Source organism: Pseudonocardia kongjuensis (assembly GCF_039526905.1).
Lineage (GTDB): Bacteria > Actinomycetota > Actinomycetes > Mycobacteriales > Pseudonocardiaceae > Pseudonocardia > Pseudonocardia kongjuensis.
In genome coordinates, this window is the sequence record NZ_BAAAJK010000034.1 from 53,406 (window position 1) to 108,302 (window position 54,897).

Here is a 54,897-nt window from a genome sequence, read left to right on the forward strand (position 1 = left end):
GCCCTGGACGATCCCGGAGTTGCTCTGGTCCACCGAGGTGGTGGACTGCGAGACCGGGCCGCTGGAGAGCAGGCCGCCGATGTTGATCGACGGGTTGACGGTCGCGTCGATCCCGATCAGGCCGCCCTTCTGGGAGGCGTAGCCGCCACCCGGGCCGTGCCCGGAGCCGGACTGCAGCACGCCGCTGTTGGAGCGGTCGACGGTGGTGGTGGACTGCTCGACCGCACCGGAGTTGAGGATGCCGCCGAGGTTGACCGACGGGCTCACGTCGAGCCCGAGGCCGACCAGGTCGTCGACCTGGACGGCGTGGCCGGCGCCGCAGCCGGACTGCACGATGCCCGAGTTGGACTCGTCGACGGCGGCGATGTGCTGGGAGACCGGGCCGCTGTTGGCGATGCCGCCGATGTTCAGGGCCGGGTCGACGGCCGCGTCGAGACCGAGCAGGCCGCCCTCCTGCGAGGCGAAGGACGGGGCGCAGTCGCGCTTCTTGTCGTGGCCCTTGCCGCTGTCGTGGTAGTCACCGGCGAGGGCCATCCCGGCGGAGCCGAGGGCGAGCGGGACGGTCAGGGCGCCGACGGTGGCGATCCGCCGCGCGGTACGGCGGGAGGAGGACGTCTCGGGGGCGTTCATGGCTCTCCTTCTCATCTGTGTGAACCGACCGTCAGCGTTCACGCTGTGTCACGGCCCGGTGTCGCAGAACGTACGGAACGCCTCCACGCAAGAGGACGTCGCCCCTCACTTGGTGCCCCCATTCATCCGGTTCTCCGGCGACAGTCCTACCGCTCGCCGTTGATCAACTACACATAGTGCTATCCAGCAGGTGTTGGATAAGCACTCTCCGTGACATTTCGACACTTCACAGATCGTTACGGGCGACCCTCGATAAGAGGCACAGATCACATCGGTGCAACGCCGGCGCGACCGACACGTCCTAGGGCCCGACCACTTTCCGGCGATCCGGCGCGACACCCTCTCGACTGGCCGACGACGTGCCGAAGTGACCCGGTCGGAGCAACGACGACTGGACCGTTCCCCACCTTTCACCGCACCGCTCGCCGCATATCGATCGCCGAACGGCCCTCTTGCGAGAGCGCCCCGCCGCACTCCGGCACACCGGCCACGGTCACCGGCCCGACGGCCCCTGACCTGCCGCTACGCCATCTGACGTGATCGACTACGCCGGACGGCGGTGCGTCCCGGCCGGTCCGCGGGCGGACCGGGGAGCGACCCCAATCCGACATGTGTCGGAGAAGCTCGGCTAGGGTCGTCCCGGCACGGAACGAACGCTCCCCCGTTCACGGCCCGGCCACGCCCGGGCGTCACCCCGAGGAGTCCGTCGATGCCGACTCTCACCCGGCGCTCCCTGCTGGCCGCCGCAGCGGCCGCCGGCGGTGCGGCCGCACTGCACCTCGGCACCCGGTCCGCCGTCGCGGCGCCGGCCCCGGCGCGGGAGGAACGGCGGCGCGCGGTCGTCGTCGGTACCGGGTTCGGCGGGGCGGTCGCCGCGGCCCGGCTGGCCCGGGCCGGCGTCCCCGCGCTGGTGCTCGAACGCGGTGTCCGCTGGCCGGTCCGGCCCGGCGGCGACACCTTCCCGCTGATGTTCTCGCCGGACCGGCGGGCGTCCTGGCTGACCCCGGGACCGGTGCTCACCGGGTCCCCGCCCGCCGTCTGGAAGCCCTGGACCGGCGTCCTCGACCGGGTCCGCGGCATCGGGATGGACGTGCTCTGCGGCGCCGGCGTCGGCGGCGGCTCGCTCGTCTACCACGGGATGACGATGCAGCCCTCGGCCGAGACGTTCGCCGCGTCGATGCCCGCCGAGCTCGACTTCGAGCGGTTCGACCGCGACCACTACCGGCGGGTCGAGGCGGTGCTGGCCCCGGCGACGATCCCGGACGACGTGCTCGCGCACGGTCGCTACCGCAGCTCCCGGCAGTTCCTGCGGCGGGCCGAGGAGGCGGGGACCCCCGGCTTCCGGGTGCCGCTGCCGCTCGACTGGGACGTGGTCCGGCGCGAGCTGCGCGGCGAGCTCCCGCCGTCCTACAGCACCGGGGACGTGCTCTACGGCGCGAACAACGGCGGCAAGAACACCGTCGACCGGACCTGGCTCGCCGAGGCGGAGGCGACCGGGCTGGTCGAGGTCGCGCCGCTGCACCGGGCCGCCGACGTCGAGCGGGACCGCTCCGGACGCTGGGTGGTGCACACCGAACGGATCGGCACCGACGGCGTCGTGCTGGAGCGGATCCGGATCGTCACCGACGCGCTGTTCCTCGCCGCGGGCTCGGCCGGCACCACCCGGCTGCTGGTGAAGGCGCGGGCGAAGGGACTCGTTCCGGATCTGCCCGACGGCGTCGGCACCCGCTGGGGCAACAACGGTGACCGGATCTTCGCCTGGACCCCGGTCGGCGAGAGCCCCGGCGCCCTGCAGGGCGGGCCGGCCTGCGTCGGCGTCCGGGACTGGTCGGACCCGGCGCGCGCACTCACCGTCATCCAGGCCGGCGTGCGTTCCCGGTCGACGTCGGCACCACCAGCATCATCGGCTACGGGATCGTCGAGCCGCGCGGCGAGTTCCGCTACGACCCGGTGCGCGACGACGCCGTCCTGCACTGGAGCCAGGCGTACGACGCGCAGCTCACCCGCGACGTCACCGCCCGGATCCGCCGGATCGTCGGCGGCGACCTGGTCACCGGCCTGCTGAACCCGACCCTGGACACCACCGCGTTCGACACCACCACCTACCACCCGCTGGGCGGCGCGACGATCGGCGACGTGTGCGACGCCGCCGGCCGGGTCCTCGGCCAGCGCGGCCTCTACGTCGTCGACGGCGCGCTGATCCCCGGCTCGACCGGGGCCTGCAACCCGTCGATGACGGTGGCCGCGCTCGCCGAGTTCGCGCTGGACGGCATCCTCGGCGACGACCTGGGGACGGTCTTCTGATCACCCGGCGAGCAGCGCGCCGGCCAGCAGCACCGACAGCAGCACGTCGATCACCGCGGTGCGGGTGATGCCGGCGGGCAGTCCGCGCCGCGGCGGCGCCAGGACCACGAAGACGACCATGCTCACCAGACCGGCGATCCCCGCCGGCATCCGCCAGGCCGGGACGAACGCCGCCACCGCCAGCGCCGCGCCGAGCAGGCCGAGCAGCACCGCCCGGTGCCGCAGCAGCACCGCGGTGGCCGGATCGGCCGGCGTCGTCCCGTAGAGCCTGCGCAGCGCGGAGCCACCGAGCAGTCCCGCGACCGGGGCCGCGTTGACCAGGCCGACCAGCAGGAACGTCGCGCTCACCAGGAGATCCACGGTGCCGATCCTGCGGCCGTCGACGGGCACCCGTCGATGACCTGCGAGGTAACCGGCTAACGGCCGCGCAGCAGGGTGGCGAGCGCCCGGGCCGGGCTGCTCAGGCCGGTCCAGCTGCGGCAGGCGACGAGCAGCTCGCGGGCGGCCCATCCGTCGCGCAGCGGGACCCCGACCAGGCCGTCGGCGACGTCGCGGGCCGGGAGCACGGCGATGCCGACGCCCGCCGCCACCGCGTGACAGACCGAGCCGGCGTCCGGGAAACGGGCCCGGTGCCGCGGATGGCCGCCCAGTGGGACGGCGTGCGACCGCAGGTGCTCCTCCAGCGGGCTGCCCTCGGAGTAGCCGACCAGGGCGTCGTCGTCGAGCACCTCGGCGAACGCGACCGCCGCCCGCCCGGCGAACCGGTGCCCGGGATGGACCACGACGACCAGCGGATCCGGCCCCAGCGAGATCGCCTCCAGCCGGCCGAGCTCCACGTTGTCGGCGAGCACGCCGAGCTCGGCGCGGCCCTCGGCCAGCGCCGCGACGATCCGGTGGCTCGGCTGCTGGACCAGGTCGACGTCGACGTCGGGATGCTCGTGCAGGAACCCGGTCACCGGGCCGGTGAGCAGGGTCGCGCCCGCGGTGTTGGTCAGGATCGTGACGGTCGCCGCGTGCCCCCCGGCGAGATCGGCCAGCTCCAGCCGCATCCGGTCGTGCCGGCCGACGATCTCCCGGGCGTGCGACGCCAGCAGCTCACCCTGCCGGGTCGGCGTGACGCCGCGGCGGTGCCGGTCGAACAGCGGGAGGCCGGCCGCGCCCTCCATCGCCGCGATCCGGCTGCTCGCCGAGGCCAGCGACAGATGCACCAGCTCCGCGCCGCGGGTGATGGAGCCCCGTTCGACCACTCCGAGGAACAACCGGAGGTCGAGCACCTCGAACGCCATGTCAAGAGGCTACAGACTCTGTGAAAGCCGAAGGCTGGGTCCGACTCTTCGCTCTTCCAGACGACACCGACCCGGGTCAGGCTTCGATGGTGAACATTTCAGACCGCTCGGACACGCAGCGCGCGGCACAGCTGCGGCGGGCGACGCCGGTCCTCGTCGTCGTGCTGGTGACCGTCGCGCTCTGCATCGGGCACCTGGCCGGCGTCCGGGCCGTGCAGCGGGAGGTGCCCGACGCGCACAGCACGGTCGCGACGGTGCTGGCCGTGACCGCGGCGCCGCAACCGGGCGGCCCGGTCCGCAGCACCGTCCGCGCCCACTGGACCGGGCCCGACGGGCGCCCGCACGTCGGGCCGCTGGTGCTCGGCGGACGTCCGGCGCCCGGCGAGACCCGCAGCATCTGGACCGACCGGCAGGGCGACCCGATGGCGCCGCCCACCGAGGGCAACGGGCCCGCGCTGACCGCGGCCGCGCTGGTCCTGCTGATCGGTGGCGGGCTGCTGCTGCGGGCGCGGATCGTCACCTCGCGGCGGGCCGGTCGCGAGATCGGCGCGGAGTGGGCGGCGCTGGAGCCGGGATGGAGCGGGCGCGGGACGGCGTGAACGTCCGTCGCCGGGGTTCAGTCGCCCCGGACGGCCCGCGGCACGAGCGTCACCAGCCCGGGAAGCGCCGTCGCCAGCGCCTCGTCCATGGTGGCGAGCGTGGCGTCGGTACGGGCCGCGACGAGGCCCGCCAGGTAGGCATCGGTCACCTGACGGTGTTCCTGGACGTGGCCGAGGGGCACGTCGGCGTAGGAGACCGCATCGGGCCAGAACTCACACCCGGGAAGCGCATGGACCGCCCCGCAGCAGCTCGACCGGCACCGCGGGCGTCTCACCCACCCTGACGAGGAACCGGACGAGTGCCCCCTCGACCACCGGGCACAGCGCGAAACGCTCGATCCCCGCCACCCACCTCGACGCACGGTCGTGGTGCTCGTGCTCGGCGACGGTGAGTGCGATGAGGACGTTCGCGTCGAGCAGGTGGGTCGTCACTCCTCGTCCAACACGGTGGCGACCTCCGACGAGGTGACCCGGCGACCGATGCTCACCGCACCCGATCGCGCTGCCTACAGCGTGCCGACGGCCTCGTCGATCAGATCGACGACCGCCGACGGACGCGAGGCCAACGATGCGTGCCCGGCATCCAGCTCGATGGTCGCCCGCGGCGACATCCGCTCGGCCATCCGGCGCTGGTTGTCCGGGTGGATCATCCGGTCCTCGGTGGAGATCTGGTACCAGGTCGGCTTGTGCCGCCACGCCGGATCGGTGACGACGTCCCCGAACGTCGCGGCCTGCGGAGCCTTCTGCGTGACTGCCATGACCAGCGCCCGGTCGGCCGGGACGTCCTGGCAGAAGCTCTCGTGGAACGCGTCCTGCCGGATCCACAGGTAGCCGTCGGAGTCCGGTACGAGGTTCGCCGCGGCTGCGGGTGGCTGCCGCTCGGTGATCTGCTGCGGGCTCTCGCCGGCATCCGGGGCGAAGGCGGCGATGTACACCAGCCCGACCACGTTCGGCAGGTTCCCCGCCGCGGTGATCACCGCACCCCCGTAGGAATGCCCGACGAGCAGGACCGGGCCGTCCACCTGCTTGATCATCTGCTGGGTGCGGGCGACGTCGTCCGCCAGCGAGGTGAGCGGGTTCTCCACCGCACGGATCGTCTCGTGGCCGCGCTTGTCGAGCTCGACGATGATCTCGGCCCAGTGGCCGGCTCCACCCCAGAATCCGTGCACGAGCACGACGGCAGGCTTCGACATGTCCGCCCCTTTCCACGACGCAGGTTCCGCTCCCCGATCCCGAGGAGCCTGGTGCTCAGGTTATGCGTACATCAGGATAGGAAAAATGACGAATACGCCTGATAATTTTGCAGATCCTCCGTCACTCGGCGACGCGTTCTCGGACCTCCTGGAGTCCATACGGCTGCGCGGCGGCGTCGTCCGGGAAAGCACGGCGGCCGTGCCGAAGGCGTTTCGCGACCGCACACGACTGGTGCACGTGGTGACCCGCGGACAGGTGGAGCTCCAGGTCGATGCGGGTGGGCGAACGCTGCTGACCGACGGCACGATGGCCCTGCTCGGCCGCGGGGACCCACACACGATGAACCCCTGCGGTGAGGCGACGTGGATCAGCGGCGAGTTCCTCGTCGAGCAGGGCGTCGCCGAGCCTCTCCTGGGTGACCTCCCACCCGTCATCACGATCGCGGGCCCCGGCTCCGACTGGCTTCCGTTGAGTGTGGAACTGCTGCTGAGCGAGCTCCACCCTGCGGCGCCCGGATCACGTGCGATGATCTCGCGCATTCTCGAACTGCTGTTCATCCACGGGCTCCGGGCCTGGACCGCCGCGGAAGGAGACCGGACACCGGGCGGACTGACAGCGGCCCTCGATCCCGCGCTCTCACCTGCCCTGGCTGCGGTCCATGCCGCCCCCGGGAAGAACTGGACGGTCACGCGGCTCGCCGGCATCGCACACCTCTCCCGGTCGGTGTTCGCCGGCAGGTTCCGCAGGCAGATGGGGATTCCGCCCAGCGCCTACATCCAGCGACTCCGGATCGAGCACGCCGCCCAACTCCTGCTCACGTCCCAGGACACGGTCGCGACCATCGCGCACGCGGTGGGATACGCCTCGGAGGCGTCCTTCAGCAGGGCCTTCCAGGCCCGGCACGGACAACCCCCGCGACGGTGGAGGGTCGCCGAACTGTCCCGGCCGGAGCGCACGGCCACCCCGGGTGGCTGTGACCCGCAGGTCAGCTCCTGGCCGGCCGCGGCAACGCCGTCCCGCAGGTGAGCTTCCGGGGCTCGACCGGCTACGGCAGGGCATTCACCGGGTCGCGATCTGCGGCAGTACGTCGCCCCCGGTCTGATCGCGGCGCGCTGCGACGTGAGAGGCCGTGCGGCGCGCGCTCGAACATCCCCGCGCAACCGTCACCCTGAGCACCTACGCGCACCTGTGGCCGACCGCCGAGGACCGGACACGAGCCGCTACGGACCCGTAGGGCTCTGAGCAGCGGAAACGGAGCCGACTCAGACGTTGAAGCGGAACTCGACCACGTCGCCGTCCTGCATGACGTAGTCCTTCCCCTCCATCCGCACCTTCCCGGCGGACTTCGCGGCGTTCATCGACCCGGCGGCGACCAGATCGTCGTACGACACCACCTCGGCCTTGATGAAGCCGCGCTCGAAGTCGGTGTGGATGACCCCGGCCGCCTGCGGCGCGGTGGCGCCCTGCGGGATGGTCCAGGCGCGCGACTCCTTCGGGCCCGCGGTGAGGTAGGTCTGAAGGCCGAGCGTGGTGAACCCGGCGCGGGCGAGCTGGGCCAGGCCCGGCTCGTCCTGCCCGATCGACTCCAGCAGCTCGGCGGCGGACTCGTCGTCGAGCTCCAGCAGCTCGGCCTCGACCTTGGCGTCGAGGAAGACGGCCTGCGCCGGGGCGACGAGCTCGGTGAGCTCCTTGCGGCGGGCGTCGTCGGTGAGGACGGCCTCGTCGGCGTTGAACACGTACAGGAACGGCTTGGTGGTGAGCAGGGTGAGCTCGCGCAGCGGGGCGGCGTCGACGCCGGCCTGGAACAGCGTCCGGCCGCTGTTCAGCACCTCGGCCGCGGCCTGGGCCGCCTCCAGCGCGGGGCGCCGGTCCTTCTGCGTGCGGGCCTCCTTCTCCAGCCGCGGGAGCGCCCGCTCCAGGGTCTGCAGGTCGGCCAGCACCAGCTCGGTCGCGATCGTCTCGATGTCGCTCGCCGGATCGATCCGGCCGTCGACGTGCACCACGTCGGCGTCGTCGAAGACCCGCACGACCTGGCAGATCGCGTCGGACTCGCGGATGTTGGCGAGGAACTTGTTGCCCAGCCCGGCGCCCTCGGAGGCGCCCTTCACGATCCCGGCGATGTCGACGAACGACACCGTGGCGGGCAGGATCTTCTCCGACGAGAAGATCCGGGCCAGCTCGCCCAGCCGCGGGTCCGGGAGCGGGACCACCCCGACGTTCGGCTCGATCGTCGCGAACGGGTAGTTCGCGGCGAGCACGTCGTTGCGGGTCAGCGCGTTGAACAGGGTCGACTTGCCGACGTTGGGCAGACCGACGATGCCGAGGGTGAGGGACACGGACAACCAGGGTAGTCGCCCTCCGCGGACCCCTCTCAGCCCGGTTCGAGCCGGTAGCCGGTGCCGCGGACGGTGGCGATCCGGCCGGTGCCGAGCTTGCGTCGCAGGTAGCGCACGTAGACGTCGACGACGTTGGATCCGGAGCCGGACTCGCCGCCCCACACCAGCCGCAGCAGCTGGTCCCGGGACAGCACCTGCCCGGGGTGCCGCAGGAACGTCTCGGCGAGCGCGAACTCGCGCGCCGACAGCTCGACGGTCCGCCCGTCGACGGCGACGTGCCGGGTCCGCGGGTCCAGCTCCAGCCCGCCGAACGCCAGCACCTCCGGGTCCGGCGCCGGGCGGGAGCGTTCCAGCCGGAGCCGCACCCTGGCCAGCAGCTCCTCGAACTGGAACGGCTTGGCCATGTAGTCGTCGGCGCCGCCGGTGAGGCCGGCGACGGTGTCGCCCACGCTGTCCCGCGCCGTCAGGATGATCACCGGGACGGTGCTGCCGGCCGCGCGGATCCGGCGCAGGACGGCGAACCCGTCCAGGCCGGGCAGCCCGATGTCGAGCACCATGAGGTCGAACCCGCCGCCGACGACGTGATCGTGCACCCCCGGCCCGTCCGGCACGACGGTCACCTCGAAACCGGCGGCGACCAGCCCCTTCTTGAGGAACGACGCGATCCGCGGCTCGTCCTCGGCGACCAGGATCCGGCTGCTCACCGCGCGTCCCCCGGCAGGTCCAGGGTGAAGGTGGCGCCGCGGCCGGGGGTGCTCTCCAGCAGCACCCGCCCGCCGTGCGTGGTCGCGATGGCCTCGACGATCGACAGGCCGAGGCCGGCGCCGTCCGAACGCGGGGCGTTCTCGCCGCGGGCGAACCGCCGGAACACCCGGGTGCGGTCCTCCGGCGCGACGCCGGGCCCGGTGTCGGACACCCAGATCCGCACCCGTCCGCGGACGGTCTCCGAACCGAGCGCGATCCGGTCGCCCGGACCGGTGAACCGGGTCGCGTTGTCGGCCAGCGCCACGACCGCCTGGGTGATCCGGTGCGGATCCATCCGCACCCGCACCGGGGCGACCGACTGCAGCACCCAGTCCCGGTCGGCGAGCCCGGTGAGCTTGTCGAACAGCTCGCGGGTCAGCTCGGCGACGTCGACCTGCTCCGGGCGCAGCAGCGACGGCTGCTCGGCGCGGGTGAGCGCGAGCATCTCCGACACCAGGCGGTTCATCCGTTCCAGCTCGTCGTCGACCAGGGCGACGGTGTCGGTGACGTCGTCGGGATCGCCCGGATCGAGCACGCCGAGATGCCCGCGGACGATCGTGATCGGGGTGCGCAGCTCGTGCCCGGCGTCGTCGACGAACCGGCGCTGCGCCTCCATCCCGCTCTGCACCCGGTCGAGCATGGCGTTCAGCGTCCGGGCCAGCTCGGCGATCTCGTCGCGGGCCCTGGCCCGCTGCGGCACCCGGTGGGACAGGTCGGTGCCGGTGATCGTGCGGGCGGTGGTCGCGACGTCGCGCAGCGGGCGCAGGATCCGGCCGGCGACCAGCCACGCGCCCACCGCGGCGAGCAGCGCCGTGCCGACGCCGACGATCACCATCAGCCGGGCGGCCTCGTGCGCGAACTCGTGCTCCTGGTCGGTGAAGTAGCCGATCACGATGACCCCGCGCGAGGGGTCGCCGGCCAGCCCGACCGGCAGCGCCGACCAGCGCACCTCGCCGGCCACGCTCTGGTAGGAGCCGCGGGTGTGCCGCTGCACGGAGGAGACCATCGCGTTGAACGCCGGGTCCTCCCGCAGCAGCACCCGCGGGCTGGTGCGCCGGGACTCCCAGCGGAACCGGCCGTCGAGGTAGCCCATGAACTTCTCGTTGGGCCGGGCCACGTTCGCGGCGATCACCGAGCGGAGGATCTCGTCGACCGAGCCGTACGGCTGCCCGGTGGTCGGGTTGATCCCGGTCTCGGTGACCCGGGCGAACTCGGCGATCTCCGACGTCAGTGCGGTCTCGATCCGGCGGTCCGTCTCGTCGATCAGCAGCAGCCAGGTGACCAGGGTGACCACGCCGAGCGAGCTGAGCACGAGCAGCAGCACCCACCCGACGATGCGGGTGCGTGCCGCGGTCGCCCGGCCCGCGCGTCGGCCGCTGCGGCCGGCGTCGGCGGGTTCGCTCGCGATGGTGGTCTCCTCCTCGGACACTGCCTGGTCATGATCGCGTACCGGTCGCCGGAGCGATCGGCGACTCCCCCTTGCGAAATGTCACGCAACGTCGCCGTCGTTACTCCGACCGGCGTACGCCATACTGCGCCGAGCGCCCGGACGTGACGCAACGTTCGCCATCACGGCCGGCGCATCACCCGTTGGGCCCAGTACCGGTCCCGGCGGGTGGGAAAAGCGGTTCCGACACCGAGGGGAATCCATGCGCCTGCCGGGGATGCACGCCCTGCTGACGACCGGGGTGGCCGTGCTCGCCACCGCCGGCACCGTGTCCGCCGTGTCGTTCAGCGCGACCGGACCGGACGACACTCCACTCCCGCCGCCCGCGCCGGCGTCCACCGCCCCGCCAACGGCACCGGCGTCGTCGCCGTTCACCGTCCCGCCGACCGGCTCCGACGACGGGCCCGGTGCCGGATGGTCCGCCGACTCGCCCGGCCGTGACACCGGCGGCCCGACCGGCACCGGCGGCACCGGCGACGGCACCGGCGGCACCGGTGGCACCGGTGGCACCGGTGGCACCGGTGGCACGGGCGACGGCACCGGCGGCACGGGTGGCACGGGCGGCGGCACCGGGCCGGCCCCGGGCGGTGCGCCGGCCGCACCGGGCGGTGGCAGCGGTGGCGGCACCGGGGACGGTGGCGCCGGGACCCCGGCCGATCCCGCGGACCCGCCGTCCGCGCGCCCCGGCGACGGTCTCCCGCCGCGCGGCGCGCCCGACGACGAGAACGAGCGCAGGCAGCAGATCGAGTTCGCCTGCCAGCAGGGCTGGATCCGCGGCGCCGCCTGCAACGGCTGAGCGGACCCGCCGACACCGGCGACCGATTCCCGCGAGTCCCGGGCCGCGCTCGGTGGCATCGTCGGTGCCGTGCTCCTCGACCACGACACCTGCTACCGGGCCGTCTCGGCCCGGGACGCCCGGTTCGACGGCCAGTTCGTCACGGCCGTGCGGACCACCCGGATCTACTGCAGGCCGTCCTGCCCGGTGCCGCCGCCGAAGGCGCGCAACGTCGAGTTCCTGCGCACCGCCGCCGCGGCCCAGGCGGCCGGCTACCGGGCCTGCCGGCGGTGCCTGCCCGACGCCGTCCCCGGGTCCCCGGAGTGGAACCTGCGGGCGGACGCCGCCGGGCGGGCGATGCGGCTGATCGCCGACGGCGTCGTCGAGCGGGAGGGGGTGCCCGGGCTGGCCGGCCGGCTCGGCTACTCCTCCCGCCAGCTCGGCCGGATCCTGTCCGCCGAGCTGGGCGCCGGCCCGCTCGCGCTGGCCCGCGCGCAGCGCGCGCACACCGCCCGGATCCTGGTCGAGACGACCCCGCTGGGGCTGGCCGACATCGCGTTCGCCGCCGGTTTCGGCAGCGTCCGCCAGTTCAACGACACGGTCCGCGCCGTCTACGGGGTGCCGCCGTCGCAGCTGCGGGCCGAGGCCGCCCGGCGACGGCCGGCCCGGCCCGGCGACGCCGCCGGGGCACCCGGCGCGCTGACCCTGCGACTGCCCTACCGGGCACCGTTCGACCCGCACGGCCTGCTCGAGCACCTCGCCGTCCGGGCCGTCGACCGGGTGGAGACGGTCGACGGCGGCCGGTACCGCCGCACGCTGCGGCTGCCGCACGGCCCGGCGACCGTCGATCTCGACCTGACCGCCCGGACCGGGGCGGTGCTCGCAACGCTGCGCGCGACCGACCCGCGCGACGTCGGCCCGGCCGTCTCCCGGCTGCGCAGGCTGCTCGATCTCGACGCCGACCCGCAGGCGGTGGACGCCGTGCTGGGCGCCGATCCGGTGCTCGCCCCGCTGGTCGCGGCGACGCCCGGGATCCGGCTGCCGGGCACCGTCGATCCGGCCGAGACGGCCGTGCGCACGGTGCTCGGGCAGCAGGTGTCGGTCGCCGCGGCGCGCACCGCCGCGGCCCGGCTGGCCGCCGCGTTCGGCTCGCCGCTGCCCGCCGAGCTGCACACCGGTGACGGCCCGGACCTGCTGTTCCCGGATCCCGCGACGCTGGCCGACGGGCTCGCCGCGGCGCCGCCGGGCGGCCCGGCCCGGCGCGCGGAGGCGCTGCGCGGGCTGTGCGCCGCGCTGGCGTCCGGCAAGCTCGTGCTGGACGCCGGCCGGGACCCGGCCGCGCTGCGGGCCGAGCTGTGCGCGCTGCCCGGGATCGGCCCGTGGAGCGCCGGTTACCTGGCGATGCGGGTGCTCGGCGATCCCGACGAGCTGCTGGCGTCGGATCTCGCGGTCCGGCGCGGCGCCGAGGCGCTCGGCCTGCCGGCGGAGGCGTCCGCACTGGCCGGGCGCGCCCGGGCCTGGGCCCCCTGGCGGTCCTACGCCGCCACCCATCTGTGGCGGGCCGCCGCGTCCGCCGTCCCGTCCGTTCGGAGGAACACATGACCGGAACCGCTGTCTGGGCCACCCGGGAGACCCCGGCCGGACCCTTCACCGCCGTCGTCGACACCGACGGGTACGTGCTCGCCTCGGGCTGGACCGCGTCGGTGGACGAACTGCTCGCGCTGGTCCACCCGGCACTGGCCCCGTCCGGGATCACCGGCGGTGATCTCGGGACCGTCGGCGACGCCGTGGACCGCTACCACGACGGCGACCTGTCCGTGATCGACGACGTGCCGGTCCGGCAGCGCTCCGGGCCCTACCGCGAGCACGCCTGGGACGTCCTGCGCACGGTCCCGGCGGGCGCCCCGGTCACCTACACCGGGTACGCGGAGAAGACCGGCCGGCCGGCCGCGGTCCGGGCCGCGGCCGGCGCCTGCGCGCACAACGCGGCCGCCCTGTTCGTGCCCTGCCACCGGGTGCTGCGCAGCGACGGGACCCTCGGCGGGTTCCGCTACGGGCTCGCCGTGAAGCGGTGGCTGCTCGAGCACGAGTCGGCGGACCTGCGGCTGACCTGAGCCCGGCGCCGGTACCGGTCAGCCCGGCCGGTGCTCGGTCACCGGCCCGACCAGCGTCCCGGCGTCGACGGCGAGCGGACCGTGCGCGGTGACCGGTCCGGGGAACGGCGAGTCCGGCGAGTACGGCGTCATCGTGATCTCGTTCGCCGAGGCCGGCCCCGGACCGTCCGGCACCTGGACGTCGAACTGCACCGGATCGGCGGGGCCGAACACGACCGCTCTGCTCTGCTCACCATGGGGCAGCGCGGTCACCGCCCGCGGCGAGCCGTTCAGGCTGAAGACCGGGTTCGACGGCGATCCGGCGAGTGTGCACGGGGCCGTACCGGGGGCGGCACTCAGCACCACCGTGTAGTGCCGGTGCCCGGCGCTCGCCGGTGCCGGGGTGACGGTCGCGTTCACGTGGTCGGGCCGGCAGGAGCTCGGCGCGGGCTCCCCGGGTCCGGCCGGGGCGGCGTTCGCGACGCCGGCCGGGGCCAGCACGGCCCCTGCGGCGAGGAGCGCCGCGGCCGCGGCGCGTCCGAGGGTGCCTGCGGTGCGGTGCGGGTGGGCGAGTCGGGTGTTCACGTGGGTACCTCTCTCGTTCCTCGCTGGGTCCGTCCCGGCGGGCCGGGACGTGCTCACACTCCGGACGACGTGCGCACCCGGGGAACGGTTCGCCCGCGGTGAGGTCCGTCGCCGGGACGCAACCCACTGGGCCGTCCGGCCGTCCCCCGTTGCGCCGATCGGCAAACATCGGCCCGCGGACACGCCCGCGACGTGCCGGTTCGCCGGAACTGTCAGGGGTCGGGTGCACGCTGCGGGACGTGGATGTCACCAGCCTTCTCGCCGGGTCGCTGTTCGGCGCCGCGATCGCCTGCGCCGTCACCTGGCTGCTGGCGGCCGCCCGGTTCCGGGCCGAGGCCGCCGAGGCGGCCCGCGCCGCGGCGAACACGGCCGCGACCACCCGGGCGGATGCGGCGGGCCTCCGTGCCGAGCGGACCGGATTGCTGGAGCGCATCGAGGAGCTGCACGAGTCGCTCGACGAGGCGACCGTGCGGGCCCGGCGGGCCGAGTCCGAGGCCGCCGGCGCGACCGCGGCGCTGCACGCGGAGCGCGAGGCCCGTGTGCAGGCCGAGGCCGGGTTGAAGGACTCGTTCGCCGCCCTCTCGCAGGATGCGCTGGCCCGGAACAACGAGGCCTTCGTCACCCTCGCCGAGCGCCGGATCAAGGAGGCCACGGCCGAGCTGTCGGCCAGGGCACAGGGCGAGGAGACGGCGCGGGCCAAGGCCGTGGAGCAGCTGCTCGATCCGGTCTCGGCGGCGCTCTGCCGGGTCGAGGGGCAGCTGCGGTCGGTGGAGAAGGAGCGCGAGTCCGCCTACGCGGGGCTGCGCGAGCAGGTCCGGGCGATGGCGGCGAGCTCGGAGAAGCTCGGCACCGAGACGAAGGCGCTCGTCAACGCGCTGCGCGCGCCGCAGGTGCGTGGCCGCTGGGGCGAGATGCAGCTGCAGCGGGTCGCCGAGATGGCCGGGATGGTCGAGCACTGCGACTTCTCCACCCAGGTCAGCGCCGACGGGGAGGACGGCGGCGTCCGGCCGGACATGATCGTCCGGCTGGCCGGCGGCAAGCAGGTCGTGGTCGACGCGAAGGTGCCGTTCGCCGCGTACCTGGAGGCCGTGGAGACGGGTGACCCGCAGGTGCACGCGCAGAAGCTGGCCGCACACGCCCGCCAGCTCCGGGCGCACGTCGACCAGCTGGCCGGCAAGGCGTACTGGGAGGCGTTCGAGCCGACGCCGGAGTTCGTGGTGCTGTTCGTGCCGGGCGACCCGTTCCTGGAGGCCGCGCTGCGCTCGGACCCCGGGCTCCTGGAGCACGCGTTCGGGCGCAACGTCGTGCTGGCGACGCCGACCACGCTGGTCGCCCTGCTGCGCACGGTCGCCTACGGGTGGCGGCAGGAGGCGCTCGCCCGCAACGCCGCCCAGGTGCACCGGCTCGGCCGGGAGCTGCACGGCCGGCTCGCCACGATGGGCACGCACGTCGCCCGGCTCGGCCGCAGCCTCGACTCGGTCGTCGAGAGCTACAACCGCACGGTCTCCTCGCTGGAGGCCCGGGTGCTGGTGAGCGCCCGCAAGTTCACCGAGCTCCAGGTGAGCGACACCGAGCTCGACGAGCCCGGGACCGTCGACCGCACCCCGCGCGCGGTGTCGGCGCCGGAGCTGGTGGCCTCCGCGGGCGAGGCGCTGGTGTCGCTGGAGGATCTCGGCCGGGCCGCCGAGCTCGCCGACCGGCCCGATCGCCGGTCGTCGCGGGCGGACGGCGCGCGGGGCGACGCGTTCGGCGCCGGGGACGGCGCGGCGGACGAGGGGCACCGGCAGGCCGCGCGCGGCGAGTTAGGCTGACCGGGTGAACACGACCCGGTCGAGCTCGGCCCGCCGGCCCGGCGGGTCCACCACCCCCCGGCCCGCGGCGCCCGGCCGGGGCGGCTGGCCGGTCCGGGAGCGTTCGCTGCTCCGGCCGGTGCTCGGGATCCCGCCGGTGGCCGCGATCGGCCTCGCCGTGGCCGCGACCGCACTCGGCGTCCTCGTCGACTTCCTGCGGATCGGCACGGTCGGCCGGGTGTTCGAGATCGCGTACCTGCTCGGCTGCGTCCTCGCGGTCTGCTGGGTGCGCAGGCGCGGCATCTTCCTGCCCGCGGTGCAGCCGCCGTTGCTGCTGGCCGTGGTCGTCCCCGTGGTCGCGATCCTGATCGGGGCACCGAGCGGCGGCGGCACCGCACAGAGCGTGCTGATGGCGGGCGCCCCGCTGATCAACGCGTTCCCGGCGATGGCGGTGACCACCCTGGCGGTGCTCGCGCTCGCCGCGTTCCGGCTGGTCCGCCAGCGGCTCGGCCCCGACGACTCGGTCGGGCGGCTGCGGGCCCGGCTCGGCCGGGACCCGGGCGGCCACGATCCGGACGGTCCGCGGCGCAGCCGCTCCGAGCGGCGGCAGGACCGCGCCGGGTCCCGCACCTCCCGGCCGGACACCGACCGGCGCGGCAGGCGCACCGCCGACGGTTCCGCGGGCGCCCTCGCCCGTGAGGCCGCGGCGACCGGCTCCGCGCGCGGCGCGCGACCGGCCGGCGCCCCCCGCAGCACCGGCGGCACCGGCAGTACCGGCAGCACCGGCCGTGGAGCAGGCACCGGCGGCACCACCCGCGGCAGCAGCACCCGCGGCGCGGGCAGCAGCAGCACCGCCCGCGGAGCCGGCAGCGGCACCGCCCGCGGCGCCGGATCCACCGGCGGCTCTCCCCGCAGCGGATCGACCGGCGGCACCGGGTCCGGTTCCCGCGGCACCGGCACGTCCGGCAGCACTCCCCGCGGCTCGGGGACCGGCGCCTCCGCCCGCGGTGCCTCCGGCGGGATCTCCGGCACCGGCGGCTCGCGGATCGGCGGGCGCGGATCGTCCCGGCCGTCGTCGGCGACACGCGGTGGCGCCTCGGAGGCGACACGCCGACGATCCCGCTGAGTGACGACCCGAATCCGGACCGTCTCTCGCGCGTTGTCACAGGTGAGCACCACGACCGGACCCCGGTGGCCGGATCCGGCACGACGGGCCGGAAGATCGAGGCAACCCGACGCCCCACCCGGGCGTCACACAACCAGGAGCCGGTGTGACCCCGCCGCGCCCTGCACGTCAGCCGGACGACCTGGAGAACGATGTCCACCACCCGGAGCACCCGCTCCCCCCGGCCCGCGATCGTCGTCGCCCTCGTCACAGCGGCACTCGCGCTGATCGGTGTCGGTACGGCGCTGGCCGCCACCCCGGCCGCGCAGGCGTTCCGCGAGCAGCCGCTGGTGCCGGGCACCCCGTGCACCATCACCGCCAGCGCCTGCGTCGACCTCGACACGAAGCAGTCCTGGCTGTTCGAGAACGGCAAGATCACGCACGGCCCGGTGCCGGTCGCGATCGGCGGCCCGGGCAAGGAGACGCCGGTGGGCCACTCGCTGCGCGTCTACCGCAAGGAAGAGCTGCACAAGAGCGGCGAGTACACGATGTCCAACGGCGAGCCCGCCCCGATGCCCTGGTCGGTGTTCTTCCAGGACGGCGGCATCGCGTTCCACGAGGGCCGCACCGACACCCCGTCGGCCGGCTGCGTCCGGCTCAGCCGGGAGAACGCCATCACCTGGTACAACAACCTGGAGATCGGCGACCAGGTCCAGGTGGTGTCCGCCCAGGCGGTGCACGCCGCCCGCGCCTGATCCACCGCACGGACGAGAAACGCCCCGGACCGACCAGGTCCGGGGCGTTCGTCGTACCGGGGTCAGCGGGCCGCGGCACGCGCCGGGCGCAGCTCCCGCGGCAGCGAGAACACCAGCGTCTCCTCGGCGGTGTCGACCTCCTCGACCGAGCCGAAGCCGCGCTCCGCGAGGTGCTCGACGACGCCGCGCACCAGCACCTCGGGCACCGACGCACCACTGGTGACGCCGACCGTGCTGACGCCCTCCAGCCAGCTCTCGTCGATCTCCTTGGCGTAGTCGATCAGGTACGACGCGCCGGCGCCGGCGCCGAGCGCGACCTCCACCAGCCGGACCGAGTTCGACGAGTTCCGCGACCCGACGACCAGCACCAGGTCACAGCGCGGGGCCATCGTCTTCACCGCGACCTGGCGGTTCTGGGTGGCGTAGCAGATGTCGTCCGACGGCGGGTTCTGCAGCTTCGGGAACCGCTCCCGCAGGGCGCGGACGGTCTCCATCGTCTCGTCGACACTGAGCGTCGTCTGGGACAGCCACACGACCTTGTCCGGGTCGCGGACGGTGACCTTGTCCACGTCGGCGGCCGACTCGACGAGCTGGATGTGCTCGGGCGCCTCGCCGGAGGTCCCCTCGACCTCCTCGTGCCCGGCGTGGCCGACCAGCAGGATGTCGTAGTCCTCGCGGGCGAACCGCTTCGCCTCCTGGTGCACCTTGGTCACCAGCGGGCAGGTCGCGTCGATCGTCCGCAGCTGCCTGCCCTTCGCCTCCTCCCGCACCGCGGGCGAGACACCGTGCGCGGAGAACACGACGTGCGCGCCCTCCGGGACCTCGGACGCCTCCTCCACGAAGATCGCGCCGCGGTCGCGCAGGGTCTCGACGACGTGCTTGTTGTGCACGATCTCCTTGCGGACGTACACCGGGGCGCCGTACTTGTCGAGCGCCTGCTCCACCGCCTCGACGGCGCGGTCGACGCCTGCGCAGTAGCCGCGGGGCTTGGCGAGCAGGACCTGCTTGGCAGTACCGGACATGGGCTCCAGCGTACGGATCACCTCCGGCCCGGGCAGCGTCACGTGACACGCTCGACCGTCCCCGCGCGACACCGGCGCGCCGATCAGGGGACAATGGCTCGCATGTCGCCGTTGCCGTTCCCCGTGCGGATCGCCGCGGGCCTCGTCGTCACCGCCGTCGAGCAGGCCCGTGAGCTGCCCCGGCACGCCGTCGAGCTGCCGGTGACCGCGGTCAGCCAGGCACTGCAGGTGTCGATGCGCCTGCAGCAGAAGGTCACCGAGCTCGCGATCAAGGGCGACCGCGCGCTGGGCGCGCTGCGGCCGGCCGACGAGGTGCCCAGCTGGGCCACGTTCGACGACGACATCCCGGACCTGAGCCTGCCCGAGCCGCAGCCGGTCACCGACCCGCGCAACGGCACGGTGTCGTCGCTGCGCCCGGCCCGCTCCGGGATCCCGATCTCGCGGCCCGAGCGGCCCGCCGGCACGTCGAACCGCGCGGAGGCGACCACCGGTGCGCCGTACGCCGTCCCCGAGTACCCGACGATGACCGTGCCGCAGCTGCGCGGGAAGCTCCGCACACTCAGCGTCGACGACCTGTCGGACCTGCTCGCCTGGGAGACGGCGCACGAGAACCGCCCGGCCTACGTCACGATGCTGACGAACCGGATCGCGACGCTGTCCCAGGAGAAGTGAGCGCCCCGGCCTCGGAGGAGAACCCGTGGCCGGTCCGGACGGTCGCCCGCAAGATCGCCGAGTGGGTGGACCGTCTCGGTGCGGTCTGGGTGGAGGGTCAGCTCGCGCAGGTGAACGCCCGGTCCTCCACGGCGTTCCTGACCCTGCGTGACCCGGCGGCGGACGTGTCGCTGCAGCTCATCGCGCCGGCCGCGCTGGTCCGCGAGTCCGGCGGCGCGGTCGCCGAGGGCAGCCGGGTGATCGTGCACGGCAAGCCGTCGTTCTACCTGGGGCGCGGCACGTTGAGCCTGCGCGTCGACCGGATCCGCGCGGTCGGGCTCGGCGAGCTGCTCGCCCGGATCGAGCGCCTGCGCCGGCTGCTCGCCGCCGAGGGGCTGTTCGATCCGGCGCTCAAACGCCGGCCGCCGCTGCTGCCGCGCACCATCGGCCTGGTGACCGGGCGGGACTCGGCCGCCGAGCACGACGTCGTGACGAACGCGACGCTGCGCTGGCCCGCCGTGCGGTTCCGGATCGAGAACGTGGCCGTGCAGGGCGGGCTGGCCGTCGAGCAGATCGTCGGTGCGCTGCAGGTTCTCGATCGCGACCCGGACGTGCAGGTGATCGTGCTCGCCCGCGGCGGCGGCAGCGTCGAGGACCTCCTGCCGTTCTCCGACGAGACGCTGTGCCGGGCGGTCGCCGCCTGCCGCACGCCGGTGGTGTCGGCGATCGGCCACGAGCCGGACACCCCGCTGGTCGATCACGTCGCCGACGTCCGGTGCTCGACGCCCACCGAGGCGGGCCGCAGCCTGGTGCCCGATCTCGCCGAGGAGACCGCCCGGATCTCCGGTCTGCGCGACCGGGCCCGCCGGGCGCTGCACGGCTGGGTGGACCGGGAGCAGCGCCGGCTCGCCGACCTGCGCTCCCGGCCCGCGCTCGCCGATCCGCTCCGGCTGGTCGCGGCCCGTGTCGACGAGATCGCCGACGCCCGCGCCGCGGCGCACCGGGCGATGCTGCGCCGGTTGGACCGGTCCGCGGCGGAGCTGGGGCACCTGGGTGCACGGCTCACCGCGCTCGGGCCGTCCGCGACACTGGCCCGCGGTTACGCGATCGTGCAGCTCCCCGGTGCCGGTGACGGGGTGCCGCCGTTGCTGCGGTCGGTCGCCGACGCCCCGGCCGGGGCGGCGCTGCGGATCCGGGTGGCGGACGGTGCCGTCGCCGCGACGGTGACCGGCACAGAGCCCGGCGCGGAGACCGACCTCGAATCCGATCCCGATCCGGAGGACACCCCATGAGCGAGCGGCCCGCGGTCGACAGCCTCGGCTACGAACAGGCCCGTGACGAGCTCGTCGAGGTCGTCCGTGCGCTCGAGGTCGGCGGGCTCGGCCTCGACGAGTCCGTCGCGCTCTGGGAACGCGGCGAGGCGCTCGCCCGGCGCTGCGACGAGCAGCTCGCCGGGGCCCGCGAACGCATCGAGACCAAGCTCTCCGAGGCCGAGTCCTCGGATTCCTGACCCCCGGCCGCCGGAGCCCCTGCGCCGGCCGGATCCGCACGGGATCGTCGCGTTCGCACGGGATCGGATCCCGTGCGAACGCACCGAACCCGTGCGAACGTCGCCGGGTTGTCCACAGGCTGCGATCCGTGGGGTCGCGGGCCGCCACCGCGCGGGATGGTTGGTGGCATGTTCCTCGACGCCGCAGCCGGAGCGGGCCCGTACCGCCGGACCGATCTGCACTCCGCGGGCCTGGCGGACTCCGGGATCGCGAGGGCGCTGCGGGATGGCCGGCTGAGCCGGGTGTGCCGGGGGATGTACGTGCCCGGACCGCAGGCGTCGCGCAGCCGCTCCGGGCCGGACGACCAGGAGGCTGCCCGGCACATCCTGGCGGTGCGCGGCGTGCTGGCCCGGCTCGGCGCTCCCGCGGTGGTCAGCCATGTCTCCGCGGCCGTCCTGCACGGGCTGGACGTCTGGAACCTCCCGCTCGATCTCGTCCACCTCACCCGGAACCGGGCCAGCGGTGCCCGGCGCGGCCGGGACCTGCACCTGCACGTGGGCCCGTTGAGCGACGCCGACGTCACGCGGGTCGGCGGCATCGCTGTCACCACCCCGGCCCGGACGGCGATCGACATCGCCCGCGAGCGGCCGTTCGCCCAGGCTCTCGTCGTCGCCGACGCGGCGCTGCGCGCCCCGCACACGGACCGGGCGGACCTCGACGGGGCGCTCCGCGCCGCCGCCGGACGCACCGGGGTGCGCAACGCCGCCCGGGTCGTCGCGTTCGCCGACGGGCGCTCCGCCAGTCCCGGGGAGTCGCTCAGCCGGCTGCTGTTCCACCGGTCCGGGCTGCCCGAACCGGTGCTGCAGCGCGAGATCACCGGGTGGAACGGCGAGCGGGTGGCGACCGTCGACTTCTGGTGGGACGGAACGCCGCCGGTGATCGGCGAGTTCGACGGCGAGAGCACGTACGGCCGGTTGCTCCGGCCCGGGCAGACGCCGGGCCGGGCCGTCGTGGAGGAGAAGATCCGCGAGGACCTCCTGCGCGAGCTCGCCCCGGAGGTCGTGCGCTGGACCTGGCGGGACCTCAAGGAGCCGCAACACCTCCTGTCCCGGCTCCGCCGCCGCCTGACGCCGCACCCCTGACCCGCGGGCGCCCGCGCAACGCCATCGCACCGGCTCGCCCCGCACCGGCTCGCATGATCCGCACGGGTTCACCTCATCCGCACGGGATCGGATCCCGTGCGAACGCGACGAACCCGTGCGAACGCGGGCCCGCGCGACCTCGCCGGACCGCCGGACCGCTCAACCTCCGCCGGCCGTGGGCGCCTCCACCACCGCGTCCGCGAGGGTGCGGAACTGCTCGTCGGAGCCCGAGCCGGTGACCAGCAGACGGACGTCGGGGTCCCCGGGGAGCGTCGCGATCCGGAACGGCTCACCGCCGTCGCGCTGGTAGACCTCCCATTCCAGCCCGGCGGCGTCGAGGGTCCCGCGCATCAGCGGCGGGCCCTCCCCCCGCCCCGCCGCACCCGACTCGGTCGCGAGGATCCCCTCCGCGGTCCCGTCGGTCTGCACCAGGCTGAGGAAGTCGGCGTCCGGCGTGACGTAGCCGATCCGGACGGCGGTGCCGCCGCCCTCGACCGGGCCGCGGTCGGTCGAGTTCGCGCGGAACGGCACGTCCGGCACCCGCAGCGGGAACGCCGAGCCGACGGCGTACTCCGCGAGCCGGCTCTGCACGTTCACGGTCGGCCCGGAGTTCGGGTCCTCGACCGGCATGCCGGGGGCGAACGAGCACGAGTTCCCGACGCTGAACAGCAGCAGCCCGACCGGCACCAGGATCAGCAGCGCGCCGATCATGTCCCGGACCGAGGTCTCGCCCCGCCCCGGCTTGCGCAGCGCCCGCGGCCCGACCCGGGGGGCCGCGCGCCCGGCCGTCCCGCCACCGGCCCTCACCCCGCCGGAGGGCTCGCCGGTCACGCCATCGGAGGGCTCGCCGGTCACGCCATCGGAGGGCTCGCCGGAGGACTCGTCGGACGGCGGGGTCGTGCTCGGATCCGGTCGCGAACTCACCCCCCCATCGTCTCCCAGGCATGGCGTCGGTCGCTCATCACTCCTCCGCGACCCGCCCACGTGCGAGGATCGGGCGGTCGCGTCCCCCGACCGGGGACCCGCCGAGCACGCCGCCGTGAAGGAGACGTCCGTTGAGTCAGCCCGCCAGCCAGCCCGCCCGCCGCCGTGAGGCGCCCGACCGCAACCTGGCGATGGAGCTGGTCCGGGTCACCGAGGCCGCAGCGATGGCGGCCGGCCGCTGGGTCGGCCGCGGCGACAAGAACGGCGGGGACGGCGCGGCCGTCGACGCGATGCGCCAGCTGATCTCGAGCGTGTCGATGCGCGGGGTGGTCGTCATCGGGGAGGGCGAGAAGGACGAGGCCCCGATGCTGTTCAACGGCGAGGAGGTCGGCAACGGCGAGGGCCCGTTCTGCGACGTCGCCGTCGACCCGATCGACGGCACCACGCTGATGAGCAAGGGCATGCCGAACGCGCTCGCGGTGCTCGCGGTCGCCGAGCGGGACGCGATGTTCGACCCGTCCGCCGTGTTCTACATGGAGAAGATCGCGGTCGGGCCGGAGGCCGCCGACGTCATCGACATCACCGCGCCGGTCGCCGAGAACATCCGCCGGGTGGCCCACGCGAAGCAGGTCGACGTCGCCGACGTCACGGTCTGCGTGCTGGACCGCCCGCGGCACGAGCAGATCGTCCGGGAGATCCGGGAGGCGGGCGCCCGGATCTCGTTCATCTCCGACGGCGACGTCGCCGGTGCGATCGCCGCCGCCCGTCCCAGCTCGGGGGTCGACATGCTCTACGGCGTCGGCGGCACCCCCGAGGGGATCATCACCGCGGCCGCGATGAAGTGCATGGGCGGCGAGATCCAGGGCAGGCTCTGGCCCACCGACGACGCGGAGCGCGACCGGGCCGTCGCCGCCGGGCACGACCTGAGCGCCGTGCTCACCACCGCCGAGCTGGTGCGCGGCGAGAACGTCTTCTTCTGCGCCACCGGCATCACCGACGGCCCGCTGCTGCGCGGCGTGCACTACCGCGGTGGCGGCGCGACCACCCAGTCGATCGTGATGCGGTCGAAGTCCGGCACCGTCCGGCTGATCGACGGCTACCACCGGCTGACCAAGCTGCGCGAGTTCTCCTCGGTCGACTTCGACGGCGTCGAGGGCGAGGCCCCGCCGCTCCCGTGATCCACTGAGGTGAGCCTCACCTAAGGCAGCGGCGGTCGTCCGGGTGGAGTAGACCTGCCGGTATGAGCTCCGACTACCGCATCGAGCACGACACCATGGGCGAGGTCCGGGTCCCGGCACACGCGCTGTGGCGGGCCCAGACCCAGCGTGCCGTCGAGAACTTCCCGATCTCCGGCCGCCCCCTGGAACGCGCCCAGATCCGGGCGCTCGGCCTGGTCAAGGCGGCTGCGGCCCGGGTGAACGGCGAGCTCGGCGTGCTGGACGCCGACCGGGCGGCCGCGATCGCCGCCGCCGCCGACGAGGTGGCGCAGGGCGCGCACGACGAGCACTTCCCGGTCGACGTGTTCCAGACCGGCTCGGGCACGTCGTCGAACATGAACGCCAACGAGGTGATCGCGACGCTGGCCGAGCGGGCCGGCGGCGGCAGCCTCACGGTGCACCCGAACGACCACGTCAACGCCTCGCAGTCGTCCAACGACGTCTTCCCGACCACCATCCACGTGGCCGCGACCGAGGCGCTCGCCACCGACGTCGTCCCGGCCCTGGAGCACCTGGAGGCGGCGCTGCGGCGGCGCGCGTCGGACTGGTCGGAGGTCGTGAAGGCCGGTCGCACGCACCTGATGGACGCCGTCCCGATCACCCTCGGGCAGGAGGCGGGCGGCTGGGCCAGCCAGGCCGGCTACGGCGCCGACCGGGTCCGCGACGCGCTGCCCCGGCTGGCCGTGCTGCCGATCGGCGGGACCGCCGTCGGGACCGGGCTGAACGCGCCGGACGGGTTCGGCGCCGCCGTCGTCGAGAAGCTGCGCGAGGCGACCGGTCTGGACCAGCTGTCCGAGGCGACCGACCACATCGAGGCGCAGGGCTCGCGGGACGGGCTGGTCGAGGCGTCCGGGGCGCTGCGCACCGTCGCCGTCAGCCTCTACAAGATCGCCAACGACCTGCGCTGGCTGTCCTCCGGCCCGCGCACCGGGCTCGCCGAGATCGCGCTCCCGGACCTGCAGCCGGGCAGCTCGATCATGCCGGGCAAGGTCAACCCGGTGATCTGCGAGGCGACGATGATGGTCTGCGCGCAGGTCATGGGCAACGACGCGACGGTCGGCTTCTCCGGCAGCCAGGGCAACCTGGAGCTGAACGTGATGATGCCGGTGATGGCGCGCAACGTGCTGGAGTCCGCGCGGCTGCTCGCCAACGCGGCCCGGCTGCTCGCGGACAAGGTCGTCGACGGCATGCAGGCCGACCTGGAGCGCACCCGGGAGTACGCCGAGTCGTCGCCGTCGATCGTGACGCCGCTGAACTCGGTGATCGGCTACGAGGAGGCGGCGGCCATCGCGAAGCAGGCGCTGAAGGAGCGCAAGACGATCCGCGAGGTCGTCGTGGAGCGCGGGCACGTGGAGTCCGGCGCGCTCACCGAGGAGCAGCTGGACCGGGCCCTCGACGTGCTGGCGATGACCCGCGGCGAGAAGCGGAGCTGACCGGCCGCTCAGTGGTGGTCGTGCCCGGACGCGGGCGCGCTCGTCGGCGGCGGGACCGGGGGCGGCGGAGGCGGCCCGGTGTCGCAGCCGGCGAGCGCGGACGCGGCGAGCAGCACCGCCAGCAGGACGACCGAGGGGGACCGGCCGGGCCGGGTGGCCGGCCGGCGGGAGCTGTCGCTGTCCGTCATGGCCGGGGATCGTGGCGCGCCGGAACGGCGGGCACATCGGGCATCTGCCCCTGACCTGTCACGGATGCACGACACAACGGTCCGCGATCGGCCGAACGCGGCCGGTCAGTCCATCCGCTGTTCACCTGCTGTCCCCCGTCCGGTCCACCATCGCGTGCCACCGTGTGATCCCTCTCGATCATCGTGACCGAACGGACCCGCCGGATGACCGATCAGCGTTTCGCGTACGAACCGGTGCACGACCTGCGTACGGGCCGGTTCGCCGGTGTCGAGGTGGTGCCCCGGCGCCCGTACGACGCGGTCGCCGTGCAGGCCGCGGACCGCGGCTGGGGCGCCCGCCAGGTCGCCGAGCTGGACGCGGGCACCGCGGTGTCGGCGGTCGTCTCGGCCCGCGCCGCACCCGGCACCAACCTGCAGGTGGACGTCGCCGCGGACACCGTGCTGTACGCGCGGGAGCGGCTGCGCCCGATGCTCGGCACGGTCGCCCCGCTGCTGGAGGTCGGCCCGCCGATCACCGCGGCGGCACCGGCCGCGCATCTCGTCCCGGCGCTGGCCGAGCTGCGCCGGTGGGGGTTCCGGATCGGGCTGGACGGCGCGGGTCGCGCGTTCGGCCCGGAACTGGTCGCCGCGGTCCGGCCGGACGTGGTGAAGCTGGAGCCGGATCTCGCCGACGGCGTGCTCGACGCCGGTTCCGGCGCCGCGGTGCGCGCCGTGCTGGAGGTGGCCCGATCGGTCGGGACCCCGGTCGCCGCGACCGGTGTGCGGGACCCGGAGCGACTGGCCGGGCTGTACGCCAGCGGCGTCGCGCTCGCCCAGGGTCCGCTGCTCGGCGGGGCCCGCGCCACCCCCGATCCCGATCCGGCGACGCTGCCCGAGCTGCTGACCCTGCTGCGGTCGACACCGGGTGCGCCGGTCCCGGCCGCACCGGCCGGTCCACCGGTCCGCGGGCTGGCCGGTCCCGCGGTCACCCTGACCGCCGACGTCACCGCGGACACCGCCCGCGAGGCGATGCGCGAGCACCCGGACTCGGCCGGGGTGGTGCTGGTCGACGCCGCCCACCGGCCGGTCGGCTACCTGGACCGGAGCCGGTTCCTGCTCACCATGACCGGCCGGTTCGGGCACGCGCTGTGGGCGGACAAGCCCGCGAGCTCGCTCGCCGACCCGCCGCGCACGGTGGACGAGCGGGCCCCGCTGCCCCGGGCGCTGGAGCTGAGCCTGGCCGGGGAACCGTCCCGGGCCTACGACGATCTGGTCGTCGTCACCCCGGACGGGGTGTGCCGCGGGGTCGTCACCGTCGCCGAGCTGTGGCGCCGGACGATCCGGCCCACTGCGCCGGCAGCGCCGACTGTGCCGGCAGCGCCGACCGTGCCGACCGTGCCGACCGTGCCGGCAGGGCCCACTGTGCCGGCAGGGCCGGCAGGGCCGCCGGCGCCCCGGCCGCCGTCCGTGGCCGCCGGGCAGTCACCGGACGGGTCCGGCCCGGTCGCCGACCGGCCACCGGCGGGCCCGCCGTCGCGCACCGCGGTGTGACGACGGCGCGCGACTGTCGGGGGTCGCTGCTTCACTGACCGGGTGCTGCTCAGCGACGTCGTCACCACCTCGGCCGCGGTCGGGGCGACCCGGGCGCGCCGGGAGAAGACCGCCGCGCTCGCCGACCTGCTGCGGGCCGCCGCGCCGGGCGAGGTGCTGCCGGTGGTGGCCTGGCTGTCCGGCACGCCCCGGCAGGGCCGGATCGGCACCGGCTGGCGCACCCTCGCCGCGGTCGACGTGCCACCCGCAGGCACGCCGTCGTGGACCGTGCAGGAGGTCGACGAGCTGCTCGACGAGCTGGCCGGCACCGCGGGTCAGGGCTCGGCCCGGCGCAGGCGCGAGCTGCTGGACCGGCTCTACGGTGCCGCCACGGCCGACGAGCAGCGGTTCCTGCACCGGCTGCTCACCGGGGAGCTGCGGCAGGGCGCGCTGGAGGGGCTGATGGTCGACGCGGTGGCCGTCGCCTCCGGCGCCGGGCAGGCGGCGGTCCGGCGGGCGTTCATGCTGTCCGGGCGGCTGCCGGAGACCGCGGCGACCGCGCTCGGCGGCGGGGAGGGTGCGCTCGCGGAGATCGGCCTGCGGGTCGGCCGCCCGGTCCGCCCGATGCTGGCCTCGCCCGGCGACTCGCTGGATGCCGCGCTGGCCGCGCTCGGCACCGGCGTCGTCGTCGAGCACAAGCTCGACGGCGCCCGCATCCAGGTGCACCGCGCCAGCGACGAGGTCCGGGTGTGGACCCGCACGCTGCGCGAGATCACCGCCGCGGTGCCGGAGCTGGTCGAGCTGACCCGCGCGCTGCCCTGCTCGGCGGCGGTGCTCGACGGCGAGACCCTCGCCCTCGACGACGACGGCCGCCCGCGCGCCTTCCAGGACACGATGAGCCGGTTCGGCTCCGGCGACGACGAGGGTGCGGTGCTGCTCAGCCCGTTCTTCTTCGATCTGCTGCACCTCGACGGGCGGGACCTGGTCGACGAGCCGCTGGAGACCCGGCTCGACCTGCTCGCCGGGCTGCTCGCCGGGGAGGACCGGGCCCCGCTGCGGATGCCCGGCGTGCGGCGGCCGACGCCGGAACAGGCCACCGCCGTGCTGGACGGGGCGCTCGAGGCCGGGCACGAGGGCGTCGTCGTGAAGGATCTGGCGGCACCGTACGCGGCCGGCCGGCGCGGGAAGGCCTGGCAGAAGGTGAAGCCGGTGCACACCCTCGACCTGGTGGTGCTCGGCGCGGAATGGGGGTACGGGCGGCGTACCGGATCGCTGTCCAACATCCACCTCGGGGCCCGCGATCCCGACGGCGGCGAACCGGTGATGGTCGGCAAGACCTTCAAGGGCATGACCGACGAGCTGCTCGCCTGGCAGACCGGGACGTTCCCGCGGTACGCGCGGGCCGAGGAGCCCGGGGTGCTGTACCTGCGGCCCGAGCTGGTCGTGGAGATCGCGCTGGACGGGGCGCAGCGCAGCTCCCGCTACCCGGGCGGGGTCGCGCTGCGGTTCGCCAGGGTGCTGCGCTACCGCCCGGACAAGACCCCCGCCGAGGCCGACTCGCTGGACGCGGTGCGGGCGCTGCTCTCGGGGTGATCGCGGGCGGACGGCACCGCGGTGCCGGGGCGGGCCCGCAGCACGCCGGCCGCCAGCACCCGCCCGTCCGGGCCGGTGAGCGTCCGCTCGACACCGAGCAGCGGGGTCCCGGCGGGCACCCCGAGCAGGGTCGCCGCGTCCGGGTCGGCGGGCACCGGGCCGGACCGGGCCCGGATCGCCCCCGGCCGCAGGTGCGCCTCGGCCAGCAGCCGGTCGAACGGGCCGGTGTCGGGGACCGTCAGCAGGTCGGCCGCTGCGGGCGCGGCCACGTAGTGGGTCTCCAGGACCGCCCCGCCGCCCGCGGTCCGGGCCACGCACTCCACCCGCAGGCAGGGGCTGCCCGCGGGCACCCCGAGCCAGGCCGCGAGCACGTCGGGTGCGGCGATCCCGGACCGTTCCAGCGGGCGCGGCCGCTCCCCCGGGTCCGCGACGACCGAGGTGCGGCCCGGGTAGTCCGGCTTCGCCACGATCCGGTGCGCCGCAGGCCCCGGCCGCAGCAGGCCCTCCTCGGACAGCAGCGCGAGCGCCGCCCGCACCGACGACCGCGGCACGCCGTAGCCGATCATCAGCTCGTCCTCGCGGGGCAGCAGGCCGCGGATCCGCGGGCGCCCGGCGATCGCGATCCGCAGCAGGTCACGGACCCGGCGCGCGTCGGAAGCACGCACCCGCGGAATCGGCGACGGCACCGGCATGTACTCCACGGTAGGGGTAACGCATTGCTCGACGGTTCCCCGCGAATGACAGCCGCGTGACACGCCGGGACGGACCGACGGCGCGTAGGATCCCGATACCGTGCGCTTCCTCGACGACCGCCGGCCGGAACACGACCTCACCTACGACGACGTCTTCCTCGTCCCGCGCAGGTCCTCGGTCGCCTCCCGGTTCGACGTCGACCTCACCGCCCCCGACCGCAGCGGCGCCACCGTCCCGGTGGTGGCGGCCAACATGACGGCCGTCGCGGGCCGCCGGATGGCCGAGACGCTGGCCCGCCGCGGCGCGCTGACCGTGCTGCCGCAGGACGTCGCCACCGACGCCGTGGCCGGCATCGTGTCCTGGCTGAAGTCGCGGCACCCGGTGTGGGACACCCCGCTCGTGCTGCGCACCGGCGACGCGGTCGCCGACGCGCTGAACCTGCTGCCGAAGCGGGCGCACGACACCGTCGTCGTGGTCGACGACGGCGGCCGCCCGGTCGGCACCGTCAACGAGGCCGGCTGCGCCGGCGTCGACCGGTTCACCCGGCTGGCCGACGTCCTGGCGCCGGACCCGCTGGTGCTCCCGGTCGACACCGCGCCGCGCGAGGTCTTCGAGCGGATCGACGCGCGCCGGGCGACGGTCGCGCTCGGCCTCGACCCGGACGGCAGGCTCGCCGGCCTGCTCACCCCGCTCGGCGCGATCCGGGCCGGGATCTACACCCCCGCCCTCGACGACGCGGGCCGGCTGCGCACCGCGGCCGCGCTCGGGATCAACGGCGACGTCGGGGTGAAGGCGAAGGCGCTGCTCGACGCCGGGGTGGACGTCCTGGTCGTGGACACCGCGCACGGCCACCAGGAGAAGATGCTGGACGCGATCGGCGCGGTCCGCCGGGTCGTCGACGACGCCGGGAGCACGGTGCCGATCGCGGCCGGGAACGTGGTGACCGCGGACGGGGTCGCCGACCTGGTGGAGGCCGGCGCGGACATCGTCAAGGTCGGGGTCGGCCCGGGCGCGATGTGCACCACCCGGATGATGACCGGCGTCGGGCGGCCGCAGTTCTCCGCGGTCGCCGAGTGCGCCGCGGCCGCCCGCGAGCGCGGCGCGGTGATCTGGGCCGACGGTGGCGTGCGGCATCCCCGCGACGTCGCGCTGGCGCTGGCCGCGGGTGCCGCCTCGGTGATGATCGGCTCCTGGCTGGCCGGCACCTACGAGTCCCCCGGTGACCTGCTGTGGGACGAGCGGGGCCGGGCGTACAAGGAGTCCTTCGGGATGGCGTCCAAGCGCGCCGTCAGTGCCCGGACCCGCGGCGACAACGCGTTCGACCGGGCCCGCAAGTCGCTGTTCGAGGAGGGCATCTCGGCGTCCCGCCAGCAGCTGGACCCGGAGCGCCCCGGCGTCGAGGACGTGCTGGACGAGATCTGCTCCGGCGTCCGCTCGGCGTGCACCTACGCCGGTGCCCGCACCGTCGACGAGCTGCACGAGCGCTCCGTGGTGGGGGTGCAGACCACCGCCGGGTTCACCGAGGGCACCCCGCACGGGCTCTAGGGCCGCCGCCGCGGCCCCGCGCACCGGCGGTGCACGGGGCCGCGGGTCCGCCGGTCAGGAGGCCGGGCCCTCCAGCATCTCGGTGACCAGCGCGGCGATCGGCGAGCGCTCGCTGCGGGTCAGGGTCACGTGCGCGAACAGCGGATGCCCCTTGAGCTTCTCGATGACCGCGTTGACCCCGTCGTGCCGGCCGACGCGCAGGTTGTCCCGCTGCGCGACGTCGTGCGTGAGCACCACCCGGGACGCCGACCCGAGCCGGGACAGCACCGTGAGCAGCACGTTGCGTTCCAGCGACTGCGCCTCGTCGACGATCACGAAGGTGTCGTGCAGCGACCGGCCGCGGATGTGGGTGAGCGGGAGCACCTCCAGCATCCCGCGGGCGATGACCTCGTCGATGACGTCCTGGCTGACCAGCGCACCGAGCGTGTCGAAGACCGCCTGCGCCCAGGGCTGCATCTTCTCGCTCTCGCTGCCCGGCAGGTAGCCGAGGTCCTGCCCGCCGACGGCATAGAGCGGCCGGAACACCACGATCTTGCGGTGCGCCTGGCGCTCCAGCACCGCCTCCAGGCCGGCGCAGAGGGCGAGCGCCGACTTCCCGGTGCCGGCCCGGCCACCGAGCGAGACGATCCCCACCTCGTTGTCGAGCAGCAGATCGAGCGCGATCCGCTGCTCGGCGGACCGTCCGTGCAGGCCGAACGCGTCCCGGTCGCCGCGGACCAGCTTCACCCGCTTGTCCGCGGTGACCCGGCCGAGCGCGTTGGACACGCCGACCAGCCGCAGCCCGGTGTTGCAGGGCAGGTCGCGGGCGGCGTCGTGGTCGATCACCCCGTCCCGGAACAGCGCGTCGACGTCGTCGGCACCCACCTCCAGATCGGTCATCCCGGTCCAGCCGGAGAACAGGACGTCCTGACCGTGGTACTCGTCGGCGTCCAGCCCGACGGCCGCGGCCTTGACCCGCAACGGCATGTCCTTGGTGACCAGCGTCACCTCGGCCGGTGACGTGGGATCGGCCCGCAGGTTCAGCGCGCAGGCCAGGATCCGCGAGTCGTTGGAGTCGGTGCGGAACCCGGCCGGCAGCACGGCGGGATCGGAGTGGTTGAGCTCGACGTGCAGGGTTCCGCCCTTGTCGCCGATCGGGATCGGCGCGTCCAGGCGGCCGTACCTGACCCGCATCTCGTCGAGCTGACGGAGTGCGGTCCGGGCGAACCAGCCGAGTTCGGGGTGGTGACGCTTGGCTTCGAGCTCGGAGATCACGACCAGCGGCAGGACGACCTGGTGCTCGTCGAAGCGGAGCAACGACCACGGGTCGGACAGCAGGACGGACGTGTCGAGCACGTAGCAGCGGGTGGAACCTGCCGGCGTGTCCCCGACGGTCTCCGAGATCGGAGCCTGATCGGTGAGGGCGGGACGACGATCGGTCACGGGTGCTCCCTCGCAGGCGCGGCACCACACCTGCTCTGCGTCGGGCCGGCCGGTCCTGACGCGGGACGTGACGGCGTCGGCGGACCATGGCGGTCCTCCGGCCGGCACGCCCGCAAGGGCCGGGTGCCGGCCCTCTCGGGTGCGTTCGACACCACGTCCAGGGCCTCCCGGACGAGCCGCATCGGATACGGCGCGTCAACACGGACGCTACTAGTGGTCACCCTCGTGCGGTCAATAGCAACTCTCGGTCGGTGAGCTACAAAGAACCCCGATGGCAGAGTTGTAACCTGCCGTTCATCGTGTGATCGACACCGTCCGGCGTCACCCGACCTGCGTGAACACGGCCGGGCGCCCGCCGTACGGAGCAGCCGGGGGTGCTACGGACGGGGTACCGGGAGTCCCGCGGGTGCCGCCGGATCGGAACCGTTCCCGATCTCCGGGCGGTCCGGCGCGGCGAGATCGGCGGGGAGGACCGGGTTGTCCAGCAGCCGGCGCAGGCCGGCCACCGGTCCGTCCGGCACCCGGGCGAGCCAGTCGCGCACCAGCGGCGCGCCCTCGGCGTAGGTGACCGGGTAGCTGCGCCACTGCGGGTGGTCGAGGAAGGCGAGCACCCGCCGGGCCCGGTCCTCGGGCAGCAGCAGCCAGCGCGTCAGGTGGGCGACGACCTCGTCCGGGCCGGCGCCGTCGACGTGCCGCAGCAGCGCCGCGTCCTGGCGGACCCGGCCGAGCAGCTCCAGCGCGGTCTCGACGCGCTCGGCGAGCCCGCCGTCGATCCGCACCCCGATCCCGGCGAGCACCCGCTGCGCCACGGCGCCCCAGCCGGGGCCGGGCAGCACGGTCGCCGCGACCTCGGCGGCACCCTCGGCGATCAGCCCCTGCGGGCTGTGCACCAGCCGCAGTGCCAGCTCCGGATGCCGGGCCGCGGCCCGCTCCGCCCGGCAGTACTGGGTGTGGTGTCCGGGATAGATCTCGTGGGCGAGCAGCGGGAGCAGCGATCCGGCCCGGAGCCGGGCGCCGGTGCTGATCGACACCCGGCTGCGCAGGCCGCCCCGGTACCGGGTGAACGCGGTCCACGGCCGCCCGCGGACCAGCTCGACGACCGCCTGCTCCCCCGGCGGCAGGCCGAGCCGCTCGCCGGTCGCACGGCGCAGCTCGGCGGTCAGCGCGGTGACGGCGGCACCGAGCAGGGCCGGCGGGACCAGATCGGCGTCCCGGTACGCCTGCATCCGCGGGGCGACCGGGCCGCGGCCGGGCAGCAGCCCGGCGAGCACGCGATGCGCCTCCCGGTAGCGGTCCGGGTCGGTCCGGCGCGGGCTCACCCCGAACAGCGCGCGGACCTCGTCCAGGTAGCCCGGCCGGTCGCCCGCCAGGATCCGCGCGTGGCAGTGCAGCGCCACCAGCAGTGCGTCCCAGTGCGCCGCCGACGACGCCGGCAGGCCCCCGGCGGCGATCTCCCGGCGCAGCGCCGACGCCCGGACGACGAAGTCGGCGGGCGCCGGGCGGGGCTGTGCGCCGATCGCCCGGGCGAGCTCCGGATCGGGGCCCGGCCCGTCCAGCACGCCGGGCCGGAGCCGCTCCAGGTGCAACGCGAGCCGGGTGATCTCGCGCGGCAGGCCCTCCGGTGACACCCCCGGAGCGTAGGCGCGACGACACCGAACGACGGCCGCAGCCGCCGGGTACGCATCCGATCGGCCGTACGTGCTCACCGTCGGTGATCGCGCTTCCGGGCGTGACCGCGTCGTGAACCGCGTCGTGAATGCCCGATCCAGCGAGTATCGGAACATAAAGTAATAGGTTAACCCGATGGTGTTGTGCGATTTGTTCGGCACCGGCCGGAGCTATAGATTGTCACGCAGTCGGCACGGGCTCCCCCACTTGTCAACGTGTCGGCAAGCGTGAGACCGGCTTCGCGCCGACTCGAGACTCAACAGGAGAAAACTGTGCTGAAGAAGGCTGGAATCCTGGTTGCGGCCACCACCGCGTCCCTGCTCGCGGTGAGCCCGATCGCCTTCGCCGGTGACAAGGGCGACGACCACGGCCACAAGGGCGGCCACCACCACGGTGCCGAGAACGTCATCGACAAGGACGCCAAGGGCCTCATCGCCGGCCTGAACGGCAACAACGTCAACGTGCCGATCCAGGCCTGCAACAACAACATCCCGGTCAACGTCCTGGGCGTGCAGGTCCCGGTCGAGGACGCCTCGGCCCTCAACGGCCTCACCGGTGCCCTGGGCATCCTGGGCGACGCCAAGGCCAAGTCCGGCGACTCGGTCACCGACCAGTCCGACGCCTGCGCGCAGGAGTCCGGCGCCGGCGACTCGATCAGCTGATCTCGAACTGATCACCGGAAAGACCCCGGAGCGACTGCTCCGGGGTTTTTTCGTGCCATTTTCAGGTTTCCCCCGACAGGCGGACGCGATCGCGCCGGGAGCACCCGCGGTGCATATCGGGACGGCGGTCTCACCCGTCGGGGCGGCGGGTTGGCCGGGGCCGTCCGGATGCCGGGCGGTTGCTCACACCCGGTGATCGGCCCGGGATCCGGTCCGGTCGGGCGGGCCGCGGCTCCGGCCCTGTTCACGCGCCCGCCCACGGACCCGCTCGCGCCGGCGGTATGCCGGCGACACCCCGGGCCGGCCGGTCCGCCGGAGCACCGCGCTCCGCCGGGGCACACCCGGATCACACCGTCGGACCGCGCCGTCGGACCATGCCGCCGGGCCGCACCGGACCACCCCGCCGGACCACGCCACGGGGTCGCACCGGACCACTCCGCCGGACCGCACCGCGGGGCAGCACCGCCGGACCGCACCGCGGGGCTACACCCGGACCACGCCGCCGGACCACGCCGCCGGGCCGCACCGCGGGGCCGCACCCGGACCACACCGCCGGGCCGCACCCGGACCACACCGCCGGGCCGCACCGCGGGGCCGCACCGCGGGGCCGCACCCCGACCATGCCGCCGGGCCGCACCGCGAGGTCGCACCGCAGGACCGCACCCGAGCCACACCCGGACCGCGCCGCCGGACCATGCCCGGACCGCGCAACCGGGACCACACCCGACCGCGCCGCGGGGCCGTACACCGGAGCGCGCCCGGACCGTCCCGCCGCGCCGGGTGCTCCGGCGCGAACGCCTCCCCGGCGCCGGCGCGCGGACGGCCCCCTTCCGCGCGCCGTCTCCCCCTGCACCGCTCGGCCCGTTCGGGATACACCGACCGGCGCAGTCACGACACGCCCGTTCGCCACGCCGGGCGAGGGGAGATCGCGATCGACGAATCCCCTGGTACCCGAACGGCCCGCAGTTCCGCCGAAAAAAATACGGAGGGTCAGATTGTCGCCGCCGGAAGCCTCCGTTAGATTGACGCCCAGTCGATGCGGGCTCCCCGGTTCGAGCGTCGACAAGTACTGAGAGTGCTCCGGATCCCCCGTGCGCGCTCTCCGACTCAAACAGGAGACGGACTGTGCTGAAGAAGGCTGGAATCGTCGTCGCGGCCGGCGCCGCGTCGCTCGTCGCGCTGAGCCCGCTGGCGTTCGCAAGCGACAGCCACGAGGCGACCGACAGCTTCAACAAGACCAAGGACAGCTACAACAAGACCTACACCGACGTGAAGGACATCGACAAGACCGATGTCCAGTTCGGGCACAACGGCGGCAACGTCGCGGACAAGTCCAGCACCGGTCTGGTCAACGTCTCGGGCAACAACCTGAACGTGTCCCCGCAGCTCTGCGGCACCGCGCTCAACGGCAACAGCCTGATCCAGGGTGCCCTGGGCGGCCTGTTCTCCGAGGCCGAGAACTCCTCCGGCGTCACCTCGGACAACAGCGTCAGCTGCACCAACGCCTCCGAGGTCGGCGACGAGTTCGACCAGGACAACGGCGGCAAGCAGCACGGTGGCGACAAGAGCGACAAGGGCTACAAGTAAGTCGTTCGCGCATCGCGCAGCAGAAGGGCCCCGGGGTGCACCCCCGGGGCCCTTCTCGCATCACCGGGGGCGCGCCCGCCCGCACGACTGAATCCTCTATAACGAGCGAGCGCGCCGAAGGTTACGCACGAATTCGGATCAGCCGCCGAAACGTCGGTGCCGTGCGGCGAAATCGCGCAGCGCGCGCAGGAAATCGACCCGCCGGAACTCCGGCCAGTACGCCTCGCAGAACCAGAACTCCGAATGGGCCGACTGCCACAGCAGGAAGCCGGACAGACGTTGCTCACCGCTGGTCCGGATGACGAGGTCCGGATCCGGCTGACCGGACGTGTAGAGATGCTCCGCGATGTGGTCGACGTCCAGGCTCTCCGCGATCTCCTCCAGGGTGCGGCCGGACTCCGCCTGGGTGAGCAGCATCTTGCGGACGGCGTCGGCGATCTCCTGGCGGCCGCCGTAGCCGACGGCGACGTTCAGCTGCAGCCCGCCGCGGTCGCCGGTGCGCGCCACGGCCGCCGCCAGCCGGTCCGCGAGCGACGCCGGCAGCAGCTCCATCGCCCCGACCACCCGCAACCGCCACGGCGTCTCCGGGCCGGACAGGTCGTCCACCACCCCGCCGATGATCTCGAGCAGGTCCTTCAGCTCGTCCGGCGACCGGGTGTCGAGGTTGTCGGTCGAGAGCAGGAAGACCGTCACCACCTCGACCCCGGCCTCGGAGCACCAGCCGAGCATCTCCGCGATCTTGGCGGCACCGGCGCGGTGCCCCTCGGCCGGATCGTCGAGCCCGGCCTCGCGCGCCCAGCGACGGTTGCCGTCCAGGATCAGCGCGACGTGCTTCGGACTGTCGGCGCCGGCGATCTGGCGCAGGATCCTGCGCTCGTACACCGTGTAGAGCAGATCTCGAACTGCCACGAACACGGACCCTAGTCCGACGGCCGGGAGCCGACGCGGGCGCTGGTCGCCGGGCGCCGCAACGGGTGTGGCGTTCGCCCGCCTGCCGGGACGTGCGCCGGTACGGCACGTAACGTCGGGACGTGTCCCCGCTGAGCACGGCCCCCGCGCCGCTGAAGCCCCGGATGCGCGGCTGGCTGCACCTGTGGAGCCTGGTCGCGTCCGTCTTCGCCTGCGCAGCGCTGATCAGCATCGCCGGCGCGCTGGTCGGCGCACCGGCCGCGGTCGCGACCGCGGTCTACACGCTGACCACGTTCGGCCTGTTCGGGATCAGCTCGCTCTACCACCGGCGCACCTGGAGCGATCCGGGCCGGCGGCGGCTGATGAAGCGCCTGGACCACTCGATGATCTTCCTGTTCATCGCGGGCACCTACACCCCGGTGGCGGTGCTCGCCCTGCCCGCGGACACCGCGACCTGGGTGCTGGCGGTGGTCTGGGGCGGCGCGCTCGCCGGGGTCGCGCTGAAGCTGGCGTGGCCGTCGGCACCGTCCTGGGTCGGGGTGCCGATCTACGTCGCGCTCGGCTGGGTGGCCGTCTTCGTGCTCCCCGGCCTGCTCGACGGCGGCGGCGTCGCCGCGCTCGTGCTGCTGCTCGCCGGTGGGGCGCTCTACACGGCGGGCGCGGTGGTGTACGCGCTGCGCCGGCCCGATCCGTGGCCCGCGACGTTCGGCTACCACGAGATCTTCCACGCGGCGACCGTGCTGGCCTGGGCCTGCCACCACATCGCGATCTGGCTGGTGCTGCTGCGCTGACCGGGCCGGGCCGGCGCAGACCGGGCTCAGCCCGGGCCCTGGGCCCGCAGGTCGTCCACCCGCGCCATCGCCGACCGCAGCTCGGCCAGCCACTCGTCGGCGTGCTGCCCGACCAGCCGGACCGACCAGCTCAGCGCGTCCGAGCGGGACCGGGCCACGCCGGCGTCGACCAGGGTGTCGAGCACCAGCCGCTCCGGCTGCCGCAGCCGGGTCATCACCGGCACCGAGATGGTGGTGAACAGCTCGGTCGTCCCGCCGAGCCGGGCTCCCCACGCGACCTTGCGCCGGTAGCGGGCCTCCGCCTGCCGGGCGATCTCGATCCGCGCCTCCCGGGTCTCCTCGCGGAACCGGGAGATCCGGCCGGACTCCTCGGCGGCCGCGTCGGCCCGACCGGCGTCGGTGTCGGGATGCGCGGTGTCCAGCGCGGGCAGCTCCCCGACCACGACGATCTCGTCCCGGTCGCAGGTGACTTCCGGCGCCCCGGCGAACCACCCGTCCGGCAGCCGGCCGGAGAACCAGGCCTGCGCGTCGTCGGCGGGCGGCAGGTCGGCCTGCTGCCAGCCGCCGCGTCCACGTCCTCGTGCTGTCATCATCGGACACCTCCCGGGTCGATGATTACAGCATTGCACTCGTTACGTCGTAGCGCGATGAGGATCATCGCGCCAGCAGCGCCGCCAGCTCGTCGGGCCCGGTCACCGGCACGTCGCACACGAAACCCCGGCACACGTACGCCGCCGCGCTGCCACCGACCGTGCCGCGCCCGGCGAGCAGCGGGATCCCGTCCGCGTCCGGCTCCCCCGCGACGACGACGGCGCCGCCGGGCGCCTCCCGGCGGGCCCGGTCGGTCAGCGGCCCGGCACCGGCCTCGCCGGCCACCGCCACCTGCAGCGGACCGCCGACCAGCGCCTCGGCCGCGGTCAGCCAGTGCCCGAGGAAGCGCGGCGCGCGCCCGGCGAGCGTCCCGACCGAGCGCACGGCCCGTTCGGCGGCCTCCCGGTAGCGGGCCGCCCGGTCCGGCCCGGCCAGCGCCGACGCCGTCACCAGCGCCTCGGCGAGCGCCGACGAACCGCACGGCGAGGCGTTGTCGGTCAGCTCGCGCGGCCGGTGCAGCAGCAGGTCGGCGGCCGCGGAGTCGGCGGCGGTGTCCAGGTAGCTGCCCGGCCGATCGGGTGCGGCGAACCGCTCCAGGGTGGTGTCGAGCAGCTCCAGCGCCGCGGTCAGCCGGCCCGGGTCGCCGGTCGCCTGGTGCAGCGCGAGCAGCCCGGCGACGAGCAGTGCGTGGTCCTCCAGCACGCCGTCGGCGTCCCCCGGCCGGCCGTGCCGCGACGAGCGCCGCAGCCGCCCGTCGACGACGTGCACGTCGAGCAGCAGATCGGCGATCCGGCCGGCGGCCCGCACCCACTCCGGGCGGGCCGTGGCCGCCCCCACCTCCGCCAGCGCGACGACGGCGAGCGCGTTCCAGGCGGTGACCACCTTGTCGTCGCGGGCGGGTTGCGGCCGCGCCGAGCGCGCCGCGAGCAGCGCGGACCGGGTCCGCTCCCACCACGCCGGGTCGTCCGGGTCGCGCAGCAGCCGCAGGGTGGAGGCGCCGTCGCCGGCGGTGCCCTCCGCGGTGACGCCGAGCAGCGCGGCGGCACGGTCGCCGTCGTCCGGCCCGAGCACCTCGCGCAGCTGCGCCGGCGTCCACACGTAGGTGAGGCCCTCGGTCCCGTCGGTGTCGGCGTCCAGCGCCGAGGCCAGACCACCCTCCGGGGTGCGGAGCGCGTCGAGCAGGAACCGGGCGGTCCCGTCCGCGACCTGCGCGGCGAACGCCGAGCCGCGGCGGCCGAGGTGCCCGTAGGCGCGCAGCAGCAGCGCGTTGTCGTAGAGCATCTTCTCGAAGTGCGGGACCACCCAGCCGTCGTCGACCGAGTAGCGGGCGAAGCCGCCGGCCAGCTGGTCGTGCAGACCGCCCCGGGCCATCGCCGTGCAGGTGCCCTCGACCAGCCGCAGCGCCTGCTCGGAGCCGGTCCGCTCGTGATGGCGGAGCAGGAACTCCAGCACCATCGACGGCGGGAACTTCGGGGCGCGGCCGAACCCGCCGTGCTCGGGGTCGTACTGCCCGGCCAGCGTCTCGACGACGTCGTCGAGGGTCTGCTCGCCGATCGCGACCGGCTCGGGATCGGACGCGGCCTGCTCGGCGAGCTGCTCGGCGATCCGGGCCGCGGCGACCCGGACCCGCTCGCCGTCCCCGGTCCAGGCGCCGGACACCGCGTCGAGCAGCTGCCGGAACGACGGCAGCCCGTGCCGGGGCTGCGGCGGCAGGTAGGTGGCGCAGTGGAACGGCTCACCGTCCGGGGTGAGGAAGCAGGTCATCGGCCAGCCGCCCTGCCCGGTCATCGCCTGGGTGGCCGCCATGTAGACGGCGTCGATGTCCGGGCGTTCCTCCCGGTCCACCTTGATCGCCACGAAGCCGCGGTTCACGACCGCGGCGATCGCCGGGTCCTCGAACGACTCGTGGGCCATCACGTGGCACCAGTGGCAGGCCGCGTAGCCGACCGAGAGCAGCACCGGGACGTCCCGGCGGCGGGCCTCGGCGAACGCCTCGGCCGACCAGGGATACCAGTCGATCGGGTTCCCGGCGTGCTGGAGCAGGTACGGGCTGGTGGCCGCGGCGAGCCGGTTCGGCATGCCGCACAGCCTCTCAGGTGTTGCGCGGCTCCGCGCCGGCGTCCTGCCCGCCGCGCTCGCCCGGATCGCCCGGCTCGTCGAACGACTCCGGCAACCGGGTGATCCGCTTGCTCATGTTCCGGATCAGGAACGCCGTCGCCAGCAGCAGCACCAGCACCACCGCGAGCCCCACCGGCGCCGCACTGCCCCATTCGGGCAGCTGCCCGGGGGGCGGCGGGCGCTCCTGCATCGGCACCAGGAAGCCCGCCGCGAGCTCGCGCGCCACCACCGTCGCGCCGTCGAACAGCACCGCCGACCGCCTCCGCACTCACCGAACCGTCACCGTCACGGCCGCGGCTCGCGCCGCGCCCGACGGCCAGGCTACCCGCGGGTCAGCCTGCCCTCCGCTGCTCCCCGCGCTCGAACGGGATGCCGGTGAACAGGTCGTCCTCCGGGGTGGCGGTGTCGACCAGCGAGTGCACCAGCTCGTAGTCCTCGGTCGGCCAGACCCGGGCCTGCACCTCGAGCGGGGTGAAGAAGAACCGGCTGGTCGGGTCGATCTGGGTGGCGTGCGCGCGCAGCGCGTCGTCCCGACGGCCGAACCAGTCCGAGCACGGCACCCGGGTGGTCACCCGGGTACCCGGGTCCGGCCGGTCGGCCCGCCAGTTCTCCAGCCACTCGGCGTACGGCGACTCCTCGCCGGCCTCCAGGAACGCCTGGTGGAACGCCTCCAGCCGGGCCCGGGAGAAGCCGTGGCCGTAGTACAGCTTGAGCGGCTGCCACGGCGGACCGGCCTCCGGGAAGCGGGCCGGGTCGCCGGCGGCCGCCCAGGCGGCCATCGAGATGACGTGCGTGCGGATGTGGTCGGGATGCGGGTAGCCGCCGTTCTCGTCGTAGGTGACGATCACGTGCGGGCGGAACTCGCGGACCAGCCGGACCAGCTCCCCGGTCTGCTGCTCGACGTCGCCGAGCGCGAAGCAGCCCTCGGGCAGCGGCGGCGGCGGGTCGCCCTCGGGCAGGCCGGAGTCGACGAAGCCGAGCCAGGCGTGCCGGACGCCCAGGATCTCGGCGGCCCGGGCCATCTCGGCGCGCCGGACCTCGGTCATGTTCGCCAGCACCTCGGGCCGGTCCATCGCCGGGTTGAGGACGCTGCCGCGCTCACCGCCGGTGCAGGTGACGACGAGCACCTCGTGGCCCTCGTCGGAGTACCGGGCGGTGGTGGCCGCCCCCTTCGACGACTCGTCGTCCGGATGGGCGTGCACCGTGAGCAGCCGGGGCCGCTCGCCGGGAGCCGGCAGCGACAGGGGCTGGGACACGGGTTGTGGCGTGGGCGATGGGGTCATCGGGCGGGTTCCTCCACGGTCACCTTGCTCGGGGCCCGCTGCGCGACCGGGACCGGCGCGGGCGGCGAGTTCGTGTTCGTCGTGATCCTGGCAGAGGGGACCGACAACGACCGCTCCGCACGGGATGCTCAGCTCTGCCAACGCGGCCCGGGTTTCCGCTGTTCCCAGAGCTGGACGCCCGTACCGGAACGCTGCGGCGGGCGGTTCCGCTGCACGTCGGAAAGGAAATCGGCCGCTCGGCTATCATCGCTCTCACCTGCGACGATCCGCCCATCGGGAACCAACTCGGAGGCGTCGCCGTTCATCGAGGAGCTGCGACGAGCGGCGCGCATCGTGCTAGGGTGTCTCGTACACGGCCCGCCAGCGGGTCGTGTTTTTCCTTACTCGGGGCGTGCCGCCCGGTGCCGCTGACCCCGCTGCCCCGTCGGCGCCCGGCGCCCGGCGGCGACACGCCCTGTTCCCTGAAGGAGTTGATGACGGTGACGGATACCCAGGCGACCTGGCTGACCCAGGAGGCCTTCGACCGGCTGAAGTCCGAGCTGGACGGGTTGATCGCGAACCGGCCCGTCATCGCCGCCGAGATCAACGCCCGCCGCGAGGAGGGCGACCTGAAGGAGAACGGCGGCTACCACGCGGCCCGCGAGGAGCAGGGCCAGCAGGAGGCGCGGATCCGCCAGCTGCAGGAGCTGCTGCGCACCGCGCAGGTCGGCACCACGCCGTCGAGCGCCGACCAGGCCGCCCCCGGGACCGTCCTCACCATCAAGTACGAGGACGACGAGGACACCGAGAAGGTGCTGCTCGGCTCCCGCGAGGAGGGCAGCCACGGCGACCTGCAGGTGATCTCGCCGAACTCCCCGCTCGGCGCGGCCCTGCTCGGCGCGAAGCCCGGCGACGCCCGCGAGTACCAGCTCCCCGACGGCGGGAACATGAAGGTCACGCTGGTCGGGATCGAGGCGTTCACCGGCTGACGCCGGACCTGACGACGCGGGCCCGGCCGGTGCGGCCGGGCCCGTCGTCGTACCGGGCCCCGGACCGGCACGGATCAGGCCGGCGCCGTCACGACGTGCCCGGCCGCCCGCAGCCCGGCGACGATCGTGTCCCGGTGCTCGGGCCCGCGGGTCTCCAGGCTCAGCTCGACGTCGACCTCGCCGACCGGGAGCGCACCGCTGATCCGCGAGTGGGCCACGTCGGTGACGTTCGCGCCGAGCGTCCCGACCCGGGCCAGCAGCTCGGCGAGTGCGCCGGGCCGGTCCGGCACCTGCACCCGCAGCGTCAGGTACCGCGACGACGCGACCAGCCCGTTGCGGATGACCTGCAGCAGGACCAGCGGATCGACGTTCCCGCCGGACAGCACGGCGACGACCGGCCCGGCGAACCGGTCCGGGTGCTCCAGCAGCGCCGCGACCGGCGCGGCGCCGGCCGGTTCGACGACCAGCTTCGCCCGTTCCAGGCAGTGCACCAGCGCGCCGGACAGCGCGTCCTCGCCGACCGTGACCAGCTCGTCGATCAGGCCGGCCACCTGCGGGAACGTGACGTCACCCGGGCGTCCGACGGCGATCCCGTCGGCCATCGTGCGCATCCCGCCCAGCGGGACCGGCCGGCCGGCCGCGAGCGACGCGGGCCAGGCCGCTGCCCCGGCGGCCTGCACGCCGACGATCCGGGTGCCGGGCCGGTGCTCGCGCAACACCGCGGCGATGCCGCCGAGCAGCCCGCCGCCGCCCGCCGAGACGAGCACGGTGCCGACGTCGGGCACCTGCTCGAGGATCTCGCAGGCGACGGTGCCCTGGCCGGCGATGATGTCCGGATGGTCGAACGGGTGCACCAGCACCGAGCCCGAGAGCTCGGCGGCCTCGGCGGCCGCACCGACCGCCTCGTCCACCGACCGGCCGGTCAGCACGACCTCGGCGCCGTAGCCGCGGGTGGCGTCGACCTTCGGGAGCGCGGCGCGCTCCGGCATGAACACAGTGGCCCGGACGCCGAGCAGCCGGGCGGCCAGCGCCACGCCCTGGGCGTGGTTGCCCGCCGAGGCCGCGACGACGCCGCGGGCCCGCTCCTCGGGGGTGAGCCGGGCGATCCGGGTGTACGCGCCGCGGATCTTGAACGAGCCGGTGCGCTGCAGGTTCTCGCACTTGAGGTGGACCGGGGTGCCGGCCAGATCGGACAGCGCCCTGGCCCCGGCGACGGGTGTGGTGCGCACCACACCGGCCAGCAGCTCGCGGGCGGCGTACACGTCGGCGGAGGTGACCGGCGGGGTGACGGAGGCGTCCGGTGGGGCGACCATCCGGGCAGTCTCGCACCACCGCCGGTAGCCTCGCGGATGTCCACCGGGCGTGATCCCCGAGCCACTCGGGGTAGAGGCGCGCTGCGCGGGCCCCCGGACGGTGCGGGGTCCGTTCGGCCCGGCGTCCGGGGTCGGGGAGGAACTCGCGAATGACCCGGTTGCGCACCACCGCGCCGCTGTTGCTGGCGGCCGCGCTGACCGCGCTCGCCGTGACGACGGTGCAGGGCGCGGGCTGCGACGACCCCGGCCGCTACGAGCCGGGGCCGGACGGCACCTGGGCGCTGGTCGGCGGGTGCGTCGAGCCGGGGGACCTCGTCGTCCCCCCGCCGCCGACCGTCACCGACCCGGCGACGGTCCCGGAGCAGTCCCGCAGCTGAGCACCGGCGCGCTCGGCGGACCGTGCTCGACGTGGCCGCTCAGCGGACCGTGCTCGATGTGGCCGCTCAGCGGACCGTGCTCGATGTGGCCGCTCAGCGGACCGTGCTCGATGTGGCCGCTCAGCGGACCGTGCTCGATGTGGCCGCTCAGCGGACCGTGTCGAGCGCGGTCCGCAGGTCGTCGACCAGGTCGTCGGCGTCCTCGATCCCCACCGACAGCCGGACCAGGCTGTCCGGCACCTCCAGCATCGACCCGGCGGTCGAGGCGTGGGTCATCTGGCCGGGGTGCTCGATCAGCGACTCGACCCCGCCGAGCGACTCGGCGAGGATGAACAGCTTCGTCTCCGCGCAGATCCGCAGCGCCGCGTCCCGCCCGCCGGCGGCCAGGAACGACACCATCCCGCCGAACCGGCGCATCTGCTTCGCGGCGATCTCGTGGCCGGGGTGGCCGGGCAGGCCCGGGTAGAGCACCTGCGAGACCGCCGGATGCGCGCCGAGCAGCTCGGCGATCCGCTCCGCGTTGTCGCAGTGCCGCTCCATCCGCACCGCGAGCGTCTTCACCCCGCGCAGGGTCAGCCAGGCGTCGAACGGGCCGGGGACCGAGCCGACCGAGTTCTGGGTGAACGAGATCCGCTCGGCGAGCTCGTCGTCGTCGGTGACCAGGGCGCCGCCGACGACGTCGGAGTGCCCGCCGACGTACTTGGTGGTCGAGTGCACGACGACGTCCGCGCCGAGCGCGAGCGGCGTCTGCAGGTACGGCGAGGCGAAGGTGTTGTCGACGACGAGCCGGGCGCCGGCCTCGTGCGCGATCCCGGCCAGGCCGGCGATGTCGGCGATCCCCAGCAGCGGGTTCGTCGGGGTCTCCGACCAGACGACCCGGGTGCTCGGGCGCAGCGCGGCGCGCAGCGCGTCGAGGTCGGCGAGATCGACCGGGGTGTGCTCGACGCCGAACCCGGCGAGCACCTTGTCGACCAGCCGGAACGTGCCGCCGTAGGCGTCGTGCGGGATGACCAGGTGGTCGCCGGGGCGGAGCAGGACCCGCAGCAGGGTGTCGGTCGCGCCCATGCCGGAGCCGAACGCGTGCGCGTGCCGGCCGCCCTCCAGCGCGGCCAGGCACTCCTGCAGGGTGGTGCGGGTCGGGTTCGCGCTGCGCGAGTACTCGTACCCGCCACGGGTCCCGCCGACGCCGTCCTGCGCGAAGGTGGAGCTCGTGTGGATCGACGTGGTGACCGCGCCCGTGATCGGGTCGGGGTCCTGACCGGCGTGGATCGCCCGTGTGGAGAAGCCCTGCATGCGCTCGGAGGGTACGCGCGCCGCCCGATCGGCCTCCGGCCGGTCAGCCGTTGCCGAGGAAGGCGATCACGTCGGACCGGGTGACGACGCCGGCCGGCTTGCCGTCCATCAGCACCAGGGCGGCGTCGGCCTTCGCGAACGCCGCCATCGCGTCCTGCAGCGACTCCCCGGCGCCCAGCGTCGGCAGCGGCGGGGACATGTGGTCCTCCAGCCGGTCGGCGAGCTGGGCGCGGCCGGTGAACAGCGCGTCCAGCAGGTCCCGCTCGACCACGGCGCCGGCCACCTCGGCGGCCATCACCGGCGGCTCGGCCTTGACCACCGGCATCTGCGAGACGCCGAACTCGCGCAGGTAGAGCGCCGCGTCGGCGACCGTCTCGTTCGGGTGCGCGTGCACCAGGGCCGGGATGGAGCCGTCCTTGCGGCGCAGCACGTCCCCGATGGTGGCGCCCTCGGACGGCGGCAGGAAGCCGTAGCTGGCCATCCAGGCGTCGTTGAAGACCTTGCCGAGGTAGCCGCGCCCGCCGTCGGGCAGCAGGACGACGACCACCGCGTCGGCCGGCAGCGTCGCCGCCGCCCGCAGCGCGGCGACCGCGGCCATCCCGCAGGAACCACCGACGAGCAGCGCCTCCTCGCGGGCCAGCCGCCGGGTCATGTCGAACGAGTCGGCGTCGGTCACGGCGATGATCTCGTCGCAGACGTCCCGGTCGTAGGTGGTCGGCCAGAAGTCCTCGCCGACCCCCTCGACGAGGTAGGGCCGGCCGGTGCCGCCGGAGTAGACCGAACCCTCCGGGTCGGCGCCGATGACCCGCACCGCGCCGCCGGAGACCTCCTTGAGGTAGCGGCCGATGCCGGAGATCGTGCCGCCGGTGCCGATCCCCGCCACGAAGTGGGTGATCTTCCCGTCGGTCTGCTCCCAGATCTCCGGGCCGGTGCTCAGGTAGTGCGACTCCGGGTTCGCCGGGTTGGCGTACTGGTTGGGCTTCCAGGCGCCCTCGATCTCGCTGACCAGCCGGTCCGACGTGCGGTAGTAGGAGTCGGGGTGGTCCGGGTCGACGGCGGTCGGGCAGACGACGACCTCGGCGCCGTAGGCCTTCAGCACGTTCCGCTTGTCCTCGCCCACCTTGTCCGGGCAGACGAACACGCAGTGGTAGCCCTTGCGCTGCGCGACCATCGCCAGCCCGACGCCGGTGTTGCCCGAGGTCGGCTCCACGATGGTGCCGCCGGGGCGCAGCTCGCCGGACGCCTCGGCCGCCTCGACCATCCGCAGGGCGATCCGGTCCTTCACCGAACCGCCCGGGTTCAGGTACTCGACCTTGGCGAGGACCGGCGGGGCGATGCCCTCGGCGACCGCTCCCAGCCGGACGAGCGGGGTGTTCCCGACCAGGTCGACGACGTGCTCGACGTAGCGCATGGGGGCATCCTCGCACCGCTCACTCCCGCTCCACCGAGCGCAGTCCGGTCGACGGCGTCCACCAGCGCACGACGAGCCGGTTCCGGGCGTCGTTCAGGCCGGTCCAGACCACCTCGCCGAGATCGACCCGGAACGCGTCACCGGCGACCGGCCCGGACATCGGCCCGTTCCAGACGGCCCGCCCGGCCACCTTGAGATCACCGTCGCCCAGGTCGCCGCCGCTCTGGTCGGCCGGTGCGGCGTGCAGCGCGAACCGCGGGTCCCGCCGCAGGTCGGCGCCCTTGCGCGCGCCCGGCATCGAGCCGAACGCCAGCTCGGTGACCGGCCCGGAGTCGTCGAACACGACCTCGATCCCGGACACCCGGGGTGCGCCGTCGGCCCGCAGGGTCGCGATCACCAGGGCGACGCCGCGCTGCAGGATCCGCTGCGCCAGCTCGGCGAACGCGGGCTCGGCGGACCGGAACTCTCCCCAGGAGGTCATGGCGCCAGCATGCCGGGACCCTCTGACAGTTTCGTCACGTCCCGGGCGGACGTCCGGTTACCCGCGAGTACAGTCGCGGCCGACCCCTGCGCTGGAGGAGGACGTCCCATGCCCGAAGCCGTCATCGTCGCTGCGGCCCGCTCCCCGATCGGCCGAGCCAACAAGGGCTCCCTCGCCGGGATGCGCCCGGACGACCTGACCGTGCAGATGGTGCGCGCGGCCCTGGACCAGGTCCCCGCACTGGACCCGGCCGAGATCGACGACCTGATGCTGGGCTGCGGTCTCCCCGGCGGCGAGCAGGGCAACAACCTGGCCCGGATCGTCGCCGTCCAGCTCGGGTACGACGGGCTGCCGGGCACCACGATCACCCGCTACTGCTCGTCGTCGCTGCAGACCACCCGGATGGCGCTGCACGCGATCCGGGCCGGCGAGGGCGACGTGTTCGTCTCGGCCGGTGTGGAGACGGTGTCCCGGTTCTCCCGCGGCACCTCCGACTCCTGGCCGGACACGCACAATCCGCTGTTCGCCGACGCCGAGGCCCGCACCGCGGAGACCGCGGAGAAGGGCGCGCAGACCTGGACCGACCCGCGCGAGCAGAACCTGCTGCCGGACGCCTACATCGCGATGGGCCAGACCGCGGAGAACCTCGCCCGCTACAAGAACGTCTCGCGCGAGGACATGGACCGGTTCGCCGTGCGCTCGCAGAACCTCGCCGAGCAGGCCATCGCGGACGGCTTCTTCGAGCGCGAGATCACCCCGGTGACGCTGCCCGACGGCACCGTCGTGCGCACCGACGACGGCCCCCGGCCGGGCACCACCTACGAGAAGATCTCCCAGCTCAAGCCGGTGTTCCGGCCGGACGGGCTGGTCACCGCCGGCAACGCCTGCCCACTGAACGACGGCGCCGCGGCGCTGGTGGTCATGTCCGACACCCGGGCCGAGCAGCTCGGCATCACGCCGCTGGCCCGGGTCGTCTCGACCGGCGTCACCGGCCTGTCGCCGGAGATCATGGGCTACGGGCCGGTGGCGGCCTCGGAGCAGGCGCTGCACCGGGCCGGGCTGACCATCGACGACATCGACCTGGTCGAGATCAACGAGGCGTTCGCCGCGCAGGTCCTGCCCAGCGCCCGCGACCTGGGCGTCCCCGAGGAGAAGCTGAACGTGCACGGCGGCGCGATCGCGCTCGGCCACCCGTTCGGCATGACCGGCGCCCGGATCACCACGACGCTGCTCAACGGGCTGCGCGCCCGGGACGGCCGCTACGGCCTGGAGACGATGTGCGTCGGCGGCGGCCAGGGCATGGCGATGGTGCTCGAGCGGCTGTCCTGAGCGCCCCTCAGGCGGCGGCCGGGCCCGGCGGGTCGATCCGCACCCCGGTCGCCTCCAGCGCGGCCTCGGTGCGCAGCCGGGCCAGGTCGCGCCCCGCGTCGAGCGCTCCGGCGGTGCCGCCGGCGTCGACCCAGGCCCGCAGCGGCGGGTCCTCGACGCCGGTGGCCCGGCAGGCGGCGAGCAGCACGTCGTCGTAGGCGGCGAGCAGCGCCACCCGGCGCAACCGGGTGCTCGGCGGCGGGCCGCGGCGCAGCCGGTCGAGCCGGCGCAGGTCGGCGACGAGCCGTTCCAGCGGCGGCCCCACCGGCACCGGTGGCGCGGGCCGGGAACGGCGGCGCAGCGCCACGACCCGCCGGACGAGCGCCGGTGCGCGCACCAGCAGCCCCACCAGCACCGCCGGTCCCAGTGCGATGGCCAGGAAGATGGTGACCCCGGCCGCGACCGGGTCGTTCCCGGGCACGAGGGAGACGGTACGGCGCGCGGAGCGTGCAGGTAAGCCCGGACACGACCGGACACGACGACGCCGCGGACACCCGGAGGTGTCCGCGGCGCGTCGGACCGGAGGGGGCGAGTCCGGCCCGCTCCCCGGCCCGCGTGGGCCGGGTCGTGCTGCGGGTCAGTCGCCCTGGAAGTAGCTCAGCAGGCGGAAGATCTCGATGTAGAGCCAGACCAGCGTGGTCATCAGACCGAACGCGATGTACCAGGAGTACTTCTCCGGCACACCGGCCTTCACCGCGTTGTCGGCGGCGTCGAAGTCGAGCAGCAGGCTGAACGCCGCCACCCCGATGACCACCAGGCTGAACAGGATCGCCAGCGGGCTGCCGTCACGCAGGCCGAGCCCGCCGCCGACGAAGAAGCTCATCACCAGGTTCGCCAGCATCAGGACGACGACGCCGATCAGGGCGCCCATCATCCACTTGGTGAACCGGGGGGTGACCCGCACGGCGCCGGTCTTGTAGACGACCAGCATCCCGAAGAACACACCGGCGGTGCCGATGACGGCCTGCAGCGCCACCCCGGGGTACATCGCGGAGATGCCGCCGAGGGCGACACCCATCGCACCGGAGTAGGTCAGCGTCAGCGGGGCGCTGGGCTTCTGCCGGAAGATGACGATCAGCGCCACCACGATGCCGACGATGAACGCCGGCAGTGCCAGCAGCGTGAGCCCCGACCAGACGGTCAGGAAACCCGCCACCAGCGCGAGACCACCGCTGATCGCGGTCTTCTGGACGATGTCGTCGATCGTGATCGGGCGGCCGGTCTCCTGGGCGGCCCGGCTCGGGTCGACGTGTGACGTCTGGGCGCCGGCGTAGGCGGATGCGCCGCCCATCATTCCGCCACCCGAGCGGTCGAACGTGGCGTAGCCGCCCTGCTGGGTGGGCAGGTTGCGGAACGCCGGGTTGCTCGTGGAGCGCACCTGGATCCTCCTCGACGGACGTGTGCGGGACCCACCAGCGGCGGGCCCTCGCATCATTGCAACGTCGAGGGAGCGCCGGTGGTTCCCACCGGTAAAAGAAAATTTACCGCCTGTCGGTGGTCCGGCGACAGGCCGCCCCGCCGGGATCCCGGAAGATCAGCGCTCGAAGCGCCCCACCTGCGGGAACGTCCGCGTCGGCGGCGGCCGGTCGCCGTCCACCACCGGGATCTCGGGCGTGGTGTCGTCGCGGCGCGGCTCGGGGCCGAGCGGCGGTGCCCCGCGCAGCTCGGCCCGGATCAGGCCCGGCAGCCTGCGCAGCGACCGCAGGGCGGCCGCTCCGGCCCGGCGACCGGCGGGGAGCATCAGGACGACGGCGAGCAGCACCAGCACGAGGGCCAGGAACACCAGACCGTCGGCACCCGGAGCGAACACGGGCACACCTCCTCAACCCGGGCGTCCCGGCCGGGGGCCGCCGGAACCCGCCCTCGTACACCCAACGAGCGGGTGGCGGCACGGTCACGTAACCGGCGGGCGCCGGGTCGGCGTACTACCGTCCTCCCCGTCCGTCGTCGTCGAGTTCGGAGAAGGTGGTCTCCACCATGTGGGCGTTGTTCTCCCGCCATCTGCGGGTGTGGCTGCTGCTGGCCGTCGGGGCGCCGCTGCTGGCCTGGCTGCTCGGCCGGGTCGGCGATGCGATCGAGCGCAGGCGCGGGCCGAACATGGTGAGCAGGATCATCCATCAGGGGCGGCGTTTCCTGGAGCGCCGGGTGCGCGGACCGCTGCGCAGGCGCGAGCAGCCGGACGCGGACCGGCTGGCCCGCTGAGCCGCCGGATCAGGCCGGGAGCAGCCGGCCGAGCCATCCGCCGCGGCGGCGCGGCGTCGTGACGGTCGGCGTCGGGTCCAGCTCGACGCACCGCCGGCACGGCGTCCCGTCCGCCGCGACCAGCGGCGCCGGTGACACGAGGTGCCCGCAGAGCGCCTCGTAGCGCCCCGTCCGCATGGCGTGCGGAGCACAGAGTTCCGTATCGGTCACTTTGTGTGCACGACGGTCGATGACGGAGGTCAGCGTCAGGACCTCCGGCCCGTCCTCCCCGGGGGCCGTTCCGGCGCTCACGACGTCGACCTCCACGATGGATGTCCGTACGTCGACCGGCGCATTCTCACGACCCTTCCAGGCAGGCTGGCTCCCATCGTCGGCGATGCCGGTTGCGGATGCAAGATCGGATGCATACACGTTCGACACTCTCCGCAGTCATTCACCCCACAGCGACCGCCCCCGGAGGCCCCGATGACCGACCCGGACCGAACCCGCGCGGCCGATCTCGGCCCGGTCACCTGGCGGCGCCCCGGGGGCGCCGGCGCGGACACCGGCGACGGGGTCGAGTTCGCCGTGCTGGACGACGGCCGGGTCGCCGTCCGCAACGCGGCCGATCCGGACGGCCCGGTGCTCGTCTACACCCCCGCCGAGATCTCCGCGTTCGTCGACGGCGCCAAGAAGGGCGAGTTCGACGACATGCTGGGCTGAATGCTCACGGCAGCAGCGCGTCCGCCTCCCGCCACATGCCGGCGACCACCTCGGCGGCCGGCCGGGTCGTCGCCCGCGCCGCGGCCTGCCCGGCCCAGTGGTTGACCCGGTCCAGCAGGCCGGGCTCGCCCGCCCGGTACCGGGCCACCAGGCGTCGCTGGTGCGGGTAGGGCGCGGGGGCCGGGGCGTCCGTCCCGGCCCAGGCCCGGACGTAGCCGGTCGGGACGGCCCGCGCCAGACGGCCGGTGTACGCGCGGGTGGTCACCGTGTCCTCCGGCGCCAGGCCGTCCAGCCCGGCCGCCCAGCCGGCGTCGATCCCCGCCTCGGGTGTGCGCAGCAGCGCCGTCCCGACCTGCACCGCACTCGCACCGAGGGTCAGCGCGGCGGCCACCGACCGGCCGTCGGCGACCGCACCGGCGGCCACCACCGGCACCGACAGCGCCCCGGCCAGCCACGGGAGCAGCGCGAACAGCCCGACGGCCGTGCCCTCGGCGTCCCCGGGACGGGTACTGCCGCGGTGCCCGCCCGCCTCCATCCCCTGCGCGACGACGACGTCCGCGCCGGCCCGCTCGGCGGCCAGCGCCTCGTCCAGGGTGGTCGCCGTCGCGAACCAGGCGATCCCGGCGGCGTGGGCGGCCTCGACGTGTCCGGCCGGGAGCAGGCCCATGATCGTCGAGATGGCGGTCGGGCGGGCGTCGATCACCGCGCGGACCTGCTCGTCGAAGTCCGGGGCCGGGCCCGGGACGGGACCGGCGGCGCCGCCGAGCCGGTCGAGGAACGCCGACTGGGCGTCCGTGCCGGGTTCGGCGGGCGGGTCTGGGATCCACACGTTGAGCTGGAACGGCGCGTCGCCTGCCGCCTCCCGGTAGCGCCGGGCCCAGTCGGCGATCGCCGCCGGGGCGTCGTTGACCACGCCGGCGGCGCCCATCCCGCCCGCGGCGGCCACCGCCGCCGCCAGCCCCGGCGGGCACGCGCCCGCCATCGGCGCCTCCAGCACCGGCACCGTCATGCCGAACCGGGTGCAGAAGGACCGGGCCCGCTCGCGTGCGCTCACCCCGGCGAGTCTGCCCGCTTCCCGCTGGACCTTCCGCGCCGCCCGGGGAAGGATCGGCCGGGTCCGTCCGGCCCGAAGCAGATCGGAGCCAGCTCCCCGCATGACCGGCCCGTCGTTCCTGGAACAGCTGCGTGCACACGCCCCCGAGGCGCTGCCCGCCAACCTGCCCCGCGATCCCGCGCAGCGGGTCCCGCCCGACCTGCGGGCCCCGCACGGGACCACGATCATCGCCTTCACCTGGGCCGGCGGGGTGCTGCTCGCCGGCGACCGCCGGGCCACGGCGGGGAACCTGATCGCGCAGAAGGACCTGGTCAAGGTCGTCGTCGTGGACGGCACCTCGGCCGCCGGGTTCGCCGGCTCGGTCGGGCACGCGCTGCTGATGCTCAAGCTGTTCGCGGCGGAGGTCGAGCAGTACGAGAAGGTCGAGGGCGCGCCGATCAGCCAGGACGGCAAGATCCGCAGGCTGTCGACGATCGTCCGGGAGAACCTGCCGGCCGCGATGCAGGGCTTCGTCGCGCTGCCGCTCTACGTCGGCTACGACCCGGCCGATCCCGATCCGGCACGGATCGTGACGTTCGACGTGTCCGGCAGCATCGCCCGCAACCGCTCCGGCTACGCGGGCATCGGCTCCGGATCGGACTTCGCGAAGGCGTCGCTGAAGAAGCTGCACCGCCCCGACCTGGACCGGGACGGCGCGATCTCGCTGGCGGTGAACGCGCTGTGGGACGCCGCCGACGACGACACCGCCACCGCGGGCCCGGACCTGATCCGCTCGCTGTTCCCGAATCTCGTCACGGTGACGGCCGAGGGCACCGCGGAGGTGGACGAGGTCGAGGTGGCGGCCGCGACCGAGGAGATGCTCGCCGAGCGGTCCCGGCGTCCCGGCGGCTGAGGTGGCCGGGCTGCTGCGCTGGCAGTTCGACCTGACCTGGGCGCTCTGCGAGTACCACCTGGAACGGCTCGCCGACGACGACCTGATCCGGGTCCCGGCGCCGCTGCACTGGACCGTGCACCGCGGACCGGACGGCTCCTGGACGCCGGACTTCCCGGCCGACGGCGACGCCGAGCCGGACCCGCCACCCGCACCGACCGGCGCCTGGATCGCCTGGCACCTGCTGTGGTGGTGGGGCACCGCGCTGGACGAGCTGTCCGGCGCGCCCCGCCGGGACCGCTCCGAGGTGGCCTACCCGGGCACCGCGGACGGCGTGGTCGCCGCACTGCGCGAGCTGGCGGCGTCCTGGACGGCGGCGCTCGACGGGGCCGATCTCGACCGGCCGGTGACGTTCCCGTGGCCGGCGGGGCACACCGCCGGGCACCTGATCGCCTGGGCGAACGCGGAGCTGATGAAGAACGTCGCCGAGCTGGGCCGGGAGCGGGTGGTGCGCGGCGCGGGGGGCTGAGCGCACCCGGGTTCGCAAGGTCCTCGTCATGCGCCGGGACCGCACGTGCATCCGGCAGGCTGTACCTCATGTCCACCCTGCGCTCGGTCGCGCCGGTCTTCTCCACCTCCGATCTCGGCCGGTGGCTCGACCACTACCGGGCGCTCGGCTTCGCCGTCGAGCGCTACGGCGACGAGTACGGCTTCGCGGTCCTCGACGGCGTGGAGCTGCACGTCGCGGTGAACCCCGACCACGATCCGCGGCGCAC

The 54,897-nt window shown here is 74.5% G+C and carries 60 protein-coding genes (1 of these 60 cut by a window edge); 30 read left to right on the forward strand and 30 right to left on the reverse strand.

Going from position 1 to position 54,897, the window contains the following annotated elements:
• Positions 1 to 630, reverse strand: a 630-nt coding sequence (locus ABD160_RS24555) for a hypothetical protein (protein ID WP_344026488.1), incomplete at its 3' end; no start/stop codon positions are given.
• Between the two features lie 709 nt (positions 631 to 1,339).
• On the opposite strand from ABD160_RS24555, the gene ABD160_RS24560 reads away from it, so the two are divergent.
• The gene (locus tag ABD160_RS24560) at positions 1,340 to 2,695 is read left to right on the forward strand and encodes an NAD(P)-binding protein (RefSeq protein ID WP_344026490.1); all 1,356 of its coding nucleotides are present in this window, start codon (positions 1,340 to 1,342) and stop codon (positions 2,693 to 2,695) included.
• Entirely contained in the window at positions 2,581 to 2,934 is a 354-nt protein-coding gene (locus ABD160_RS24565) for a GMC oxidoreductase (protein ID WP_344026492.1), read from the forward strand. The genes ABD160_RS24560 and ABD160_RS24565 overlap by 115 nt, the downstream gene beginning before the upstream one ends.
• Here the strand turns inward: ABD160_RS24565 and ABD160_RS24570 are convergent, their stop codons facing one another.
• Together ABD160_RS24570 and ABD160_RS24575 are read right to left on the reverse strand one after the other, a co-directional pair.
• Positions 2,935 to 3,294, reverse strand: a complete 360-nt coding sequence (locus ABD160_RS24570; protein ID WP_344026494.1) for a hypothetical protein — start codon at positions 3,292 to 3,294, stop codon at positions 2,935 to 2,937. It abuts the gene before it with no gap.
• 56 nt (positions 3,295 to 3,350) lie between these two features.
• Entirely contained in the window at positions 3,351 to 4,220 is an 870-nt protein-coding gene (locus ABD160_RS24575; RefSeq protein WP_344026496.1) for a LysR family transcriptional regulator, read from the reverse strand.
• A gap of 89 nt (positions 4,221 to 4,309) precedes the next feature.
• Between ABD160_RS24575 and ABD160_RS24580 the strand changes: the two genes are divergently transcribed.
• Positions 4,310 to 4,819, forward strand: coding sequence for a hypothetical protein (locus tag ABD160_RS24580; RefSeq protein ID WP_344026498.1), 510 nt, complete (start codon positions 4,310 to 4,312; stop codon positions 4,817 to 4,819).
• Positions 4,820 to 4,836: 17 nt separating this feature from the next.
• Here ABD160_RS24580 and ABD160_RS24585 read toward each other — a convergent pair whose 3' ends face one another.
• The 3 genes from ABD160_RS24585 to ABD160_RS24595 all read right to left on the reverse strand — a co-directional run bounded on the left by ABD160_RS24585 (position 4,837) and on the right by ABD160_RS24595 (position 6,012).
• Complete coding sequence (locus ABD160_RS24585) at positions 4,837 to 4,968, reverse strand: hypothetical protein (RefSeq protein ID WP_344026499.1); 132 nt, start codon at positions 4,966 to 4,968, stop codon at positions 4,837 to 4,839.
• Between the two features lie 64 nt (positions 4,969 to 5,032).
• Positions 5,033 to 5,251, reverse strand: a complete 219-nt coding sequence (locus ABD160_RS24590; protein ID WP_344026501.1) for a PIN domain-containing protein — start codon at positions 5,249 to 5,251, stop codon at positions 5,033 to 5,035.
• A gap of 74 nt (positions 5,252 to 5,325) precedes the next feature.
• Entirely contained in the window at positions 5,326 to 6,012 is a 687-nt protein-coding gene (locus ABD160_RS24595; protein ID WP_344026502.1) for an alpha/beta hydrolase, read from the reverse strand.
• Positions 6,013 to 6,097: 85 nt separating this feature from the next.
• Between ABD160_RS24595 and ABD160_RS24600 the strand changes: the two genes are divergently transcribed.
• Entirely contained in the window at positions 6,098 to 7,039 is a 942-nt protein-coding gene (locus ABD160_RS24600) for a cupin domain-containing protein (RefSeq protein ID WP_344026504.1), read from the forward strand.
• A gap of 236 nt (positions 7,040 to 7,275) precedes the next feature.
• Here the strand turns inward: ABD160_RS24600 and ychF are convergent, their stop codons facing one another.
• Genes ychF through ABD160_RS24615 form a run of 3 tightly spaced genes read right to left on the reverse strand, consistent with a single transcriptional unit; the run spans position 7,276 to position 10,522 of the window.
• The gene (gene ychF, locus ABD160_RS24605) at positions 7,276 to 8,349 is read right to left on the reverse strand and encodes a redox-regulated ATPase YchF (RefSeq protein WP_344026506.1); all 1,074 of its coding nucleotides are present in this window, start codon (positions 8,347 to 8,349) and stop codon (positions 7,276 to 7,278) included.
• 35 nt (positions 8,350 to 8,384) lie between these two features.
• Positions 8,385 to 9,053 (reverse strand): response regulator transcription factor, encoded by a 669-nt coding sequence (locus tag ABD160_RS24610; protein ID WP_344026508.1) that lies wholly within the window; start codon positions 9,051 to 9,053, stop codon positions 8,385 to 8,387.
• On the reverse strand, positions 9,050 to 10,522 hold the full coding sequence (locus ABD160_RS24615) for a sensor histidine kinase (RefSeq protein ID WP_344026510.1): 1,473 nt from the start codon (positions 10,520 to 10,522) through the stop codon (positions 9,050 to 9,052). The genes ABD160_RS24610 and ABD160_RS24615 overlap by 4 nt, the downstream gene beginning before the upstream one ends.
• 220 nt (positions 10,523 to 10,742) lie before the next feature.
• Between ABD160_RS24615 and ABD160_RS24620 the strand changes: the two genes are divergently transcribed.
• The 3 genes from ABD160_RS24620 to ABD160_RS24630 all read left to right on the forward strand — a co-directional run bounded on the left by ABD160_RS24620 (position 10,743) and on the right by ABD160_RS24630 (position 13,429).
• A complete protein-coding gene (locus ABD160_RS24620; protein ID WP_344026512.1) occupies positions 10,743 to 11,336 on the forward strand; it encodes a hypothetical protein in 594 nt (197 codons plus the stop codon).
• A gap of 69 nt (positions 11,337 to 11,405) precedes the next feature.
• Positions 11,406 to 12,917, forward strand: coding sequence for a DNA-3-methyladenine glycosylase 2 family protein (locus ABD160_RS24625; RefSeq protein WP_344026514.1), 1,512 nt, complete (start codon positions 11,406 to 11,408; stop codon positions 12,915 to 12,917).
• Entirely contained in the window at positions 12,914 to 13,429 is a 516-nt protein-coding gene (locus tag ABD160_RS24630; RefSeq protein ID WP_344026516.1) for a methylated-DNA--[protein]-cysteine S-methyltransferase, read from the forward strand. Before ABD160_RS24625 ends, ABD160_RS24630 begins: the two co-directional genes overlap by 4 nt.
• A gap of 18 nt (positions 13,430 to 13,447) precedes the next feature.
• Here ABD160_RS24630 and ABD160_RS24635 read toward each other — a convergent pair whose 3' ends face one another.
• Positions 13,448 to 13,993: a hypothetical protein gene (locus ABD160_RS24635; RefSeq protein ID WP_344026518.1), complete on the reverse strand. Its 546-nt coding sequence runs from the start codon at positions 13,991 to 13,993 to the stop codon at positions 13,448 to 13,450.
• 239 nt (positions 13,994 to 14,232) lie between these two features.
• Here ABD160_RS24635 and ABD160_RS24640 point away from each other — a divergent pair, with 239 nt between their 5' ends.
• The 3 genes from ABD160_RS24640 (at position 14,233) to ABD160_RS24650 (ending at position 17,643) form a co-directional block, all read left to right on the forward strand.
• Positions 14,233 to 15,804, forward strand: a complete 1,572-nt coding sequence (locus ABD160_RS24640; protein ID WP_344026520.1) for a DNA recombination protein RmuC — start codon at positions 14,233 to 14,235, stop codon at positions 15,802 to 15,804.
• 4 nt (positions 15,805 to 15,808) lie between these two features.
• Positions 15,809 to 16,909, forward strand: a complete 1,101-nt coding sequence (locus ABD160_RS24645) for a DUF6542 domain-containing protein (protein ID WP_344026522.1) — start codon at positions 15,809 to 15,811, stop codon at positions 16,907 to 16,909.
• Between the two features lie 191 nt (positions 16,910 to 17,100).
• Complete coding sequence (locus tag ABD160_RS24650) at positions 17,101 to 17,643, forward strand: L,D-transpeptidase (protein ID WP_344026524.1); 543 nt, start codon at positions 17,101 to 17,103, stop codon at positions 17,641 to 17,643.
• 62 nt (positions 17,644 to 17,705) lie between these two features.
• Here ABD160_RS24650 and ABD160_RS24655 read toward each other — a convergent pair whose 3' ends face one another.
• Positions 17,706 to 18,665 carry a 4-hydroxy-3-methylbut-2-enyl diphosphate reductase gene (locus ABD160_RS24655; protein ID WP_344026526.1) on the reverse strand — a complete coding sequence of 320 codons (960 nt, stop codon included), beginning with the start codon at positions 18,663 to 18,665 and terminating at the stop codon, positions 17,706 to 17,708.
• Positions 18,666 to 18,767: 102 nt separating this feature from the next.
• Between ABD160_RS24655 and ABD160_RS24660 the strand changes: the two genes are divergently transcribed.
• The 4 genes from ABD160_RS24660 (at position 18,768) to ABD160_RS24675 (ending at position 21,948) form a co-directional block, all read left to right on the forward strand.
• Entirely contained in the window at positions 18,768 to 19,337 is a 570-nt protein-coding gene (locus ABD160_RS24660; RefSeq protein ID WP_344026528.1) for a lipid droplet-associated protein, read from the forward strand.
• A complete protein-coding gene (gene xseA / locus ABD160_RS24665) occupies positions 19,334 to 20,608 on the forward strand; it encodes an exodeoxyribonuclease VII large subunit (protein WP_344026530.1) in 1,275 nt (424 codons plus the stop codon). Before ABD160_RS24660 ends, xseA begins: the two co-directional genes overlap by 4 nt.
• Positions 20,605 to 20,826 (forward strand): exodeoxyribonuclease VII small subunit, encoded by a 222-nt coding sequence (locus ABD160_RS24670; protein WP_344026532.1) that lies wholly within the window; start codon positions 20,605 to 20,607, stop codon positions 20,824 to 20,826. Before xseA ends, ABD160_RS24670 begins: the two co-directional genes overlap by 4 nt.
• A 168-nt stretch (positions 20,827 to 20,994) precedes the next feature.
• Positions 20,995 to 21,948 (forward strand): type IV toxin-antitoxin system AbiEi family antitoxin domain-containing protein, encoded by a 954-nt coding sequence (locus ABD160_RS24675; RefSeq protein WP_344026534.1) that lies wholly within the window; start codon positions 20,995 to 20,997, stop codon positions 21,946 to 21,948.
• Positions 21,949 to 22,107: 159 nt separating this feature from the next.
• Here the strand turns inward: ABD160_RS24675 and ABD160_RS24680 are convergent, their stop codons facing one another.
• Positions 22,108 to 22,872: a DUF4245 domain-containing protein gene (locus tag ABD160_RS24680; protein ID WP_344026536.1), complete on the reverse strand. Its 765-nt coding sequence runs from the start codon at positions 22,870 to 22,872 to the stop codon at positions 22,108 to 22,110.
• A 191-nt stretch (positions 22,873 to 23,063) separates the two neighbouring features.
• On the opposite strand from ABD160_RS24680, the gene glpX reads away from it, so the two are divergent.
• Complete coding sequence (glpX, locus tag ABD160_RS24685; RefSeq protein ID WP_344026829.1) at positions 23,064 to 24,050, forward strand: class II fructose-bisphosphatase; 987 nt, start codon at positions 23,064 to 23,066, stop codon at positions 24,048 to 24,050.
• A gap of 62 nt (positions 24,051 to 24,112) precedes the next feature.
• Entirely contained in the window at positions 24,113 to 25,522 is a 1,410-nt protein-coding gene (locus tag ABD160_RS24690) for a class II fumarate hydratase (RefSeq protein ID WP_344026538.1), read from the forward strand.
• Between the two features lie 8 nt (positions 25,523 to 25,530).
• On the opposite strand, the gene ABD160_RS24695 is transcribed toward ABD160_RS24690, so the two are convergent.
• Entirely contained in the window at positions 25,531 to 25,710 is a 180-nt protein-coding gene (locus ABD160_RS24695) for a hypothetical protein (RefSeq protein WP_344026540.1), read from the reverse strand.
• A 204-nt stretch (positions 25,711 to 25,914) separates the two neighbouring features.
• Between ABD160_RS24695 and ABD160_RS24700 the strand changes: the two genes are divergently transcribed.
• The gene (locus tag ABD160_RS24700) at positions 25,915 to 27,240 is read left to right on the forward strand and encodes an EAL domain-containing protein (protein ID WP_344026542.1); all 1,326 of its coding nucleotides are present in this window, start codon (positions 25,915 to 25,917) and stop codon (positions 27,238 to 27,240) included.
• A gap of 42 nt (positions 27,241 to 27,282) precedes the next feature.
• A complete protein-coding gene (locus ABD160_RS24705; RefSeq protein WP_344026544.1) occupies positions 27,283 to 28,812 on the forward strand; it encodes an ATP-dependent DNA ligase in 1,530 nt (509 codons plus the stop codon).
• On the opposite strand, the gene ABD160_RS24710 is transcribed toward ABD160_RS24705, so the two are convergent.
• Positions 28,743 to 29,504, reverse strand: a complete 762-nt coding sequence (locus ABD160_RS24710; protein WP_344026546.1) for a GntR family transcriptional regulator — start codon at positions 29,502 to 29,504, stop codon at positions 28,743 to 28,745. The two genes, ABD160_RS24705 and ABD160_RS24710, sit on opposite strands and share 70 nt — an antisense overlap.
• A gap of 100 nt (positions 29,505 to 29,604) precedes the next feature.
• Between ABD160_RS24710 and ABD160_RS24715 the strand changes: the two genes are divergently transcribed.
• Positions 29,605 to 31,050, forward strand: a complete 1,446-nt coding sequence (locus ABD160_RS24715; RefSeq protein ID WP_344026548.1) for a GuaB1 family IMP dehydrogenase-related protein — start codon at positions 29,605 to 29,607, stop codon at positions 31,048 to 31,050.
• A 54-nt stretch (positions 31,051 to 31,104) separates the two neighbouring features.
• Here ABD160_RS24715 and phoH2 read toward each other — a convergent pair whose 3' ends face one another.
• Together phoH2 and ABD160_RS24725 are read right to left on the reverse strand one after the other, a co-directional pair.
• Positions 31,105 to 32,433: an RNA 5'-3' helicase PhoH2 gene (gene phoH2, locus ABD160_RS24720; protein WP_344026831.1), complete on the reverse strand. Its 1,329-nt coding sequence runs from the start codon at positions 32,431 to 32,433 to the stop codon at positions 31,105 to 31,107.
• A gap of 416 nt (positions 32,434 to 32,849) precedes the next feature.
• Positions 32,850 to 34,100: a DUF885 domain-containing protein gene (locus ABD160_RS24725; protein ID WP_344026550.1), complete on the reverse strand. Its 1,251-nt coding sequence runs from the start codon at positions 34,098 to 34,100 to the stop codon at positions 32,850 to 32,852.
• Between the two features lie 312 nt (positions 34,101 to 34,412).
• Between ABD160_RS24725 and ABD160_RS24730 the strand changes: the two genes are divergently transcribed.
• Both ABD160_RS24730 and ABD160_RS24735 read left to right on the forward strand, forming a co-directional pair.
• On the forward strand, positions 34,413 to 34,802 hold the full coding sequence (locus ABD160_RS24730; protein ID WP_344026552.1) for a hypothetical protein: 390 nt from the start codon (positions 34,413 to 34,415) through the stop codon (positions 34,800 to 34,802).
• A 1,125-nt stretch (positions 34,803 to 35,927) separates the two neighbouring features.
• The gene (locus ABD160_RS24735) at positions 35,928 to 36,389 is read left to right on the forward strand and encodes a hypothetical protein (RefSeq protein WP_344026554.1); all 462 of its coding nucleotides are present in this window, start codon (positions 35,928 to 35,930) and stop codon (positions 36,387 to 36,389) included.
• A 138-nt stretch (positions 36,390 to 36,527) separates the two neighbouring features.
• On the opposite strand, the gene ABD160_RS24740 is transcribed toward ABD160_RS24735, so the two are convergent.
• A complete protein-coding gene (locus tag ABD160_RS24740; protein ID WP_344026556.1) occupies positions 36,528 to 37,298 on the reverse strand; it encodes an isoprenyl transferase in 771 nt (256 codons plus the stop codon).
• Between the two features lie 164 nt (positions 37,299 to 37,462).
• On the opposite strand from ABD160_RS24740, the gene trhA reads away from it, so the two are divergent.
• Positions 37,463 to 38,089: a PAQR family membrane homeostasis protein TrhA gene (gene trhA / locus ABD160_RS24745; protein ID WP_344026833.1), complete on the forward strand. Its 627-nt coding sequence runs from the start codon at positions 37,463 to 37,465 to the stop codon at positions 38,087 to 38,089.
• A 26-nt stretch (positions 38,090 to 38,115) separates the two neighbouring features.
• Here the strand turns inward: trhA and ABD160_RS24750 are convergent, their stop codons facing one another.
• The 4 genes from ABD160_RS24750 to mca all read right to left on the reverse strand — a co-directional run bounded on the left by ABD160_RS24750 (position 38,116) and on the right by mca (position 42,054).
• On the reverse strand, positions 38,116 to 38,682 hold the full coding sequence (locus ABD160_RS24750) for a hypothetical protein (RefSeq protein ID WP_344026558.1): 567 nt from the start codon (positions 38,680 to 38,682) through the stop codon (positions 38,116 to 38,118).
• Positions 38,683 to 38,743: 61 nt separating this feature from the next.
• Positions 38,744 to 40,759, reverse strand: coding sequence for a thioredoxin domain-containing protein (locus ABD160_RS24755; RefSeq protein WP_344026560.1), 2,016 nt, complete (start codon positions 40,757 to 40,759; stop codon positions 38,744 to 38,746).
• A 13-nt stretch (positions 40,760 to 40,772) separates the two neighbouring features.
• The gene (locus ABD160_RS24760; protein WP_344026562.1) at positions 40,773 to 41,066 is read right to left on the reverse strand and encodes a hypothetical protein; all 294 of its coding nucleotides are present in this window, start codon (positions 41,064 to 41,066) and stop codon (positions 40,773 to 40,775) included.
• A 64-nt stretch (positions 41,067 to 41,130) separates the two neighbouring features.
• Positions 41,131 to 42,054: a mycothiol conjugate amidase Mca gene (gene mca, locus ABD160_RS24765; protein ID WP_344026564.1), complete on the reverse strand. Its 924-nt coding sequence runs from the start codon at positions 42,052 to 42,054 to the stop codon at positions 41,131 to 41,133.
• A 506-nt stretch (positions 42,055 to 42,560) separates the two neighbouring features.
• On the opposite strand from mca, the gene greA reads away from it, so the two are divergent.
• A complete protein-coding gene (greA, locus tag ABD160_RS24770; RefSeq protein ID WP_344026566.1) occupies positions 42,561 to 43,049 on the forward strand; it encodes a transcription elongation factor GreA in 489 nt (162 codons plus the stop codon).
• A gap of 74 nt (positions 43,050 to 43,123) precedes the next feature.
• Here the strand turns inward: greA and ilvA are convergent, their stop codons facing one another.
• Positions 43,124 to 44,362 carry a threonine ammonia-lyase gene (ilvA, locus tag ABD160_RS24775; RefSeq protein ID WP_344026568.1) on the reverse strand — a complete coding sequence of 413 codons (1,239 nt, stop codon included), beginning with the start codon at positions 44,360 to 44,362 and terminating at the stop codon, positions 43,124 to 43,126.
• 149 nt (positions 44,363 to 44,511) lie between these two features.
• Here ilvA and ABD160_RS24780 point away from each other — a divergent pair, with 149 nt between their 5' ends.
• On the forward strand, positions 44,512 to 44,739 hold the full coding sequence (locus ABD160_RS24780; protein WP_344026570.1) for a hypothetical protein: 228 nt from the start codon (positions 44,512 to 44,514) through the stop codon (positions 44,737 to 44,739).
• Between the two features lie 147 nt (positions 44,740 to 44,886).
• Here the strand turns inward: ABD160_RS24780 and ABD160_RS24785 are convergent, their stop codons facing one another.
• Genes ABD160_RS24785 through ABD160_RS24795 form a run of 3 tightly spaced genes read right to left on the reverse strand, consistent with a single transcriptional unit; the run spans position 44,887 to position 47,924 of the window.
• The gene (locus ABD160_RS24785) at positions 44,887 to 46,032 is read right to left on the reverse strand and encodes a cystathionine gamma-synthase (protein ID WP_344026572.1); all 1,146 of its coding nucleotides are present in this window, start codon (positions 46,030 to 46,032) and stop codon (positions 44,887 to 44,889) included.
• Positions 46,033 to 46,075: 43 nt separating this feature from the next.
• Positions 46,076 to 47,443, reverse strand: coding sequence for a cystathionine beta-synthase (locus ABD160_RS24790; protein ID WP_344026574.1), 1,368 nt, complete (start codon positions 47,441 to 47,443; stop codon positions 46,076 to 46,078).
• 19 nt (positions 47,444 to 47,462) lie between these two features.
• Complete coding sequence (locus tag ABD160_RS24795) at positions 47,463 to 47,924, reverse strand: pyridoxamine 5'-phosphate oxidase family protein (protein WP_344026576.1); 462 nt, start codon at positions 47,922 to 47,924, stop codon at positions 47,463 to 47,465.
• A gap of 108 nt (positions 47,925 to 48,032) precedes the next feature.
• On the opposite strand from ABD160_RS24795, the gene ABD160_RS24800 reads away from it, so the two are divergent.
• A complete protein-coding gene (locus ABD160_RS24800; protein ID WP_344026578.1) occupies positions 48,033 to 49,253 on the forward strand; it encodes an acetyl-CoA C-acetyltransferase in 1,221 nt (406 codons plus the stop codon).
• Between the two features lie 7 nt (positions 49,254 to 49,260).
• Here the strand turns inward: ABD160_RS24800 and ABD160_RS24805 are convergent, their stop codons facing one another.
• From ABD160_RS24805 to ABD160_RS24815, 3 genes are all read right to left on the reverse strand, one after another.
• Entirely contained in the window at positions 49,261 to 49,713 is a 453-nt protein-coding gene (locus ABD160_RS24805) for a hypothetical protein (RefSeq protein ID WP_344026580.1), read from the reverse strand.
• Positions 49,714 to 49,869: 156 nt separating this feature from the next.
• Positions 49,870 to 50,670, reverse strand: a complete 801-nt coding sequence (locus ABD160_RS24810; protein ID WP_344026582.1) for a Bax inhibitor-1/YccA family protein — start codon at positions 50,668 to 50,670, stop codon at positions 49,870 to 49,872.
• 156 nt (positions 50,671 to 50,826) lie between these two features.
• Positions 50,827 to 51,102, reverse strand: a complete 276-nt coding sequence (locus ABD160_RS24815) for a hypothetical protein (RefSeq protein ID WP_344026584.1) — start codon at positions 51,100 to 51,102, stop codon at positions 50,827 to 50,829.
• Between the two features lie 167 nt (positions 51,103 to 51,269).
• On the opposite strand from ABD160_RS24815, the gene ABD160_RS24820 reads away from it, so the two are divergent.
• Entirely contained in the window at positions 51,270 to 51,494 is a 225-nt protein-coding gene (locus ABD160_RS24820; RefSeq protein ID WP_344026586.1) for a hypothetical protein, read from the forward strand.
• A gap of 9 nt (positions 51,495 to 51,503) precedes the next feature.
• Here ABD160_RS24820 and ABD160_RS24825 read toward each other — a convergent pair whose 3' ends face one another.
• A complete protein-coding gene (locus ABD160_RS24825) occupies positions 51,504 to 51,905 on the reverse strand; it encodes a hypothetical protein (protein WP_344026588.1) in 402 nt (133 codons plus the stop codon).
• Between the two features lie 54 nt (positions 51,906 to 51,959).
• Here ABD160_RS24825 and ABD160_RS24830 point away from each other — a divergent pair, with 54 nt between their 5' ends.
• Positions 51,960 to 52,196, forward strand: coding sequence for a DUF397 domain-containing protein (locus ABD160_RS24830; RefSeq protein ID WP_344026590.1), 237 nt, complete (start codon positions 51,960 to 51,962; stop codon positions 52,194 to 52,196).
• Positions 52,197 to 52,200: 4 nt separating this feature from the next.
• Here ABD160_RS24830 and ABD160_RS24835 read toward each other — a convergent pair whose 3' ends face one another.
• Positions 52,201 to 53,250, reverse strand: a complete 1,050-nt coding sequence (locus tag ABD160_RS24835) for an NAD(P)H-dependent flavin oxidoreductase (protein ID WP_344026592.1) — start codon at positions 53,248 to 53,250, stop codon at positions 52,201 to 52,203.
• A 100-nt stretch (positions 53,251 to 53,350) separates the two neighbouring features.
• Between ABD160_RS24835 and prcB the strand changes: the two genes are divergently transcribed.
• The 3 genes from prcB to ABD160_RS24850 form a co-directional block, all read left to right on the forward strand.
• Positions 53,351 to 54,142: a proteasome subunit beta gene (prcB, locus tag ABD160_RS24840; RefSeq protein ID WP_344026594.1), complete on the forward strand. Its 792-nt coding sequence runs from the start codon at positions 53,351 to 53,353 to the stop codon at positions 54,140 to 54,142.
• Position 54,143: 1 nt separating this feature from the next.
• Positions 54,144 to 54,650 carry a DinB family protein gene (locus tag ABD160_RS24845; RefSeq protein WP_344026596.1) on the forward strand — a complete coding sequence of 169 codons (507 nt, stop codon included), beginning with the start codon at positions 54,144 to 54,146 and terminating at the stop codon, positions 54,648 to 54,650.
• 68 nt (positions 54,651 to 54,718) lie between these two features.
• On the forward strand, positions 54,719 to 54,897 hold the 5' portion of the coding sequence (locus ABD160_RS24850) for a bleomycin resistance protein (protein WP_344026598.1). The gene runs 175 nt beyond the window's last position; the window shows 179 of its 354 coding nt (coding positions 1-179); it begins with the start codon at positions 54,719 to 54,721; its stop codon lies off the right edge, out of view.

What these genes read in the sequence shown, in the direction of transcription:
- ABD160_RS24560 (WP_344026490.1), top strand. Translation starts at nt 1,340, where the DNA reads ATGCCGACTCTCACCCGGCGCTCCCTGCTGGCCGCCGCAGCGGCCGCC.
- ABD160_RS24575 (WP_344026496.1), bottom strand. Translation starts at nt 4,220, where the DNA reads ATGGCGTTCGAGGTGCTCGACCTCCGGTTGTTCCTCGGAGTGGTCGAA.
- ABD160_RS24595 (WP_344026502.1), bottom strand. Translation starts at nt 6,012, where the DNA reads ATGTCGAAGCCTGCCGTCGTGCTCGTGCACGGATTCTGGGGTGGAGCC.
- ABD160_RS24600 (WP_344026504.1), top strand. Translation starts at nt 6,098, where the DNA reads ATGACGAATACGCCTGATAATTTTGCAGATCCTCCGTCACTCGGCGAC.
- ABD160_RS24620 (WP_344026512.1), top strand. Translation starts at nt 10,743, where the DNA reads ATGCGCCTGCCGGGGATGCACGCCCTGCTGACGACCGGGGTGGCCGTG.
- ABD160_RS24630 (WP_344026516.1), top strand. Translation starts at nt 12,914, where the DNA reads ATGACCGGAACCGCTGTCTGGGCCACCCGGGAGACCCCGGCCGGACCC.
- ABD160_RS24650 (WP_344026524.1), top strand. Translation starts at nt 17,101, where the DNA reads ATGTCCACCACCCGGAGCACCCGCTCCCCCCGGCCCGCGATCGTCGTC.
- ABD160_RS24655 (WP_344026526.1), bottom strand. Translation starts at nt 18,665, where the DNA reads ATGTCCGGTACTGCCAAGCAGGTCCTGCTCGCCAAGCCCCGCGGCTAC.
- ABD160_RS24660 (WP_344026528.1), top strand. Translation starts at nt 18,768, where the DNA reads ATGTCGCCGTTGCCGTTCCCCGTGCGGATCGCCGCGGGCCTCGTCGTC.
- ABD160_RS24670 (WP_344026532.1), top strand. Translation starts at nt 20,605, where the DNA reads ATGAGCGAGCGGCCCGCGGTCGACAGCCTCGGCTACGAACAGGCCCGT.
- ABD160_RS24675 (WP_344026534.1), top strand. Translation starts at nt 20,995, where the DNA reads ATGTTCCTCGACGCCGCAGCCGGAGCGGGCCCGTACCGCCGGACCGAT.
- glpX (WP_344026829.1), top strand. Translation starts at nt 23,064, where the DNA reads ATGGAGCTGGTCCGGGTCACCGAGGCCGCAGCGATGGCGGCCGGCCGC.
- ABD160_RS24690 (WP_344026538.1), top strand. Translation starts at nt 24,113, where the DNA reads ATGAGCTCCGACTACCGCATCGAGCACGACACCATGGGCGAGGTCCGG.
- ABD160_RS24695 (WP_344026540.1), bottom strand. Translation starts at nt 25,710, where the DNA reads ATGACGGACAGCGACAGCTCCCGCCGGCCGGCCACCCGGCCCGGCCGG.
- ABD160_RS24700 (WP_344026542.1), top strand. Translation starts at nt 25,915, where the DNA reads ATGACCGATCAGCGTTTCGCGTACGAACCGGTGCACGACCTGCGTACG.
- ABD160_RS24710 (WP_344026546.1), bottom strand. Translation starts at nt 29,504, where the DNA reads ATGCCGGTGCCGTCGCCGATTCCGCGGGTGCGTGCTTCCGACGCGCGC.
- trhA (WP_344026833.1), top strand. Translation starts at nt 37,463, where the DNA reads ATGCGCGGCTGGCTGCACCTGTGGAGCCTGGTCGCGTCCGTCTTCGCC.
- ABD160_RS24750 (WP_344026558.1), bottom strand. Translation starts at nt 38,682, where the DNA reads ATGATGACAGCACGAGGACGTGGACGCGGCGGCTGGCAGCAGGCCGAC.
- ABD160_RS24755 (WP_344026560.1), bottom strand. Translation starts at nt 40,759, where the DNA reads ATGCCGAACCGGCTCGCCGCGGCCACCAGCCCGTACCTGCTCCAGCAC.
- ilvA (WP_344026568.1), bottom strand. Translation starts at nt 44,362, where the DNA reads ATGGTCGCCCCACCGGACGCCTCCGTCACCCCGCCGGTCACCTCCGCC.
- ABD160_RS24780 (WP_344026570.1), top strand. Translation starts at nt 44,512, where the DNA reads ATGACCCGGTTGCGCACCACCGCGCCGCTGTTGCTGGCGGCCGCGCTG.
- ABD160_RS24785 (WP_344026572.1), bottom strand. Translation starts at nt 46,032, where the DNA reads ATGCAGGGCTTCTCCACACGGGCGATCCACGCCGGTCAGGACCCCGAC.
- ABD160_RS24790 (WP_344026574.1), bottom strand. Translation starts at nt 47,443, where the DNA reads ATGCGCTACGTCGAGCACGTCGTCGACCTGGTCGGGAACACCCCGCTC.
- ABD160_RS24795 (WP_344026576.1), bottom strand. Translation starts at nt 47,924, where the DNA reads ATGACCTCCTGGGGAGAGTTCCGGTCCGCCGAGCCCGCGTTCGCCGAG.
- ABD160_RS24800 (WP_344026578.1), top strand. Translation starts at nt 48,033, where the DNA reads ATGCCCGAAGCCGTCATCGTCGCTGCGGCCCGCTCCCCGATCGGCCGA.
- ABD160_RS24820 (WP_344026586.1), top strand. Translation starts at nt 51,270, where the DNA reads ATGTGGGCGTTGTTCTCCCGCCATCTGCGGGTGTGGCTGCTGCTGGCC.
- ABD160_RS24830 (WP_344026590.1), top strand. Translation starts at nt 51,960, where the DNA reads ATGACCGACCCGGACCGAACCCGCGCGGCCGATCTCGGCCCGGTCACC.
- prcB (WP_344026594.1), top strand. Translation starts at nt 53,351, where the DNA reads ATGACCGGCCCGTCGTTCCTGGAACAGCTGCGTGCACACGCCCCCGAG.